Source organism: Janibacter massiliensis (assembly GCF_900289115.1).
In the GTDB taxonomy this organism is placed as follows: Bacteria; Actinomycetota; Actinomycetes; order Actinomycetales; family Dermatophilaceae; genus Janibacter_A; species Janibacter_A massiliensis.
In genome coordinates, this window is the sequence record NZ_LT985196.1 from 281129 (window position 1) to 336404 (window position 55276).

Annotated in this window: 56 protein-coding genes (2 of these 56 cut by a window edge); 15 read left to right on the plus strand and 41 right to left on the minus strand. The window is 73.7% G+C overall.

The annotated features are described in order from the left end of the window. The 10 genes from nuoH to DAA34_RS01440 form a co-directional block, all read right to left on the minus strand. Window positions 1–69, minus strand: the beginning of a protein-coding gene (gene nuoH, locus DAA34_RS01395) for an NADH-quinone oxidoreductase subunit NuoH (protein ID WP_199847391.1). It extends 1305 nt beyond the left edge of the window; 69 of the gene's 1374 nt are visible here — the first part of the coding sequence; it begins with the start codon at window positions 67–69; the stop codon falls past the left edge of the window. Continuing rightward, window positions 66–2459: an NADH-quinone oxidoreductase subunit G gene (locus DAA34_RS01400; protein ID WP_106817300.1), complete on the minus strand. Its 2394-nt coding sequence runs from the start codon at window positions 2457–2459 to the stop codon at window positions 66–68. Before DAA34_RS01400 ends, nuoH begins: the two co-directional genes overlap by 4 nt. Further along, the gene (gene nuoF / locus DAA34_RS01405; protein ID WP_106819643.1) at window positions 2456–3769 is read right to left on the minus strand and encodes an NADH-quinone oxidoreductase subunit NuoF; all 1314 of its coding nucleotides are present in this window, start codon (window positions 3767–3769) and stop codon (window positions 2456–2458) included. Before nuoF ends, DAA34_RS01400 begins: the two co-directional genes overlap by 4 nt. A gap of 2 nt (window positions 3770–3771) precedes the next feature. After that, window positions 3772–4695 (minus strand): NADH-quinone oxidoreductase subunit NuoE, encoded by a 924-nt coding sequence (gene nuoE / locus DAA34_RS01410; RefSeq protein WP_106817301.1) that lies wholly within the window; start codon window positions 4693–4695, stop codon window positions 3772–3774. 28 nt (window positions 4696–4723) lie between these two features. Further along, on the minus strand, window positions 4724–6061 hold the full coding sequence (locus tag DAA34_RS01415; protein WP_407657033.1) for an NADH-quinone oxidoreductase subunit D: 1338 nt from the start codon (window positions 6059–6061) through the stop codon (window positions 4724–4726). Window positions 6062–6075: 14 nt separating this feature from the next. Continuing rightward, complete coding sequence (locus DAA34_RS01420) at window positions 6076–6861, minus strand: NADH-quinone oxidoreductase subunit C (RefSeq protein ID WP_106817303.1); 786 nt, start codon at window positions 6859–6861, stop codon at window positions 6076–6078. Then, the gene (locus DAA34_RS01425) at window positions 6858–7484 is read right to left on the minus strand and encodes a NuoB/complex I 20 kDa subunit family protein (RefSeq protein ID WP_234354054.1); all 627 of its coding nucleotides are present in this window, start codon (window positions 7482–7484) and stop codon (window positions 6858–6860) included. The genes DAA34_RS01420 and DAA34_RS01425 overlap by 4 nt, the downstream gene beginning before the upstream one ends. 9 nt (window positions 7485–7493) lie before the next feature. Then, window positions 7494–7856, minus strand: coding sequence for an NADH-quinone oxidoreductase subunit A (locus tag DAA34_RS01430; RefSeq protein ID WP_106817304.1), 363 nt, complete (start codon window positions 7854–7856; stop codon window positions 7494–7496). 58 nt (window positions 7857–7914) lie between these two features. Then, window positions 7915–9192, minus strand: a complete 1278-nt coding sequence (locus DAA34_RS01435) for a geranylgeranyl reductase family protein (RefSeq protein WP_106817305.1) — start codon at window positions 9190–9192, stop codon at window positions 7915–7917. A gap of 129 nt (window positions 9193–9321) precedes the next feature. After that, a complete protein-coding gene (locus DAA34_RS01440; protein ID WP_106817306.1) occupies window positions 9322–10041 on the minus strand; it encodes a demethylmenaquinone methyltransferase in 720 nt (239 codons plus the stop codon). A gap of 83 nt (window positions 10042–10124) precedes the next feature. On the opposite strand from DAA34_RS01440, the gene DAA34_RS01445 reads away from it, so the two are divergent. Then, window positions 10125–11423, plus strand: coding sequence for an isochorismate synthase (locus tag DAA34_RS01445; RefSeq protein ID WP_106817307.1), 1299 nt, complete (start codon window positions 10125–10127; stop codon window positions 11421–11423). A gap of 73 nt (window positions 11424–11496) precedes the next feature. On the opposite strand, the gene menD is transcribed toward DAA34_RS01445, so the two are convergent. From menD to DAA34_RS01465, 4 genes are all read right to left on the minus strand, one after another. Continuing rightward, window positions 11497–13191, minus strand: a complete 1695-nt coding sequence (menD, locus tag DAA34_RS01450; protein ID WP_106817308.1) for a 2-succinyl-5-enolpyruvyl-6-hydroxy-3-cyclohexene-1-carboxylic-acid synthase — start codon at window positions 13189–13191, stop codon at window positions 11497–11499. Further along, window positions 13188–14795 (minus strand): alpha/beta hydrolase family protein, encoded by a 1608-nt coding sequence (locus DAA34_RS01455; RefSeq protein ID WP_158707547.1) that lies wholly within the window; start codon window positions 14793–14795, stop codon window positions 13188–13190. Before DAA34_RS01455 ends, menD begins: the two co-directional genes overlap by 4 nt. After that, a complete protein-coding gene (locus tag DAA34_RS01460) occupies window positions 14785–15195 on the minus strand; it encodes a putative T7SS-secreted protein (RefSeq protein ID WP_106817310.1) in 411 nt (136 codons plus the stop codon). Before DAA34_RS01460 ends, DAA34_RS01455 begins: the two co-directional genes overlap by 11 nt. Window positions 15196–15289: 94 nt before the next feature. After that, the gene (locus DAA34_RS01465; protein WP_234354055.1) at window positions 15290–16306 is read right to left on the minus strand and encodes an o-succinylbenzoate synthase; all 1017 of its coding nucleotides are present in this window, start codon (window positions 16304–16306) and stop codon (window positions 15290–15292) included. Between the two features lie 73 nt (window positions 16307–16379). Between DAA34_RS01465 and menE the strand changes: the two genes are divergently transcribed. The 3 genes from menE (at window position 16380) to DAA34_RS01480 (ending at window position 19735) form a co-directional block, all read left to right on the plus strand. Next, window positions 16380–17540: an o-succinylbenzoate--CoA ligase gene (menE, locus tag DAA34_RS01470; protein WP_234354056.1), complete on the plus strand. Its 1161-nt coding sequence runs from the start codon at window positions 16380–16382 to the stop codon at window positions 17538–17540. An 83-nt stretch (window positions 17541–17623) separates the two neighbouring features. Then, window positions 17624–18526, plus strand: a complete 903-nt coding sequence (locus DAA34_RS01475; RefSeq protein WP_106817313.1) for a 1,4-dihydroxy-2-naphthoate polyprenyltransferase — start codon at window positions 17624–17626, stop codon at window positions 18524–18526. Window positions 18527–18592: 66 nt separating this feature from the next. Continuing rightward, the gene (locus DAA34_RS01480) at window positions 18593–19735 is read left to right on the plus strand and encodes a winged helix DNA-binding domain-containing protein (protein ID WP_106817314.1); all 1143 of its coding nucleotides are present in this window, start codon (window positions 18593–18595) and stop codon (window positions 19733–19735) included. A gap of 8 nt (window positions 19736–19743) precedes the next feature. Here DAA34_RS01480 and DAA34_RS01485 read toward each other — a convergent pair whose 3' ends face one another. Genes DAA34_RS01485 through DAA34_RS01510 form a run of 6 tightly spaced genes read right to left on the minus strand, consistent with a single transcriptional unit; the run spans window position 19744 to window position 24697 of the window. Further along, window positions 19744–20022: a DUF4229 domain-containing protein gene (locus DAA34_RS01485; RefSeq protein ID WP_158707548.1), complete on the minus strand. Its 279-nt coding sequence runs from the start codon at window positions 20020–20022 to the stop codon at window positions 19744–19746. A gap of 2 nt (window positions 20023–20024) precedes the next feature. Then, complete coding sequence (gene ccsB, locus DAA34_RS01490; RefSeq protein WP_106817316.1) at window positions 20025–20948, minus strand: c-type cytochrome biogenesis protein CcsB; 924 nt, start codon at window positions 20946–20948, stop codon at window positions 20025–20027. Next, window positions 20945–22525: a cytochrome c biogenesis protein ResB gene (resB, locus tag DAA34_RS01495; RefSeq protein ID WP_234354057.1), complete on the minus strand. Its 1581-nt coding sequence runs from the start codon at window positions 22523–22525 to the stop codon at window positions 20945–20947. Before resB ends, ccsB begins: the two co-directional genes overlap by 4 nt. A gap of 47 nt (window positions 22526–22572) precedes the next feature. Further along, window positions 22573–23319: a cytochrome c biogenesis CcdA family protein gene (locus DAA34_RS01500; RefSeq protein WP_106817317.1), complete on the minus strand. Its 747-nt coding sequence runs from the start codon at window positions 23317–23319 to the stop codon at window positions 22573–22575. Beyond that, window positions 23316–23906 (minus strand): TlpA family protein disulfide reductase, encoded by a 591-nt coding sequence (locus DAA34_RS01505; protein WP_106817318.1) that lies wholly within the window; start codon window positions 23904–23906, stop codon window positions 23316–23318. Before DAA34_RS01505 ends, DAA34_RS01500 begins: the two co-directional genes overlap by 4 nt. Further along, on the minus strand, window positions 23903–24697 hold the full coding sequence (locus DAA34_RS01510) for a histidine phosphatase family protein (RefSeq protein WP_106817319.1): 795 nt from the start codon (window positions 24695–24697) through the stop codon (window positions 23903–23905). Before DAA34_RS01510 ends, DAA34_RS01505 begins: the two co-directional genes overlap by 4 nt. A 73-nt stretch (window positions 24698–24770) precedes the next feature. Between DAA34_RS01510 and hemL the strand changes: the two genes are divergently transcribed. After that, window positions 24771–26147 (plus strand): glutamate-1-semialdehyde 2,1-aminomutase, encoded by a 1377-nt coding sequence (gene hemL, locus DAA34_RS01515; RefSeq protein WP_106817320.1) that lies wholly within the window; start codon window positions 24771–24773, stop codon window positions 26145–26147. Window positions 26148–26174: 27 nt separating this feature from the next. Here the strand turns inward: hemL and DAA34_RS01520 are convergent, their stop codons facing one another. The 17 genes from DAA34_RS01520 to DAA34_RS01600 all read right to left on the minus strand — a co-directional run bounded on the left by DAA34_RS01520 (window position 26175) and on the right by DAA34_RS01600 (window position 41370). Then, window positions 26175–26660 (minus strand): MarR family winged helix-turn-helix transcriptional regulator, encoded by a 486-nt coding sequence (locus DAA34_RS01520; protein ID WP_106817321.1) that lies wholly within the window; start codon window positions 26658–26660, stop codon window positions 26175–26177. After that, a complete protein-coding gene (hemB, locus tag DAA34_RS01525; protein ID WP_106819647.1) occupies window positions 26657–27706 on the minus strand; it encodes a porphobilinogen synthase in 1050 nt (349 codons plus the stop codon). Before hemB ends, DAA34_RS01520 begins: the two co-directional genes overlap by 4 nt. Then, complete coding sequence (locus tag DAA34_RS01530; protein WP_106817322.1) at window positions 27703–29307, minus strand: bifunctional uroporphyrinogen-III C-methyltransferase/uroporphyrinogen-III synthase; 1605 nt, start codon at window positions 29305–29307, stop codon at window positions 27703–27705. The genes hemB and DAA34_RS01530 overlap by 4 nt, the downstream gene beginning before the upstream one ends. After that, on the minus strand, window positions 29304–30308 hold the full coding sequence (hemC, locus tag DAA34_RS01535) for a hydroxymethylbilane synthase (protein ID WP_106817323.1): 1005 nt from the start codon (window positions 30306–30308) through the stop codon (window positions 29304–29306). The genes DAA34_RS01530 and hemC overlap by 4 nt, the downstream gene beginning before the upstream one ends. Beyond that, entirely contained in the window at window positions 30305–31603 is a 1299-nt protein-coding gene (locus DAA34_RS01540) for a glutamyl-tRNA reductase (protein WP_106817324.1), read from the minus strand. Before DAA34_RS01540 ends, hemC begins: the two co-directional genes overlap by 4 nt. Beyond that, window positions 31600–32265, minus strand: coding sequence for a redox-sensing transcriptional repressor Rex (locus DAA34_RS01545; protein ID WP_106817325.1), 666 nt, complete (start codon window positions 32263–32265; stop codon window positions 31600–31602). Before DAA34_RS01545 ends, DAA34_RS01540 begins: the two co-directional genes overlap by 4 nt. Before the next feature lie 142 nt (window positions 32266–32407). After that, window positions 32408–32662, minus strand: coding sequence for a glutaredoxin family protein (locus DAA34_RS01550; RefSeq protein WP_234354058.1), 255 nt, complete (start codon window positions 32660–32662; stop codon window positions 32408–32410). A gap of 23 nt (window positions 32663–32685) precedes the next feature. After that, a complete protein-coding gene (locus tag DAA34_RS01555; protein ID WP_106817326.1) occupies window positions 32686–34014 on the minus strand; it encodes a lysophospholipid acyltransferase family protein in 1329 nt (442 codons plus the stop codon). Further along, window positions 34014–35078 carry an NAD-dependent epimerase/dehydratase family protein gene (locus DAA34_RS01560; RefSeq protein WP_106817327.1) on the minus strand — a complete coding sequence of 355 codons (1065 nt, stop codon included), beginning with the start codon at window positions 35076–35078 and terminating at the stop codon, window positions 34014–34016. Before DAA34_RS01560 ends, DAA34_RS01555 begins: the two co-directional genes overlap by 1 nt. 189 nt (window positions 35079–35267) lie before the next feature. Next, window positions 35268–35366 carry a 30S ribosomal protein bS22 gene (locus DAA34_RS01565; protein WP_003792170.1) on the minus strand — a complete coding sequence of 33 codons (99 nt, stop codon included), beginning with the start codon at window positions 35364–35366 and terminating at the stop codon, window positions 35268–35270. 110 nt (window positions 35367–35476) lie between these two features. Beyond that, the gene (locus DAA34_RS01570; RefSeq protein WP_106817328.1) at window positions 35477–35677 is read right to left on the minus strand and encodes a helix-turn-helix domain-containing protein; all 201 of its coding nucleotides are present in this window, start codon (window positions 35675–35677) and stop codon (window positions 35477–35479) included. A gap of 178 nt (window positions 35678–35855) precedes the next feature. Continuing rightward, entirely contained in the window at window positions 35856–37049 is a 1194-nt protein-coding gene (locus DAA34_RS01575) for an acetoin utilization protein AcuC (RefSeq protein WP_106817329.1), read from the minus strand. 81 nt (window positions 37050–37130) lie between these two features. After that, entirely contained in the window at window positions 37131–37682 is a 552-nt protein-coding gene (locus DAA34_RS01580) for a GNAT family N-acetyltransferase (protein WP_106817330.1), read from the minus strand. 101 nt (window positions 37683–37783) lie between these two features. Continuing rightward, the gene (gene proC / locus DAA34_RS01585) at window positions 37784–38602 is read right to left on the minus strand and encodes a pyrroline-5-carboxylate reductase (protein WP_106817331.1); all 819 of its coding nucleotides are present in this window, start codon (window positions 38600–38602) and stop codon (window positions 37784–37786) included. 8 nt (window positions 38603–38610) lie between these two features. After that, complete coding sequence (locus DAA34_RS01590) at window positions 38611–39459, minus strand: proline dehydrogenase family protein (protein WP_106817332.1); 849 nt, start codon at window positions 39457–39459, stop codon at window positions 38611–38613. Between the two features lie 82 nt (window positions 39460–39541). Continuing rightward, window positions 39542–40375 carry a sugar phosphate isomerase/epimerase family protein gene (locus DAA34_RS01595; protein ID WP_106817333.1) on the minus strand — a complete coding sequence of 278 codons (834 nt, stop codon included), beginning with the start codon at window positions 40373–40375 and terminating at the stop codon, window positions 39542–39544. A gap of 59 nt (window positions 40376–40434) precedes the next feature. Next, on the minus strand, window positions 40435–41370 hold the full coding sequence (locus DAA34_RS01600) for a Ppx/GppA phosphatase family protein (RefSeq protein WP_106817334.1): 936 nt from the start codon (window positions 41368–41370) through the stop codon (window positions 40435–40437). A gap of 46 nt (window positions 41371–41416) precedes the next feature. Here DAA34_RS01600 and DAA34_RS01605 point away from each other — a divergent pair, with 46 nt between their 5' ends. From DAA34_RS01605 to DAA34_RS01630, 6 genes are all read left to right on the plus strand, one after another. After that, complete coding sequence (locus DAA34_RS01605) at window positions 41417–42205, plus strand: hypothetical protein (RefSeq protein WP_106817335.1); 789 nt, start codon at window positions 41417–41419, stop codon at window positions 42203–42205. A 197-nt stretch (window positions 42206–42402) separates the two neighbouring features. Continuing rightward, window positions 42403–43290: a type IV toxin-antitoxin system AbiEi family antitoxin domain-containing protein gene (locus DAA34_RS12045; protein ID WP_158707549.1), complete on the plus strand. Its 888-nt coding sequence runs from the start codon at window positions 42403–42405 to the stop codon at window positions 43288–43290. Between the two features lie 10 nt (window positions 43291–43300). Next, window positions 43301–43756, plus strand: a complete 456-nt coding sequence (locus DAA34_RS01615) for a MaoC family dehydratase (RefSeq protein WP_106817336.1) — start codon at window positions 43301–43303, stop codon at window positions 43754–43756. Between the two features lie 116 nt (window positions 43757–43872). Further along, window positions 43873–45249: a DNA repair protein RadA gene (gene radA / locus DAA34_RS01620; protein ID WP_106817337.1), complete on the plus strand. Its 1377-nt coding sequence runs from the start codon at window positions 43873–43875 to the stop codon at window positions 45247–45249. A 63-nt stretch (window positions 45250–45312) separates the two neighbouring features. Next, complete coding sequence (gene disA / locus DAA34_RS01625) at window positions 45313–46380, plus strand: DNA integrity scanning diadenylate cyclase DisA (RefSeq protein WP_106817338.1); 1068 nt, start codon at window positions 45313–45315, stop codon at window positions 46378–46380. Between the two features lie 155 nt (window positions 46381–46535). Then, window positions 46536–47318 carry an HhH-GPD family protein gene (locus tag DAA34_RS01630; RefSeq protein WP_199847392.1) on the plus strand — a complete coding sequence of 261 codons (783 nt, stop codon included), beginning with the start codon at window positions 46536–46538 and terminating at the stop codon, window positions 47316–47318. A 7-nt stretch (window positions 47319–47325) separates the two neighbouring features. Here DAA34_RS01630 and DAA34_RS01635 read toward each other — a convergent pair whose 3' ends face one another. Then, window positions 47326–47832 carry an amino-acid N-acetyltransferase gene (locus DAA34_RS01635; protein WP_106817340.1) on the minus strand — a complete coding sequence of 169 codons (507 nt, stop codon included), beginning with the start codon at window positions 47830–47832 and terminating at the stop codon, window positions 47326–47328. A gap of 109 nt (window positions 47833–47941) precedes the next feature. Between DAA34_RS01635 and DAA34_RS01640 the strand changes: the two genes are divergently transcribed. Together DAA34_RS01640 and DAA34_RS01645 are read left to right on the plus strand one after the other, a co-directional pair. Next, on the plus strand, window positions 47942–48307 hold the full coding sequence (locus DAA34_RS01640; RefSeq protein WP_407656993.1) for an ArsR/SmtB family transcription factor: 366 nt from the start codon (window positions 47942–47944) through the stop codon (window positions 48305–48307). A 2-nt stretch (window positions 48308–48309) separates the two neighbouring features. After that, window positions 48310–48810, plus strand: a complete 501-nt coding sequence (locus DAA34_RS01645; protein WP_234354059.1) for an SRPBCC family protein — start codon at window positions 48310–48312, stop codon at window positions 48808–48810. A gap of 122 nt (window positions 48811–48932) precedes the next feature. Here DAA34_RS01645 and DAA34_RS01650 read toward each other — a convergent pair whose 3' ends face one another. The 3 genes from DAA34_RS01650 to ku form a co-directional block, all read right to left on the minus strand. After that, a complete protein-coding gene (locus DAA34_RS01650) occupies window positions 48933–51449 on the minus strand; it encodes an ATP-dependent Clp protease ATP-binding subunit (protein WP_106817343.1) in 2517 nt (838 codons plus the stop codon). Window positions 51450–51634: 185 nt separating this feature from the next. Continuing rightward, window positions 51635–52477 carry an Fpg/Nei family DNA glycosylase gene (locus tag DAA34_RS01655; RefSeq protein WP_106817344.1) on the minus strand — a complete coding sequence of 281 codons (843 nt, stop codon included), beginning with the start codon at window positions 52475–52477 and terminating at the stop codon, window positions 51635–51637. Between the two features lie 22 nt (window positions 52478–52499). Then, window positions 52500–53471 carry a non-homologous end joining protein Ku gene (ku, locus tag DAA34_RS01660; RefSeq protein WP_106819651.1) on the minus strand — a complete coding sequence of 324 codons (972 nt, stop codon included), beginning with the start codon at window positions 53469–53471 and terminating at the stop codon, window positions 52500–52502. 82 nt (window positions 53472–53553) lie between these two features. Between ku and ligD (DAA34_RS01665) the strand changes: the two genes are divergently transcribed. Further along, entirely contained in the window at window positions 53554–54516 is a 963-nt protein-coding gene (gene ligD, locus DAA34_RS01665; RefSeq protein WP_234354060.1) for a non-homologous end-joining DNA ligase, read from the plus strand. 11 nt (window positions 54517–54527) lie between these two features. Continuing rightward, window positions 54528–55276, plus strand: the 5' portion of a protein-coding gene (gene ligD / locus DAA34_RS01670; protein ID WP_106817345.1) for a non-homologous end-joining DNA ligase. It continues 133 nt past the right edge of the window; the window shows 749 of its 882 coding nt (coding positions 1–749); its start codon is at window positions 54528–54530; the stop codon falls past the right edge of the window.

The following is a 55276-nucleotide window of genomic DNA, read 5'->3' on the forward strand; positions in this document are numbered from 1 at the left end:
GCTGAAGTCGGCCAGCGGCAGGGACGTGTTGTCCTGCGTCGCGAGCGCGGCGACGGACGAGAAGCTCATGCCTGACCACCTCGGGTGAGCGTGACGACGGAGCCCGCGGGCACGTCCCGCAGGTCGAGCCCGGCCTGGTTCGTCGGGAGCCACACGACCCGGTCGACCATCTCCTCGACGGTGACGGGCGCGACGACGGCGACCGTCCCGCCGTCGCGGGTGCGGGCGGTGACCGTGACCTGGTCGCCGTCGACGATCCCCAGGTCCTCGGCGCTCGCGGGGGAGATCCAGGCCCGCGGTGCCGGAGCGGTGCCGGCGAGGAACGGGTCGCCGTCCTGCAGGCGCCCGCCGTCGAGCAGCTGGCGCCAGGTCGCGAGGACGAACTGGCCCTCACCGAGCTGGGGCACGTCCGCGGCGGCGACCGTGCCGCGCGCGACGCCGGTGCCGTCGAAGGCGTCCTCGGTCAGCGCTCGGTTCGCCTCCTGCACCGACCGGGTGCCCAGGAACTCCCCCAGGTGCCCGGCGAGCCGGTCGAGGACGACGTGGTCGGCCAGGGCACCGGTCTCGAGGGCGGCCTGGACCTCGCGCCGCCGGCCCTCCCAGTCGAGGAAGGTGCCCGAGCGCTCGGCGTGCGGCGCCACCGGCAGGACGACGTCGGCGACGGCCGTGACGTCGCTGGCGCGGTGCTCGAGGGAGACGACGAAGGTCCCGGCGAGGTCCTCGGCGGCCCGACGGCGTCCGAGGTCGGCGAGCTCCACGCCGCCGACGACGAGGGCGCCCAGCTGGCCCGCGCGGGCCGCGTCGAGCATGCCGTCGGCGGACAGGCCCGAACCGGTCGGGAGGCAGCCGGCCTCGAGGGCTCCGCGCTCACCGGCGCGGCGGGGCACCCATGCAAGCCGCGCGCCGGTGGTCCTCGCCAGCCCGGCAGCCGCCGTGAGGGCGCCCGGGACGGTCGCCAGACGCTCGCCGACGAGGATGATCGCGCCCTCGGCGCGCAGGGCCTCGTGGGCGGCTCGGTAGGCCTCGCCGCCGGTCTCGGCCGGGGCGTCGGCACGCAGCGCCTCCAGGACCTCGACCTCGGTGCCGGGGGCGGACGGGATGAGCGCGCCGCCGACCTTGCGCAGGCCGCGGGTGCTCAGCGGCGCGACCGCGGCGACCTTCGTGCCGTTCCGGCGGTAGGCCTTGCGCAGGCGCAGGAAGAGGATCGGGCTCTCCTCCTCCGGCTCGACGCCGACGAGGAGGACGGAACCGGCGTGCTCGACGTCGGCGTAGGTGACACCGCCGGTCTCCGGCGAGGTCCCCAGGACGTGCTCGACGAGGAAGGCGGCCTCCTCCGCCGAGTGCGGCCGGGAGCGGAAGTCGATCGATCCCGTGCCGAGCACCTCGCGGGCGAAGCGGGCGTAGGCGGCGGCGTCCTCGACGACGAGCCGGCCGCCGGTGAGGACGCCGGTCGTGCCGGCCGCCCGCAGCCCCGCGGCCGCGGCCTCGAGGGCCTCGTCCCAGGAGACGACGACGAGGGCGCCGGAGGCGTCGCGCACCATCGGGTGCTCGATGCGGTCGCCGACCATCGTGTACTGGAAGGCCCAGCGACCCTTGTCGCAGTTCCACTCCTCGTTCACGGCCGGGTCGTTCCACGCCATGCGCCGCAGGACGGTGCCCCGGCGGTGGTCGGTGCGGATCGCGCAGCCGGAGGCGCAGTGCTCGCACGTCGTCGGCGTCGAGACGAGGTCGAAGGGCCGCGAGCGGAAGCGGTAGGCCGCGCCGGTGAGCGCGCCGACCGGGCAGATCTGGACGGTGTTGCCCGAGAAGTAGCTCTCGAAGGGCTGCTCCTCGTAGATGCCGACCTGCTGGAGGGCGCCGCGCTCGACGAGGGCGATGAACGGGTCGCCGGCGACCTGGTCGGAGAACCGGGTGCAGCGGGCGCACAGGACGCAGCGCTCGCGGTCGAGGAGGACCTGGCTGCTGATGTTGATCGGCTTGGGGTAGGTCCGCTTGCTGTCCTCGAACCGGCTGATCGCCCGCCCGGCGGTCATCGCCTGGTTCTGCAGGGGGCACTCCCCGCCCTTGTCGCACACGGGGCAGTCGAGCGGGTGGTTGATGAGCAGCAGCTCCATGACGCCGCGCTGCGCCTTGTCGGCGACCGGCGAGGAGACCTGCGTCTTCACCTCCATGCCCGGGGCGACCGTCATCGTGCACGAGGCCTGGGGCTTCGGCATCGGCTTGAGGTTGCCCTCCCGGTCGGGCATGGCGACCTCGACCAGGCACTGCCGGCAGGCGCCGACGGGGTCGAGCAGCGGGTGGTCGCAGAACCGGGGGATCTGGATGCCCACCTGCTCGGCCGCACGGATGACGAGGGTGTTCTTCTCGACGGTGACGGGGATGCCGTCGATCGTCAGGTCGACGGTCTCGGGCTTCTGCTGCTCCGGGGCGCCGGGCGGGGTGTTCGTCGTGGCGGTCATGCGCTCACCGACTCCTTGTCGAAGAGGGTCGAGGCGGCTGGCGGGAAGAGGACGTCGGCGGGCGTGTGGCAGCCGGCCTCGAACTCCTCGCGGAAGTACTTCACCGCCGACGTCACGGGACTGGTCGCGCCGTCGCCGAGGGCGCAGAAGGAGCGGCCGAGGATGTTGTCGCAGATGTCGAGGAGCTTCTCTATGTCCTCGGGCTGGCCCTGGCCGTGCTCGAAGCGGTGCATGATCTGCGCCAGCCACCACGTGCCCTCGCGGCACGGGGTGCACTTGCCGCAGGACTCGTGCTTGTAGAAATCGATCCACCGCGAGACGGCCCGGACGACCGAGACGCTCTCGTCGAAGATCTGCAGCGCGCGGGTGCCGAGCATCGAGCCCTCCGCCGCGACCGACTCGAAGTCGAGCGGGACGTCGAGGTGCTGCTCGGTGAAGATCGGGGTCGAGGACCCGCCCGGCGTCCAGAACTTCAGCTTCCGGTTCGGGTCGCGCATGCCGCCGGCCATGTCGATGAGCTCGCGCAGGGTGATGCCCAGGGGCGCCTCGTACTGGCCGGGCCGCTTGACGTGGCCGGAGAGGGAGAAGATGCCGAAGCCCTTCGACTTCTCCGTACCCATGCCGCCGAACCAGTCGGCGCCGTGCAGGAGGATCGGCGGGATCGAGGCGATCGACTCGACGTTGTTGACGACCGTCGGCCGGGCGTAGAGGCCGGCGACGGCGGGGAACGGCGGCTTGAGCCGCGGCTGGCCGCGCCGACCCTCGAGGGAGTCGAGCAGTGCCGTCTCCTCGCCGCAGATGTACGCGCCGGCGCCGGCGTGGACGGTGACGTCGAGGTCGAAGCCCGAACCGTGGATGTTCTTGCCCAGGTGCCCGGCCGCGTAGGCCTCCTCCACCGCGCGCAGCAGCCGGCGGTAGACGTGGACGACCTCGCCGCGCAGGTAGATGAACGCGTGGTTGCACCCGATGGCGAAGCTCGTGATCGCCACGCCCTCGACGAGGAAGTGCGGCGCGGCCATCATCAGCGGGATGTCCTTGCACGTGCCCGGCTCGGACTCGTCGGCGTTGACGACGAGGTATCGGGGACCGCCGTCCGGCGGGGGCAGGAAGCCCCACTTCATGCCGGTGGGGAAGCCTGCGCCACCGCGGCCGCGCAGCCCGGAGTCCTTGGCCATCTGCACGAGGTCGGCGGGCGCGCTGCCCAGCGCCTTGCGCAGCGCCTGGTAGCCCTCGTTGTCCTCGTACGTCCGCAGGGTCCAGGACTCCTCGGCGTCCCAGAACCGCGTGAGGATCGGCGTCAGGGTCGTCATCGTCACTTCGCCCCCTTGCCCGGGTCGGTCTCGGCCTTCGTCGTGTCGTCGGCGATCTTGCCGCCCTCGGCCGCCTGCCCGGACTGCCCGCCGGGCTTCTCGTCGGGGGCGTTCGTCGCGGCGTTGACGCTGTCGTCGCGCCCGGCGGCCATGCCGGCGGTCGAGGTGCCCTCGCCGGTGGCGGCGTCCTCGGCGTCGCTGGAGGTCGACGCGCTCGGGGCGTGCCAGCCCTTCTCCTTCGCCAGGCGGACGCCCTCGGTGGAGGCGGGTCCGGCGCCGACGCCCTCGTCCGCGCGGCCGTCGAGGAAGCCGGCCAGGACGCGGGAGGTCTGCTTGAAGGTGCACAGCGTGCTCGGACCGCGGGTCGGACGGACCTCCCGGCCCTCGCGCAGGTCGTCGACGAGCGCGACTGTCGACTCCGGCGTCTGGTTGTCGAAGAACTCCCAGTTCGTCATGACGACCGGGGCGTAGTCGCAGGCGGCGTTGCACTCGATCTTCTCGAGCGTGATCTTGCCGTCCGGCGTGGTCTCGTCGTGCCCGATGCCCAGGTGCTCGCTCACCGCGTCCCAGATGGCGTCGCCGCCCATGATCGCGCACAGCGTGTTCGTGCAGACGCCGACGGTGTAGTCGCCGTTGGGGTGCCGCTTGTACTGCGTGTAGAAGGTCGCGACGCCGGAGACCTCGGCGGTCGTCAGCTCGAGGACCTCGGCGCAGAAGTCGATCCCCCGGCCCGTGACGTAGCCGTCGACGGACTGGACGAGGTGGAGCAGCGGCAGCAGCGCCGACCGCTTCTGCGGGTACCGCGCGATGACCTCCTGCGCGTCCCGGTGCAGGCCCGCGAGGGTCTCGGGGTCGTACGGCTCCTTCGACGCCTCGGGGACGTGGAGGTGCCCGGAGGCGCTCTGCAGCCCGAAGTTGTCCGCCATCAGATCAGTTCCTTCCGCGCGCGGCCGGTCACCGGTCCACGCCACCCATCACGGGGTCGATCGAGGCCACGGCGACGATGACGTCCGCGAGGTTGCCGCCCTCGGACATCGCGGCGACGGCCTGGAGGTTGTTGAACGAGGGGTCCCGGAAGTGGGCCCGGTACGGCCGCGTGCCGCCGTCGGAGACGAGGTGGCAGCCGAGCTCGCCCTTGGGGGACTCGACCGCGACGTACGCCTGACCCGGCGGGACGCGGAAGCCCTCGGTGACGAGCTTGAAGTGGTGGATGAGCGACTCCATCGAGGTGCCCATGATCTCGCGGATGTGCTCGAGGCTGTTGCCCTGCCCGTCGGGCCCGACGGAGAGGTTGGCCGGCCACGCGATCCGCTTGTCGGCGACCATGACCGGTCCCGGGTTGCCGGCGAGCTCGTCGGTCACCTGCTCGATGATCCGCAGGCTCTGGTGCATCTCGTCGAGGCGGATGCACAGCCGGTCGTAGGCGTCGGCGCCGGTGCGGGTGACGACGTCGAAGTCGTACTTCTCGTAGCCGCAGTACGGGTCGGACTTCCGCAGGTCGTGGGGCAGACCCGTGGAGCGGAGGATCGGCCCGGTGATCCCCAGCGCCATGCAGCCGGTGAGGTCGAGGTAGCCGACGTGCTTGGTGCGGCCCTTGAGGATCGGCGCCTCGAGCAGGAGCGCCTCGAGCTCGCGGATGCCCTTGCGGACCTGCGGGATCATCGACCGGATCTGCTCGATCATTCCTTCCGGCAGGTCGTTCGCGACGCCGCCGGGACGGATGTAGGCGTTGTTCATCCGCAGGCCGGTGATGCCCTCGATGACCGACAGCAGACGCTCGCGCTCCCGGAAGCCGATCGTCATGACCGTCGTCGCGCCCATCTCCATGCCGCCGGTGCCCAGGCAGATGAGGTGGCTGGAGACGCGGGTCATCTCCATCATGAGGACGCGGATCGCGCTCGCGCGCTCGGGAACCTCGTCGGTGATGCCCAGCAGCTTCTCGACCGCGAGGCAGTACGCGGCCTCCTGGAACATCGGGGTGAGGTAGTCCATCCGCGTGCAGAAGGTCACGCCCTGCGTGAAGGAGCGGAACTCCATGTTCTTCTCGATGCCGGTGTGCAGGTAGCCGATGCCCGCGCGGGCCTCGGTGACCAGCTCGCCGTCGAGCTCGAGGATGAGGCGGAGGACGCCGTGCGTCGAGGGGTGCTGCGGCCCCATGTTGACGACGATCCGCTCCTGGGGGGTCGAGGTGAGCTCGCCGACGAGGTCGTCCCAGTCCCCGCCCTGCGGGTTGAGGACGGTGCCCTCGCGGGCGTCGTCGTCGAGCGTCGGGCCGGAGGCGGCGGCGCGCATGCTGTCGGTGCTCATCAGGAGTAGGACCTCCGCTGGTCCGGCGGCGGGACGGTGCCGCCCTTGTACTCGACGGGGATGCCGCCGAGGGGGTAGTCCTTGCGCTGCGGGTGGCCGTCCCAGTCGTCCGGCATGAGGATCCGGGTCAGGGACGGGTGGCCGTCGAAGACGATCCCGAACATGTCCCACGTCTCGCGCTCGTGCCAGTCGGCACCGGGGTAGGTGTCGACGATCGAGGGGATGTGCGGGTCGGTGTCCGGGACGGAGACCTCCAGCCGCAGCCGGCGCGAGCCGTGGGTGATCGACAGGAGGTGGTAGACCGCGTGCAGCTCGCGACCGGTCTCCCCCGGGTAGTGGACCCCGGAGACGCCCGTGCAGATCTCGAACCGGAGCGCCGGGTCGTCCCGCAGCGCCCGGGCGACGGTCGGCAGGTGCTGCGCGGCGACGTGGAGCGTCAGCTCGCCGCGGTCGACGACGACCCGCTCGATGCCGACCTGCGGGCCGGAGCCACCGAGCCGCGCCTCGAGGGCGTCCGCGGCCTCGTCGAACCAGCTGCCGTAGGGCCGGGCGGCCGCGCCGGGGAAGAGGATCGGCGTCTGCAGCCCGCCGTAGCCGGAGGTGTCCCCGCCGACCTTGGCGCCGAACATGCCCTGCCGGCTGCCGATGACGACCGGGTCGCTCCCCGAGCCGGGCTCGGCCGGGAGGATGCTCTGCTCGACGTCGGCCGTCGTCGGGCCCTCCGCCGTGGGGGCCGGGGGTGCGTCCGCCGCCGTGGGGGTCGCGGGCTTGGTGCCGTCGCTCATGCGAGGAGGTTCCTTCCGGCGAGACCGGCCGCCTCCTCCTCGCCGCGCAGGGCGTGGGGCGTGCCGCCGTGGACGTGCGTGGGCTCCATCAGCTGGGTCGGCGTCGCCCGGAGCGCCGCCTCCTCCGCGGCGCGGGCGGCCGCGACCCGGTTGACGCCGAGCTTGGTGTGCTGGATCTGGTCGTGGAGCGTGATGATCGCGTTGAGGAGCATCTCCGGCCGCGGGGGACACCCGGGCAGGTACACGTCGACGGGGATGATGTGGTCGACGCCCTGGACGATCGCGTAGTTGTTGAACATGCCGCCGGAGCTCGCGCACACGCCCATCGAGATGACCCACTTGGGCTCGGCCATCTGGTCGTAGACCTGCCGGACGACGGGGGCCATCTTCTGGCTCACCCGACCCGCGACGATCATGATGTCGGCCTGCCGCGGCGTCGCCGCGAAGCGCTCCATGCCGAACCGCGCGATGTCGTAGTGCGGTGTGCCGACGGCCATCATCTCGATGGCGCAGCAGGCCAGGCCGAAGGTCGCCGGCCACACCGACGACTTGCGCATGTACCCCGCGAGCGACTCGACGGTGCTCAGCAGGAACCCGGACGGGAGCTTCTCCTCGATGCCCACGCCGTCACCTCACTCCCAGTTGAGTCCGCCGCGGCGCCAGACGTAGGCGTACGCGATGAACACGGTCAGCATGAACAGGACCATCTCGACGAGCGCGAAGAGCCCGAGCCGGTTGAACGACACGGCGAACGGGTAGAGGAAGAGCGACTCGACGTCGAAGATGATGAAGAGCATCGCCGTCAGGTAGTACTTGATCGGCACGCGGCCGCCCTCGTCGGCCTGCGGAGACGGCTGGATGCCGCACTCGTACGCCATCGCCTTGGCCGCGTTGTAGCGGCGCGGGCCGACGACGAGCGAGGTGAGGACGGATCCTGCGGCGAAGGCGAAGCCCAGCCCCATGAAGATCAGGAGCGGGACGTACGGGGCGTTCATCGGCCGGCCTGCCTCTCGACGTGCTGCACGGGTTCGATCCTATGGGTCGTCGTCATGGTCATGCGTCCGGAGCCATCGTCGCCATCGCCCGCACGAGACGGTCGTCGATGCCGCCGCCGCGCTCCTGCGGGAGGTTGGCCATGACCTTGAGCAGGAACCGCATGAGCGTCGTGCGCGGCAGGCCGTAGCGGGTGGCCAGGCGCATGACGTCCGGGTTCCCGATGGCCTTGGCGAACCAGCGCCCGAGGGTGAAGTAGCCGCCGAGCTCGTCGCGCAGGATCCGCGGGTAGGTCTGCAGCACGGCCTCCCGCTGGGCGTCGGTGGTGCGGCCGCGGGCCTGGAGGATGACGTCCGCAGCGACCCGGGCGGCCTCGAGGGCGTAGTCGATGCCCTCGCCGTTGAACGGGTTGACCATCCCGCCGGAGTCGCCCACGAGCAGCAGCCCGTCGGCGTACAGCGGGGTGCGGTTGAAGCCCATCGGGAGGGCGGCGCCGCGGATCGGGCCGAGCTCGCTGCCCTCGGGGAACTCCCAGTCTCCCGGCATCGTCTCGACCCAGCGGCGCATGACGTCCTTGTAGTCCGTCTGCCCGAAGGCCGTCGAGGTGTTGAGGATCCCGAGGCCGACGTTCGCCCGCCCGCCGTCGAGCGGGAAGATCCAGCCGTAGCCGGGCATGAGGATGCGCTCGCCGTCGGCTCCGGTGGTCCACAGCTCGAGGTGGGACTCCAGGTAGTCGTCGACCCGGTCGCTCGCGTAGTACCCGCGCACGGCGACGCCCATCGGGCGGTCCTCGCGCTTCTCGCGGCCGACCGCGACGGCCAGTCGCGAGGAGACCCCGTCGGAGGCGACGACGACCGGTGCGCGGAAGGTCGTCCGCTCCCCCGTCGCCCGCCCGCGGCCGTCGACGAGCTTGGCCTCGACGCCGACGACGCGGCCACCCTCGAGGACGGGTCCGGTGACCGAGACGCCCTCGCGCAGGATCGCGCCGCGCGCCTGCGCGTGGCGGGCGAGCGCCTCGTCGAGGTCGCCCCGCGCGCGCACCATGCCGTACGAGGGGAAGGAGGTCGTCTCGGGCCAGTCGAGCGTGAGGGTGTGCCCGCCGCCGAGGATCCGCAGGCCCTTCGTCCTCGTCCAGCCCTCGGTGTCGACGCCGAGCGCGATGAGCTCCTTGACCGCGCGGGGGGTCAGGCCGTCACCGCAGATCTTGTCGCGCGGGAAGGTCGCCTTCTCGAGGAGGAGGACGTCGAGCCCAGCGCCGGCGAGCCACGCGGCGGTCGCGGAACCGCCGGGACCGGCACCGACGACGATGACGTCGGCGTGCTGCTCGGAGGGGGTCAACGTGTCCTCGGCTCGGGGTCAGGGGCAGGACGGGGGTCCGTCGCAGGGTGGCTTGTGAGCGGGTTCACGAGCCGCACGGGACGATACTCCCGGCCTTCGGGGGGACGGGGTAAGGCACGCCTTATCGGCTCAGACGTCGGGCTTGTGGCCCCGGTGCAGCGCGACGACGCCGCCGGTGAGGTTGCGCCACTGCACGCCGTGCCAGCCGGCCTTCGCGATCGTCAGACCGAGCTCCCGCTGCGAGGGCCACGCGCGGATCGACTCGGCGAGGTACACGTAGCTGTCGGGGTTCGACGACGTCCGTCGGGCGATCGCCGGCAGAGCCGCCATGAGGTAGTTGAGGTACACCGTCCGGAAGGCGCTGCTCACCGGACGGCTGAACTCGCACACGACGAGCGTGCCGCCGGGGCGGGTGACGCGGAGGAACTCCTCGAGGGCGGCCGCGGGGTCCGAGACGTTGCGCAGGCCGAAGCTCATCGTCACCGCGTCGAAGCTCTCGTCCTCGAAGGGAAGGCGCATCGCGTCGGCGGCGGTGAAGCCCAGGTCCGGACGGCGCTTCTTGCCCACGCGCAGCATCCCGAGGGAGAAGTCGGCGGGGACGACCTCGAGCCCGTCGGCCACGAAGGGCTCGCTCGAGGTGCCAGTGCCCGCCGCGATGTCGAGCACCCGGTCGCCCGGGCGGGCCCCGACCGCCCTGGTGACGGCCGAGCGCCAGAACCGGTCCTGCCCCAGCGAGAGGATGTCGTTGGTCAGGTCGTAACGCGAGGCGACGGTGTCGAACATCGACGCGACCTCGTGCGGCTGCTTCTCGAGCGAGGCGCGGGTCGGCGACACGGGGGCGGTGGTCATGTGCCCATCATCACCCACCGGGGGCCACGGTGGAGCGCAGGCGTCGGAGACCCGGGAGCCGGCCCGACATAGGCTGCCCTGCGATGTCAACCCCACCCCTGCCCGGACGGGCCGTCGCCGGCGTGCCCGGCACCCTCCGCACCCGCACGGTCCGTGTCCACGGCGCGATGGAGGACGTGCCGCTGCTCGACCTCGTGCCCGACGTCGATGCGCCGCTGGTGTCGGCCTGGGTCCGCCGCGGCGAGGGGATCGTCGGCTGGGGTCGGGCCGCGACGACGGCGGTGACGACGCCCGCGCGGTTCGCCGACGCCCGGGCCTGGTGGGAGGCCGTGACGCACGCGGCGGTCGTCGAGGACGAGGTGGCCCTGCCGGCATCCGGCCTCGTGTGCTTCGGCTCGTTCGCGTACGCGGCCGCCTCGCCCGCCGGGTCCACGCTCGTCGTCCCAGAGGTCGTCGTCGGGCGGCGCGACGGGGTGACGTGGGTGACGACGACCGCGGTCGAGGGCCCAGCCCCGCAGCCCCCCGCGCTGCTGCGGCGGAGCGACCACCGCGAGACCGGGCCCGTCACGGTCGCGCCCGCCTCGGCGACGACCCGCACGTGGTCCGCGACGGTCGAGGCGGCCGTCGCGCAGATCGCCGAGGGCCGGCTCGACAAGGTCGTCCTCGCCCGCTCCGAGACCGTGACCGCGGCGGCACCGATCGACGCCCGCACCGTCCTGCGGCGGCTCGCCGCGCGCTACGACGCGACGTGGGTGTTCGCGGTCGACGGCCTGGTCGGTGCGACGCCGGAGATGCTCGTCCGGCTCGAGCGGGGACTGGTCACCTCGCGGGTCCTCGCGGGGACGATCCGGCGGACCGGCGACGACGCGGCCGACGCGGCGCTCGCAGGATCGCTCGCGCGGTCGAGCAAGGACCTCGAGGAGCACGAGTACGCGGTCCGCTCGGTCGCCGACGCGCTCGCGCCGCACACCTCGTCGATGAACGTGCCCGAGGCGCCCTTCGTCCTCCACCTCGCGAACGTCATGCACCTGGCCACCGACGTCACCGCGGTCGTCTCGGACGACGTGCGCTCCCTCGACCTTGCGGCGTCGCTGCACCCGTCGGCGGCGGTGTGCGGCACCCCGACGCCGGTCGCCGACGAGCTCATCGCGGCCACCGAGGAGCTCGACCGCGGCCGGTACGCCGGGCCCGTCGGATGGATGAGCGCGTCCGGCGACGGCGAGTGGGGCATCGCGCTGCGGTGCGGCCGGATCACCCCCGGGGCGCCGTCGGAGATCACCCTCTACGCGGGCTGCGGGATCGTCGCGGGCTCGGACGCCGACGCGGAGGTCGCCGAGTCCGAGGCGAAGCTCGTCCCGATGCGCGAGGCGCTCGGGGTCTGAGTCGCTGGGGCGTGGGGCGCTGGACCTCCGGCCCCGCGCGGCCACGCCGCTCTTGATCCGCCGGTGCCGGTGGCTACTCGGTCGGACCGGCGAGGGCCGAGCGGATCCCGCGGTGCCCGTCACGGTCGACGGCGACGGTGACGACCCGCAGCCCCGTGCCGGTGGCTCCGACCCGGTCCGCGAGCGCCCCGCGCAGGGCACGCAACGAGCTGACGCGGACGTGGTCGACGCCGTGCGCGGCGCAGATGGCGGCGAGGTCGGTGCCCGTCGGGGTCGCGAAGACCCGCTCGAAGCGGGCGCGTCCGGCGTCGTCGAGCCCGACGCCGTGCTCGAGCGTGGAGAAGATGCCGCCGCCGCGGTCGTCGAGGACGACGACCGTGAGGTCCGGTCGCGGCTCCCCCGGCCCGATGGCCAGGGCGGCGGCGTCGTGCTCGAACGTGAGGTCGCCGACGAGTGCCACCCACGGACGTCCAGGGTCGGCCAGGGCGAGGCCGACGGCGGTCGAGACGCAGCCGTCGATGCCGGCCAGCCCCCGGCTCGCGACGACGTCGAGGTCCTCGGGCCACTCGCCGACGCCCAGGTCGAGGTCGCGCGCGCTGTTCGACGAGCCGACGAACAGGCGAGCCCCGGCGGGCATGGCCGCGACGACGGCGCGGGCGACGGCGGGGCCGGTGGGCTCGTCCGCTGCCTCGAGGACCGCGGCGTGCCGCTGCGCCGTCACCCTGCCGGCCTCGACCCACGAGGCGGTCCACGCCGGGTCGTCGGCGAGGGGCGACGCGCCGCGGCGGATCGCGGACCACGGGTGGACCCGGGTGACGACGTGGGCCGGGTCGGTCCAGCCGGGGGTCGCGGTGACCGCCTCGACGCGGGTGCCGGGGCGGCGCGTCACGGCACCGACGGCCCGGGACACCGTGGCCCGCCCGACGAGGATGACGCGGTCGGGCGGCTCGGGAACGGCCATCTGGGGGTCGGTCCGGGCGTCCCCGCCCGGACGGCCGAGCCCGGCGAGGACCGACAGCCCGTGCGCCACACCGGTCGGGCCGGGCGGGCCGAGCTCTCGGACGACGGGCCAGCCGTTCCCGGATGCCCACGCGATCGCCTCGTCGACGTGGCGGGAGGTCGGCAGGTCGCCGACGACGACGAGGGGGCGGGCGGGGCCGGGGGCGACCTGTCGCTCGATGCGGACGCGCGGCTCGCCCGCGGTCGGGAGCAGCGGTGCGTCGGGGACGGGCGGGTCGCGCAGCGGGACGTCGAGGTGGACGGGGCCGGGGTCGTCGGTGAGGTCGCCGCGGGCGGCGACGACGGCCCGGGCGACCGTCGTGCGCCACACGGCGTCGGGATCGGGGCCGGCATCGACACCGACGTCGCCGGACCACCGGGTGACCGGGCCGAAGATCCCCGGCTGGCGGGTCGTCTGGTTGGCGCCCGTGCCGCGCAGCTCCACGGGCCGGTCGGCCGTGAGCAGCAGCAGCGGCACCCCGGCGTGATGGGCCTCGAGCGCGGCCGGATGGAGGTTCGCGACCGCGGTCCCGGACGTCGTCACGACCGGGACGGGACGCCGCGACCGTTTCGCGAGGCCGAGGGCGAGGAACGCGGCGGCACGCTCGTCGACCCGGACGTGCAGGCGCAGCAGCCCCGCCTCGTCAGCGGCGGCCAAGGCGTGCGCCAGCGGCGCAGAGCGTGACCCGGGCGCGAGGACGGCGTCACGCACCCCGTGCCGGCACAGCTCCTCGACGATGGCGAGGGCGCACGAGGACGACGGGTTCACCCCGCCGATCCTGCCACCGGGTCGCGTTCGAGCCAGACGTCGGTGGTCTCCGAGCTCTCCCCGTCGAGGAAGTCCGATGCGCCACGCCGCCACTCCGCCAACGTCCGGTCCCCGCCGGTGATCCGGGCGTCGACCTGGCGGGCGGTCTCCCGCTGCGCGGCGGACCCGTGCAGGCCGATGACGGTGTCGTCGGAGTCCGGCGCCGTCCGGCGGACGGTGACCCGGTGGGGGGCGTCGACCGGCGCGCGGCCGTCGAGCCGCGGGACGATGTCGCGGTCGGTCTCGAGCGACAGGAGGCTGACGTGCGGGGGGACGTCGATGTCGTCGACGGGCGAGCCGTAGGTGACGACGTGCGTGATGTTCACGTCCCGGAAGGACGAGTGCTCGGCCGAGCGGGCGGCGTGGATCCCACCTTGGCTGTGGCCGACGACCATGACGGGATCGTTCCGGTGGTCGGATCGGATGCCGCGCGCCCGGTCCTGCGCATCGGCCCGCCGCTGGGCCGCGACCAGCGCGGCGTGCGCCGCGTCCATGACGGCGGTCGAGCCACGCCCGCGGGCCGCGGTGTTGGTCGTCATGTCGTAGGGGTTCGTGCCGGGCCTGGGGTCGAACTCCTTCGTCGGCGGGTAGTGGAGGATCCAGGCGGTCCGTCCGTCCCGGTCGACGCGCTGGACCCGGACCGTCGACGTGCCTCGGTCGCGACTCTCCCCTCGCCCCGGCCCGACGGGCACCACGATCCCGTCGTCGAGCACCCCGCGCCGACCGCCGTCGACGAGATCCCCCACCGTGCGCGGCGGGACCACCCGCTCCCGCGTCGGCGCCTGCGGCCGCCCGGCGGCGTCCCGCCGGGCGCGCAGGGGGCCGTCCTCGAGCATCGGGCCCGGCGCGGCGGCGACCAGGGCCGCGAGGATCGCCGTCGCGTCCCGCGCGTCCCGTGGCGGGGAGGGCGCCCCCGCCGACCGGGCGGCGGCGGACAGGACCGGATCCGCCGGTGCGCCGTAGACGCACCGGAGGCCCAGGACGATGCCGTCGGCGCCGGCCGCCAGATAGCTGCCCGCCCACGGGTTCTCCGCGACGGACGCGTCGCCCGCCCGTCGTGCCGTGCGCCCGGCGTCCCGCCCCGCCGGCGTGGCTCCGAGCCGGGCCGCCGCGACGAACGCCTGCTGCCCCTGGGGCGTGGCGAGAGTGGCGGTCCCGGCCAGCAGGACGACCGGCGCGGCGACGCCGACGGTGATCCCCAGGGTCACCCCGACGGTGTCGGCCGTCCCCTCGAACGCCGCGGTGGCGGCGTGCTCCCCCTGCTCGTACGCAAGGACGGACGCCTCGAGGGTTGCTCCCAGCCCCGTGAGGCCCGCCGCGTCCAGCGGCAGCGCGCCCGGATGGGCGAGCCGGACGAGCGCCTCCTCCAGCGCGGCCCAGGTCACGGGCGAGAGGGGTGCCGTCGCCATCACCCCGGGGTTGCGCATCCCCTCGGACGCCACCGCGGCGACGAGCCCGAGGTCGAGGCCGGCCCGGCGCAGGTGGCGGGCCGCCCCGGCGAGGTCGTCGAGCCGGGCCGCGATCCCGTGCGCGCCCCCGATGACGGCGAGGTCGTCAGCCCGCACGGTGCCCACCCCCGACCGCGCGACGGGCGCGGTCGCCCGCCTCCGCCGCCTGCCGGGCGGCCTCGTGCGCGGCGCGCCGGGCGGCGTCCTGCGCGAGCTCGACCCGGTCCGCGGCCGCCCGGCGGTGCTCTGCCACCAGGTCCGCCGCCTCGTCGAGCGCGTCCCGCCGGCGGTGCAGCGTCGTCACCCACTCCTCGAGCCGGTCGCGGAAGGCGTCGGCGGCGCTCCCGCGCCACTCCCGCAGCTCGACCCGGCGCAGCCCGGCGCGGATGCCGTCGACGGTCGTCGCCGCGTCCCGCAGCCGCCGTTCGAGCGCGGTGAGGGCGATGGCGTCGAGGACGGGGACGGCGAGCTCGACCGGGAGATCCGGGGGGATCGGGCGCGGTGCACGACTGGTCACCGCCCCATCGCAGCGGCCCGCGGGGCGTGGCGGAGGCCGACGGGACCGACCTGTGGAGAACGGGCCGTACCGACGGCCGGCGGTGGACGGCGCGTCAGGCGGTCCCCGCGGTGAGCACTCCGTGCGCCGCGGTCGTCCGCTCGCGCCACCACCGTTCGCGCTCGGGGTCCACCCGCCACCGGTCGAGCAGGTCCGGCGTCGCAGCCACCCCCACCGCCCGCGCGACGTCGATCACCCCGTCGTGCGCGACGAGGCTGTCCGCGACGACGTCACCCGTGAACAGCTCGACCGTCCCGAGCCCGCAGGCGAACGGCAGGTCCGGCAACGCGGCCGCGAGCCGCACCCCCGCCGCGATCCCGATGCTCGTGTCGAGCGCCGAGGAGACGACCGCCGGCAGTCCGCAGTCGGCGACGACCTGCAGCGCCCGCGCGACCCCGCCCAGCGGCGCCACCTTGACGACGACGACGTCCGCGGCCTCGAGCCGCGCGACCCGCAGCGGGTCCTCCGCCCTGCGGATCGACTCGTCGGCCGCGACCCGCACGTCGAGCCCGGCACCGGCGAGCGCGACCCGCAGCCGGGCGAGGTCCTCGACGTCGGCGCACGGCTGCTCCACGTACTCGAGGTCGAAGGGCGCGAGCGCGGCGACCGCGTCCCGCGCCTGGGCGAGCGACCAGCCGCCGTTGGCATCGACCCGGATCCGCGCGTCGCGGCCGAGGTGTCGTCGCACGGCCGCGACGCGCTCGACGTCGTCCCGCAGCCGCTGGCCGGGCTCGGCGACCTTGACCTTCGCCGTGGTGCACCCGTCGAACCGCGCGAGGACCGGCAGGACGTCGGCCGCCGCGACCGCAGGCACGGTCGCGTTCACCGGCACCTCGGCGCGCAGGCTCGGCGCGGACGATCCCCACGCCGCCTCGATCGCCGCCCCGAGCCACCGGGACGCCTCCTGGGGCCCGTATTCCGGGAAGGGGCCGAACTCCCCCCAGCCCGTCGGCCCCTCGAGCAGCGCGACCTCCCGGACGGTCGTCCGTCGGAAGCGGGTCCGCAGCGGGATGCCGACGACGTGCAGGCGCGCCAGGACCTCCTCGAGGTCGGGCAGCGTCGCAGGACCCACCGTCGGCACCCCCTTCGTCGTCGCAGCGTCCCTCGCAGTGTGCCCGACGGGTGCGGCTGCGTACGGTGGCCGGGTGCCTCAGCTGACCGCCCTCGCCCTCCCCGACGGGCCGGGGGTGCGCGCGGCCCTCCCGGACCTGGCGCGGGCACTGTCCGGCGAGCGCCCGGCGGTGCCGCTCGCACCGGCGGCGCCGAGCCCGCTGGAGGGGGCCGAGGTCCCGCCCGGCACGGCGCTCGTCCTGTCGACCTCCGGCTCGACCGGGACCCCGAAGCCCGCCGTCCTGCCCGTAGCCGCCCTCGCCGCGAGCGCGACCGCGACCCACGACCGGCTCGGCGGGCCCGGCCGGTGGCTGCTCGCGCTGCCCGCGCACCACGTCGCGGGCGTCCAGGTCCTCGCGCGCTCGCTCGCCGCGGATCTCGAGCCGCACGCAGTCGCGCCCACCCGCGGGGCGGAGGCCTTCGTGCGTGCCTTCACCACCGCCGAGCAGGCGATGCCGGGCCCGCGTCGCTACACCTCCCTCGTCCCGACGCAGCTCGCTCGCCTGCTGCGGGACGCCGACGGCACGGCCGCGCTCGCCCGGTTCGACGGCGTCCTCGTCGGAGGTGCGGCGTGCCCGCCCGGGCTCGTCGATGCCGCGGCCGCCGCCGGCGCACGGGTCGTGCGGACGTACGGGATGTCCGAGACCTCCGGCGGCTGCGTGTACGACGGGGTGCCCCTCGAGGGCGTGCGCGTCCGGACCGAGCCCGGCGAGCGGGGTGACGCCGTCCTCCTGGGCGGGCCGATGCTCGCCAGCGGCTACCTCGGCATGCCCCAGGAGAGCGCGCGGGCCTTCGTCGACATCGACGGCCAGCGGTGGTTCCGCACCGGCGACCTGGGCACGTGGGACGGCACGCGGCTGACGGTCCACGGTCGGGCCGACGACCTCGTCGTCACCGGGGGGTACAAGGTCGCGCCCGCCGTCGTCGAGGACGCCGCGCGAGGGCTGCCGGGGGTGACCGACGCGCTCGCGGTCGGCCTGCCGGACGCCGAGCTGGGCCAGGTCGTCGGGCTGCTCGTGGTGCTCGAGACGAGCACGGGCGGATCAGACGACCTGCGCGAGGCGCTCCGCCCCCACCTTCCGCGGTACGCCCTCCCTGCGGTCGTCACCGCCGTCGGGGCCCTCCCCCTGCGCGGCCCGGGCAAGCCCGACCGGCGCGCCGCCGCGGCGCTGCTGGAGGCGCTGCCACGGTCCTGAGCACCGTGCGCGGTGCGGGAGAATGACGACCCATCCGTTCGCCCACCCCCAGGAGCACCACCCCCCGATGGNGGGGCAGTGGTGTGACAGAGACGGCCCCCGCCCAGTGGATCGCCGGAGCCCGTCCCCGGACCCTGCCCGCCGCGCTCGCGCCCGTCCTCGTCGGCTCCGGCGCGGCGGCCGCGGTCGACGCCTTCGACCCGTCGATCGCGCTGCTCGCGCTCGTCGTGTCGACGAGCCTCCAGATCGCGGTGAACTACGCCAACGACTACTCCGACGGCGTTCGCGGCACCGACGAGGAGCGGGTCGGACCCGTCCGGCTCGTCGGCCAGCACCTGGCAGCGCCGGAGAGCGTCAAGACGATGGCGTTCATCTTCATGGGGATCGCCGTGCTCGCCGGGCTGGCGCTCGTCGCGCTCGCCAACACGCTCGTCCTGCTACCGGTCGGCGCCCTCGCGCTGCTCGCGGCGTGGCGCTACACCGGAGGGGACAACCCGTACGGCTACCGCGGTCTCGGCGAGGTCTACGTCTTCGTCTTCTTCGGGCTCGTCGCGACGCTCGGCACGCAGTGGACGCAGGCCCACCGCCTGACGTGGGTCGGGCTGTTCGGCGCCGTCGGGGTCGGGGCGTGGGCCTCGGCGATCCTCGTCGCGAACAACCTGAGGGACATCCCCAGCGACACCGAGGCGGGCAAGCGGACGCTCGCGGTCCGGCTCGGCGACGCCCGGACCCGGACCCTCTACCTCGCGCTCGTCGGGGTCGCCCTCCTGTGCGGGCTGGCGTGCACCGGGTGGCACGTCGGGGCGGCCGCATCGGCGCTCGGGGTGCTGGCCGCGTGGCCGGCGATCCGGGCCGTCCGCGGCGGCGCGACCGGACGCGACCTCGTGCCCGCCCTCGGCGCCACCGGGCTGGCCCAGCTCGCGTGGTCGACCCTCCTCACGATCGGGGTCGTCCTCACCTACTCCGTCGCGACCCTGCAGCGCTGACCCCGCCCGCGGACGAGATCCCGCAGGAACGGGTCCCGGCCACCGCCGGACCCGTACGGTGAGACCGTGGACCGCGACCTCGACCTCATCCGCCAGCGGCTGATCGCGACCGGCCTGGCCGTCCCCGACGACGCGTCCCCGCAGGATGCGGTCCGTCGGCTGGGGTGCGCGCAGGGGCAGGACCTGCCCGGGGTCGTGGCCTCGTTGGCGCTGCGGGTGCCGGGCGCCACCGCCGAGGACGTCACCGCCGCGATGACGGACGGCGGCGTCGTACGCGGCTACCCCATGCGCGGGACGGTCTTCGCGGTCCACGCCGACGACCTCGCCTGGATGGGGGAGCTGCTCCGGCCGAAGTTCGGCACCGATCTCGCGCGGCGCCGGGCGGCCCAGGGCGTCGACGAGGCCACGGTCGCCCTCGTCCGGGACACGGCGCTCGCGGCGCTCGACGGCCCCACCCGGTCGACCGTCGCGGACGTCCCCGACCCGGGGCTGGGGCTCACCCGGGCAGAGCTCGCCGGGCGGTGGGATGAGGCGGGGGTCGAGATGACGAGCGCCCGCTCGTACCACTTCATCTCGACGATGATGATCGAGGGCCACCTCGTCTACGGGCCGTGGGACGCGGAGGCGAAGGAGCAGCGGATCGTCGCGGCGTCGACGTGGCTGCCGGCGGACTCTGGCCTGGCGGCGCGCTTCGGCGGGGACCGGGTCGCGGCGATCGCCCACTGGCTGCGGACGTACCTGACCTCCCACGGTCCGGCGACGCTGCGGGACTTCGCGTGGTGGACGAAGCTCGGCCTGACGGAGATCCGCACGGCCGCGCCCGCGGCGACGGAGGGGCTGGCGGAGACGACGGTCGACGGGCAGGCCGCGTGGTGCCGGCCGGAGGTGCTCGAGGCGGGCGAGGACCTGCTGCGGGCGGCCGACCGCGCGATGCTCCTGCCCGGGTTCGACGAGCTCGTCCTCGGCTACCAGGACCGCGGCTTCCTTCTTACGCCGGCCGAGCACGACGCGACGGTCCCGGGCAACAACGGGGTCTTCCGGGGCCTGGCGCTCGACCGCGCCCGGCCACTCGGGACGTGGCGCCGTGCCGGGTCAGGACGGCGGCGCCGGCTGGAGCTCACCCGCTTCGAGGGCGGACGCGCCGTGCCGAAGCGCGCCGAGGCGGCGTTCGAGCGGGCCTTCGAGGCCCACCCCTGGCTCGCGCCCTGAGCACTGCGTCAGCGGTAGTCGTCCTCGGCGGCCTCGTCGCTGCCCGGCGCCGGTGCGCGGTCTGCGGCCCGCTCCGCCCGCGCCCGGGAGCGCGCGGTGAGCTGCTCCTCGAGCTCGCGCCGGAAGGGCCGCAGGACGACCGCGGACACGAGCACCGAGAGCACCGCCGCCCCGACGGCGAGCCACGGCAGGTGCTTCGCCTCGCGCAGCCCGAGCAGGTACAGCGCCGACAGGCACCCGAGGAAGACCATGATCCGCAGGATCGAGTAGGTGACGAAGGCGCGCACGGTCACAGCCCCGAGTACGAGTGCATGCCGACGAGGAACTGGTTGACGACGACGTAGTTGATGATGATGCACACGAACCCGGCGACCGCGACGAGGTTGGCCGTCCGGCGGCTCACGGTCGTCGTCGCACGGGCGTGGAGGTAGGCCGCGTAGACGACCCAGATGACGAACGTCCACGTCTCCTTCGGGTCCCAGTTCCAGTAGGAGCCCCAGGCCTGACGCGCCCAGATCGCACCGGCGATGAGGGTGAAGGTCCACAGCGGGAAGGCGATGATGTGGGTCCCGTAGGCCATCCGCTCCAGGGCCTGCGCGTTCGGCATCTTGTCCAGCAGCGAGGGCCGGGCACCCTCGGGCACGCCCCGGGCCTGGCGCCGGTCGGCCAGCAGGTAGAGGACGGTGATGACCGCGCCGAGGATGAACAGCGCGATCGAGAAGGTCGCGACGACGACGTGGATGACGAGCCAGTAGGACTTCAGCGACGGCAGCAGCTCGGCGGCCTCGGTGTACCAGGCGGTGATCGCCATGCCGAGGACGAGCAGGACCGGGGTGACGACGAAGACCCCGAGCCAGCGCAGGTCGCGCTTGAGGGACCACACGCAGAACAGCAGGATCGTGAACATCGAGGCCACGAGCGCGAACTCGTGCATGTTGCCCAGCGGGGCGCGGTTGACGCTCGCGCCGCGGAGCACGGCCGCCAGGAGCAGGAGAAGCCCGCCGAGCCACGTCAGGGTCCCCGCGACGCCCCCCATCTTCCGGGCGTGCTGGGGCGTCGCTACGTCGTCGGCCGGTGACCCGGAGCGGGCATCGACCCGCGCGGGCACCATCCCCGCGAGGTAGACGGCGTAGAGGATCATCGCCACGGCGAGCACCGCCATCGCCGAGTAGATGCTGATGTTGGCGTACGACGCCACCGTTTCCTTCGTCATGACAGGGGAATCCTCCCACTCGCCGGGTCGAGCGAGCTCCGCACCCGGCGTGCGACGTCCGTCACGAGGTCACCCAGGCCCGAGTCGTCGTCGCGGCTCATCCCCGCGATCGTCAGCCGGCCGTCCTCGACGCGGGCGAACATCCGACGCCGGGGGACCGTGAGGCTGAGGACGAGACCCGCCAGCGCGGCCAGCGAGGCGCCGAGCGTCAGCCACTTGTCGGGGTCGTAGCGCACGGAGAAGCCCGCGAAGCGCTCCACCTTGTCGAACGTGATGCTGCCGCGGTCGCCGGGCAGCGTCGCGCTCTGGCCGGGGGTGAGCCAGATCCTGGTCGGGCTGCCCTTCGTCCGGCCACTGGTCGAGATCACCGGGCTCATCGAGTCGGTGTCGATGGCGAAGACGGACGAGGGCTTCCCGCCCGGGAACAGCTCGCCCTCGTACAGGCTGAGCGCCAGCGCCGGCGCCTTCGCGTCGGGGAAGACCGACTCCGGCCCGCGCTGCTCGTCGATGGTCGCGGTCGGGAGGAAGAGGGCGACGAACCCGAGGTCCTTCGGCTGCGCGGCCGGGACCTTGATCGCCCCGACGGAGCGGTAGTTGCCGTCCGTGGGCAGCATCGGCGTCGGCCCGCTGCTGAGCACCCGGCCCTTCGCGTCCCGGACGGTGACGACCGGCGCGTACCCGTTGCCGAGGAGGAAGACCGTGGCCCGGTCCATCTCCAGCGGATGGTTGACCTGGACGACGTCGGACCGCGTCGGGGCGCCCGGCTCGTCGGCGACGGTCACCCGCGCGGTGAAGTCCCGCGGCTGGCCGAACTGCCCGCGTCCTGTCACCTCCTCCTCGAACGTCACGTCCATCGAGTCGACCCGCACGGTGAACGGGCGCAGGTCGGACGCGGTGTCGACCCACGGACCGGGGCTGAGGGTGTCGAACCGGGTCTGGGTGTTGGTGAAGGTCTGTCCGACGGGGACGATGACGTCACCCTTCCAGCCGAAGACGTGCCCGATCGCCACCCCGACGATGACGAGCACGAGCGCCAGGTGGAAGACGAGGTTGCCGGTCTCGCGCAGGTAGCCGCTCTCCCCCGACAGCGCCGCGCCGTCGCGACGCACCCGGTACCGGCGGCCCGGGGCACGGCCGGCGCGCAGCTGCTGCTCGACGGCACCGAGCGCGGTGTCGGCGTCGACCCCGTCGGGCAGGTCGATCACCGCGTGGGCGGGCAGGCGGGTGAGGCGGCGAGGGGTGCGTGGGGGCGCCGCCCGCATGGAGCGCCAGTGGGCGGCCGTGCGGGGCAGGACGCACCCGACGAGCGAGACGAACAGCAGGAGGTAGATCGCCGAGAACCACGGCGAGGCGTAGACGTCGAAGAACCCGAGCCGATCGAGCCAGGGACCGGTACGCGGGTGGGCGTCGATGTAGTCCGCGGTGCGGGACGCGTCGAGCGAGCGCTGCGGCCACAGCGACCCCGGCACGGCGCCGAGCGCGAGGAGGAGCAGCAGCAGCAGCGCGGTACGCATGCTCGTCAGCTGGCGCCAGGCCCAGCGCAGCCAGCCGACGAACCCGATCTTCGGCTGGTTCACGGGTGCCGGTGTGCGCCGGGCCGGGTCGGTGCGGCGGACGGACGGGCTCACAGCGGGGCCTCCCACGTCGAGATGAAGCGGCCCTGGAGCCAGACGGTCGCGTCGTCCCACAGGCCGGTGAGGAGCAGGACGCCGAGCAGCGCGAGCAGGCCCGCGCCGATCAGCTGCACGGCGCGGGTGTGCCGGCGTAGCCCGCCGGAGATCCGCAGCCAGCGCTCCCACAGCAGCGCGGCGAGGACGAACGGCAGCCCCAGGCCCAGGCAGTAGGCGACGGCGAGGACCGCCGCCCGCCCGGTGTCGGGGTCCGGCCCGGCGACGGCGAGGGTGAGGACGGCCGCGAGCGTCGGGCCGATGCACGGCGCCCAGCCGAGCCCGAAGACGGCCCCGAGCAACGGCGCCCCGACCAGCCCGCTCGTCGGGGTCACCGGGAGCCGGACGCTGCGCTGGACGCGGTCGCTGCCCACCCCGGCGAACACGAGCGCCATGAGGATGAGGACACCCCCGCCGATCCGGCCCAGCAGCGCCCGGTGCTCGACGAGCGCGACGCCGACCCCGGCGACGAAGACCGTCCCCAGGACGAAGACGGCGGTGAACCCGAGGACGAACAGCAGCGCGCCGACCACCATCCGCCACCGGGATCGGTCGGCCAGGGAGGTGTCGCTCACGCCGGTGACGTAGCCGAGGTAGCCGGGCACGAGCGGCAGCACGCACGGGCTCGCGAAGGAGACGAGCCCGGCGAGCGCGGCGACGAGGACGGCGACCGGCAGCGCCCCGGAGGTGACGACGTCGTTCACCCGGCGGACGCGTCCTCGATGAGACCCAGGAGGGTCGAGCGTTCCACGGCGCCCCGGACGACCGCGGCGATCCGCCCCTGCTCGTCCAGGACGATCGTCGTGGGCTGGCTGGCGACCTTGCCCTGGAGCGCCACCGCGCTCGTGCCGGCCTCGTCAGAGATCGAGGGGAAGGTGTGGCCCCACGCCTCCGCCTGGGCCCGGCCGTTGGCCGCCGGCTCGCGGTAGTCGATGCCGACGAACCGGACGCCGTCCTTCTTCGTTCGCTCCTGGACCTCCTCCAGGACGGGGGCCTCCGCCTGGCACGGGCCGCACCACGAGGCCCACACGTTGAGCACGACGACGTCGCCACGCAGGTCGGCGACGTCGAGGTCGTCGCCGTCGAGGGTCGTCCCGGACAGCTCGACGGGGGTCGCGCGGTCGGCGACCGGGATCTGCTCGATCGCGCCGTCACCGGCGATGTAGCCCTTGCGGCCACCGCCGCGCGCCTGGTCGGCGACGGACCCCGGCTCGGCGCCGCCGCAGCCGGCGAGGGTGACCGGCAGGAGCGCGATCGCGGCGGCCGCGAGCGCCCGACGTGCCGCGCTCATGCGCCCGGCACCGCGCTCGCCTGCGGGTACAGGTGCGCGGCGGGCTCGCTGTAGGAGACCTCGACGACACGGTCGCCCTCGTAGGTCACGCTCGTCACGGAGGCGAGGTTGCACTCGCGTCTGCGGGGGTCGTGCCACAGGTGCCGGCCCTCGAGGACGCTGCGCATCGTCCACACCGGCAGCTGGTGGCTGACGACGAGCGCCTCCCGCCCGCGGGCGTGGTCGCGGGCGTCCTCGATGGCGGCGGTCATCCGGCGGGCGATCGCTGCGTACGACTCGCCCCACGTCGGCACGGTGGGGTTGCGGACCCACCACAGCCGCCACGGGCGCCGCAGGAAGCCCTTGCCCTCGAAGCGGGAGCCCTCGAACCGGTTGCCCGCCTCGATGACCCGCGGGTCGATGACCGGAGTGAGGCCGTGGTCGGCCGCGACGGGCGCAGCGGTCTCCTGCGTGCGCTCGAGCGGCGAGCATACGACGAGCGCGAGGTCCCGGCCGGCGAAGAAGGGGACGACGGCCTCGGCCATCTGGCGCCCGAGATCCGAGAGGTGGTAGCCGGGCAGACGGCCGTAGAGGATCTTGCGCGGGTTGTCGACCTCCCCGTGGCGCAGCAGGTGGACCACCGTGCGGACCGTCGAGGTGTCCTCGACACCTCGCGATGCCTCCTGCGCGGCCCCGCTCGCCCGCTCCGAGGCGCGTTCGGCGACCGCCGCGGTGTCGAGACCGGGCCCGGTCCCGTCGGCCTCCTCGGCGGGGTCGTCGGGGCGCGCGGGGTCCTGCGGGTGCTGCGGCATGGGCGGATCATCCCATACCACCCTGTGAGCCCGCCCGGCCCCCGGCGGCAGGGCCGGTGGGAGGATCGGGGGCATGCCCTTGACCCCGCACGTCGACCCGACCGCCGCACCGACCGTCGCGCTGCCCCCGCTCGCGCTGCCGTACCCGCCGGACGCCCCGGCGTCGGCCGCACTCTTCGAGCGGGCCAGCGGCGTCACCCCCGGCGGCGTCAACTCGCCGGTGCGCGCGTTCCGCAGCGTGGGGGGCACACCGCGCTTCGTCGACCGGGCGCAGGGGCCGTGGCTCGTCGACGTCGACGGCCGCCGGTACGTCGATCTCGTGTGCAGCTGGGGGCCGATGATCCTCGGCCACACCCACCCGGACGTCCTCGCCGCCGTCACGGCCGCCGCGTCGAAGGGCTTCTCGTTCGGCACGCCGAGCGAGAACGAGGTCGCCCTGGCGCAGGAGATCGTCGCGCGGGTCGAGCCGGTCGAGCGGGTGCGCCTGGTCAGCTCGGGCACCGAGGCGACGATGAGCGCGATCCGCCTGGCCCGCGGGTTCACGGGCCGCACGCTCGTCGTCAAGTTCTCCGGGTGCTACCACGGGCACGTCGACAGCCTGCTGGCCAGCGCCGGGTCGGGGGTCGCGACGCTGGCCCTGCCGGACTCCGCCGGCGTGAGCCGGGACGCCGCCGCCGAGACGCTCGTCCTGCCGTACAACGACCTCGCGGCGGTCGAGGCGGCGTTCGCCGAGCGCGGGGAGCAGATCGCGTGCGTCATGACCGAGGCCTCCCCCGGGAACATGGGGGTCGTCCCGCCCGAGCCGGGTTTCACCGAGGGGCTGCGGCGGATCACCCGGGAGCACGGCGCGCTCCTGATCAGCGACGAGGTGATGACGGGATTCCGGTGCAGCGCGGCCGGCTGGTACGGGCTCGAGGGGCCCTACGAGGCCGGCGCGCCGGACCTGTTCACCTTCGGGAAGGTCATGGGCGGGGGCTTCCCGGCGGCGGCCTTCGGCGGGCGGGCGGACATCATGGCCCACCTCGCCCCGGAGGGGCCGGTCTACCAGGCGGGGACGCTGTCGGGGAACCCCGTCGCGACCGCCGCGGGCCTGGCGACCCTGCGGGGCTGCACGCCCGAGCTCTACGACCGGCTCGGGGTCGTCTCGACGACGATCTCGGAGGCGGCGAGCGCCGCGCTGTCGGCGCAGGGCGTCCCCCACCGGGTGCAGCGGGCCGGGTCGATGTTCAGCATCTTCTTCCGCGAGGGCCGGGTGCGGGACTACGACGACGCCCGGGACCAGGACGTCGCGGCGTTCGGGCGCTTCTTCCACGCGATGCTGAGCGCGGGGGTGCACCTTCCCCCGAGCGCGTTCGAGGCGTGGTTCGTCTCCGGCGCCCACGACGACGAGGCCGTCCAGGTCGTCCTCGACGCCCTGCCCGCTGCCGCACGCGCGGCCGCATCGGCCTGACGATCGGCCGACCCCGAACCCCGCCGCTCAGGCCTCGCCGGGCTCGCGCTGCCCGGGGCACAGGTGGTCGCGCACCCTCGCCATCGCCTCGCCGAGCGCCGCGAACTGCTGCGGGGTGAGGATGTCCACGAGCGCCGCACGGACGCACTCGACGTGCGTGGGGCTCATCGCGTCGAGCGCCGTCCGCCCGGCGGGGGCGAGGGCGATGACGACGCCCCGCCGGTCGTCGGGCGCCGGCTCCCGCACGACCCAGCCCCGTCGCTCGAGGCGGGCCGCGGTGTGCGAGACCCGCGAGCGCGACTGCACGATCTGATCCGCGAGCAGGGACATCCGCGTCCGCTGGCCGGGGGACTCCGAGAGCATCGACAGCAGCTCGTACTCGGTGAGGGCGACCCCGTACGTGTCCAGCGCCCGGTCGAGCTCGACCTCGAGCAACCGGCTGCCCCGCAGGTACGCCCGCCAGGCCGCCTGCTCGCCGTCGTCGAGCCATCGCGACTCGGTCGTCGGGGTCATCGCTCGGCACCCGCCGGGAACGCCGCGTCGCGCAGCAGCCCGACGACCTCGATCGCGAAGTACGTGAGGACGATCCCCGCCCCGGCCCGCTTGATGGTCACGAGGGACTCGAGCACGGCGCGGTCCCTGTCGATCCACCCGCGCTCGGCCGCGGCGACGATCTGGCTGTACTCCCCCGAGATCTGGTAGGCGGCGACCGGCACCGGGCTGATCCCGGCCACGGTTGCGAGGACGTCGAGGTGCGGCCCGGCAGGCTTCACCATGACGATGTCCGCGCCTTCCTGCAGGTCGAGAAGGGTCTCGACCTGCGCCTCCGCGGCGTTCGCCGGGTCCTGCTGGTAGGCGGCCCGGTCGCCCTCGAGGCTGCTCTCGACCGCGTCGCGGAACGGCCCGTACAGCGCCGAGGTGTACTTCGCCGCGTACGCCAGCAGGGCGACGTCGGTGAAGCCCTCGGCATCGAGCGCCGCACGGACGTGACCCACCTGGCCGTCCATCATCCCGGACAGGCCGAGGACGTGCGCCCCGGAGCGGGCCTGAGCGAGGGCCATCGCGGCGTAGCGCTCGAGGGTCGCGTCGTTGTCGACGACCCGCACCCCCGGCCGCTGCGGGTCGTCGCCGAGCACCCCGCAGTGGCCGTGGTCGGTGAACTCGTCGAGGCACAGGTCGGTCATGACGACGAGGTCGTCCCCCACCGCGTCGACGACCGCGCGGGTCGCGACGTTGAGGATCCCCTCGGGATCGTCGGCACCGCTGCCGACCGCGTCCTTCGTCAGCGGTACGCCGAAGAGCATGATCCCGCCGAGCCCGGCCGTGACGCAGCGCCGGGCCTCCTCGACGAGCGAGTCGAGCGAGTGCTGGACGACGCCGGGCATCGACTCGATCGGCGTCGGCTCGGACGCGCCCTCCTTGACGAAGACCGGCAGCACGAGGTCGGCCGGGTGGAGCCGGGTCTGGGCGACGAGCCGGCGCAGGGCCGGCGTGCGACGCAGTCGCCGGGGGCGACGTACGGCGCCGGGCGCCGAGCCGCCGAGCGCCGCGCCGGTCACCGGGCCCGCCGCCTCGTCGTGCTCTTGCGGCGCAGGCTCGGCCGGGTCCACTCCTCGCCGGAGGCCGCGGCCTCGAGGACGAGCCCGCGGGCGTGGTCGGCGAGCGCGTCGACGACGGAGACCGCGGACGCCTCGGGCGCGAGGACGTCGACCCGCAGGCCGTGCTCCTCGGCCGTCTTCGCGGTGGCCGGGCCGATGCACGCGACGACGGTGTTCGCGTGCGGCTTGCCCGCGATGCCGACGAGGTTGCGGACGGTCGAGCTCGACGTGAAGACGACGGCGTCGAACGCCCCGCCCTTGATCGCGTCGCGCACGGGCGCCGGCGGCGGGGCCGCGCGGACGGTGCGGTACGCGGTGACGTCGTCGACCTCCCAGCCCATCTCCTGCAGGCCGGCGACGAGGGTGTCGGTCGCGATGTCGGCGCGCGGGAGGAAGACCCGGTCGATGGGGTCGAGCATCGAGTCGTACGGCGGCCACTCCTCGAGCAGGCCACGGGCCGACTGCTCACCGCTGGGGACGAGGTCGGGCACGAGGCCCCACTCGGCGAGGGCCTGCGCGGTCACCCCGCCGACCGCGGCGATCTTCAGGCCCGAGAACGCGCGCGCGTCGAGCCCGAGCTCCTCGAAACGCTCGCGCACGGCACGCACCGCGTTGACGCTGGTGAACCCGACCCACTCGTACCGGCCGGTGACCAGGCCCTTGACCGCGCGCTCCATCTGCTGGGGGGTGCGGGGCGGCTCGACGCTGATCGTCGGGACGACCTCGGACGTCGCCCCGTGGGCGGCCAGACGGGTCGTCATCGTGCCGGACTGCTGCTTGGTCCGGGGGACCAGGACGCGCCAGCCGAACAGGGGCTTGGTCTCGAACCAGCTGAGCTTCTCGCGCAGGTCCACGCTCTGGCCGACGACGACCACGGCCGGGACCTCGGTCTCGGCGACGACCGGGCTGGCGTCCTCGAGGGTCGTGGTGCGGGTCGACTGGGACGTCGTCGTGCCTCGCTCGGTCACGGCGACGGGGGTCGACCCGGGCCGCCCGGCGGCCAGCAGCCGCTCGACACCGGCGGTGAGCGTGGCCGCGTCGCCGAGGAGGACGACGGTGACGTCCTTCGACGCCGCACCCTCGACCCCCGCGACGTCGTCGCCCGCGACGACCTGCACGGCGGCGGTCGAGGCAGTGGTCAGCGGCACGCCCGCGTACGTCGGCACGGCGCTCGCGCTCGTCACGCCCGGGACGACGTCGAACGGGATCCCGGCCTTGGCCAGGGCGAGGGCCTCCTCGGCCATCCCGTTGAACACGGCCGGGTCGCCGTCCATGAGCCGGACGACGACGCCCTCGGGGTGAGTCTTGGCCGTCTTCACGAGGAGCTTCGCCCGCGCGGCGACGGTCAGCTGGGCGTCGTGGTCCCCGTCGGTGGCGTCGACGACCTCGACGTCGTCCTTCGCCCACCGGGCCAGCACGTCGTCGCGGCGCGGGCGGTCGACGACGACCGCGTCCGCCTCGGCGAGGTGGCGGGTCGCGGCGACGGTGAGGAGGTCGGGGTCACCGGGTCCTGCTCCGATGAACACGACGTGGGCAGGCGCCGTGGCCTTGCGCGGAGTCACGTGGGGTCGTCCTTCGAGGTGGCGGGCTGGTTCGTGGCGGTCGGGTCCGCCGGCGGACCGGGGTCGGGTCGCAGCGGGGCGATGTCGGGCGCCCCGTCGTCGAGGAGGGTCTCGGCGAGGGTCGTGCCGAGGGCGGTCGCGACCGCGGTGGGGTCGGCGTCGGGTGTCAGGGAGGCACTCGCGCTGCGACGGATGTCGGTCGCCCCGTCCGGCGCGGACACGACAGCACGCAACGTCAGCTCGAGGCTGTCGATTCCCTCGGCGACCTCGGCGAGCGCCCCGATCGGCGCGGCGCAGCCGGCCTCGAGACGCGCGAGCACGGCCCGCTCGGCGGTGACGGCGGCGCGGCTGTCCGCGTCGTCGAGGGCCGCGAGGGCCTCGCGGACGTCGACGCGGTCCGCGCGGCACTCGACCGCGAGGGCACCCTGCGCGGGCGCGGGGAGCATGAGGGCGGGGTCGAGGACCTCGGCGACCTCGTCCGCCCTGCCCAGGCGCAGCAGACCGGCCCGCGCGAGGACGACGGCGTCCAGTCGACCGTCGCGGACCATGCCGATACGGGTGTCCACGTTGCCGCGGATGTCGACGAGGTGCAGCCCGAGCCCGAGCGCGGCGAGCTGGGCGCGGCGGCGCGGCGAGCCGGTACCGACCTTCGCGCCAGCGCCGAGGGAGTGCAGGCCCTGCCCGCTCGCGGTGACGAGGACGTCGCGCGAGTCCTCCCGCCGCGGGACCGCTCCGATGACGAGCCCGGCCTCGGCCGCGGTCGGCAGGTCCTTGAAGGAGTGGACGGCGAGGTCGACGTCCCCGCGGCGCAGCGCCTGGCGCAGCGCGCTCGCGAAGACCCCTGTCCCGCCGAGGCTCGCGAGCGACTCGGTGCTCACGTCGCCCTCGGTGACGACGTGGACGAGCTCGACCTCGTGGCCGTGGGCGCGCAGCAGATCCGCGACCCAGCCCGACTGGGTGCGGGCGAGGACGGAGCGACGGGTGCCGAGGCGGAGCTTCATGGGCGCGCCTCCCGCTGCGCGAACTCGTCGCCGAGCCGCAGGTCGAAGAGGGCGTCGATGACGTCGACGTAGTCGTCGATGCGCCCGTCGACCGCCATCTCCTTGACCCTGACCGTCGGCGCGTGGAGCAGCTTCTCCACGACCCGGTGGACGGCCAGCCGCACCTCGGCGCGCTCGGCGTCGGTGAGGTCGGGGGTACGCTGCTCGAGCCGGGCGAGCTCGGCCTCCATGACGCCGGTCGCGTTCGCACGGAGGGCGGCAACCGTCGGGCCGACCCGCTCGGCCGCGCGCGCACCCTGGTGCCGACGCACCTCGGCGGCCACGAGCTCTCGGGCGCGGGCGACCTCGGGGGTGCGGCCGGCCGCGCCCAGGTCCTCGCCGAGGCGGTCGAGACCGAGCCGGGTCACGCCGGACAGCTCGTCGACGGCCTCGGCGACGTCGTGAGGCAGCGCGAGGTCGAGGTACGCCTGCGGCCGTCCGCCGCGGGCGATCTGCGCGTCCGTCGCCGTCGCGAGATCGACGACGACACCGGTCGAACCGGTGCACGAGATGACGATGTCGGCACGGGCGATCCCGTCCGCCAGGTCGGCGATGTCGATCGAGCTGCCGCCGAGGCGCTGCGCCAGGTCGCTCGCGCGTGCCGCGGTGCGGTTGACGACGGTGAGGCTGCGCACCCCGGCCCGGACGGCGGTGGTGGCCGCGAGCGCGCTCATCGACCCGGCCCCGACGACGAGCACGTCGACGTCCGCGGGCGAGCTCGCGCCGATCGCCGGGAAGGCACGGTCGAGGCCGGCCTGGACGAGCGAGCGGGAGACGGTGTCGATCTCGGTCTCGGAGTGGACGCGCTTGCCGACCCGCAGGGCCTGCTGGACGAGCGCGTTGAGGGAGGGGCCCGTCTCCTCGCGCTCCTGCCCCTCCGCGAGGGCCGAGCGCAGCTGACCAAGGATCTGCGCCTCGCCGACGGCCATCGAGTCCAGGCCCGCCGCGAGGGAGAAGGCGTGCTCGACGGCACCCTCGTCGTAGTGGAGGACGAGGTGCTCGCGCAGATCGTCGCGGTTCAGCGCGGTCCGCGACGTGAGGGCGTCACGCAGGGTGTCGACGGCCGGGTGGAACGCCGTGACCTCGGCGAAGACCTCGGTGCGGTTGCACGTGGAGAGGACGAGGATCTCGCGGACGTGGTCGCCGGCGAGGGCGACCGCGGCGACGTCCGCCCGGGCCGCCGGGTCGAGCGCGGCGCGCTCGAGCACCTCGAGCGGGGCGTTGCGGTGCGAGAGTCCGAGGACGAGCAGGCTCACGGCGCCACCCCCGCGAGGCCGGCCTTGCGCTGCTCGTGGAAGGCGAGGATCTGCAGCTCGGTCGAGAGGTCGACCTTGCGGACGTCGACCCCGGGCGGCACGTCGAGGACGCAGGGCGCGAAGTTGAGGATCGAGGACACCCCGGCGGCGACGAGCGCGTCGGCGACGGTCTGGGCGGAGGCGGCCGGGGTCGCGACGACCCCGATCGCGGGGTGGTGGGCTGCGGCGACGGCGGGCAGGTCGTCGACGTGCCGGACGCGCAGCCCGCACACCTCGTCCCCGACGACGCCCGGGTCGTCGTCGAGGAGCGCGACGACGGTGAACCCACGGGTGGCGAACCCGGAGTACGCGGCGAGCGCGCGCCCGAGGTTGCCCATCCCGACGATGGCGACGGGCCAGTCGCGGGTGAGCCCGAGCTCCCGGGAGATCTCGAAGCTGAGGTGGGCGACGTCGTAGCCCACGCCGCGGACGCCGTAGGAGCCGAGGTGGGAGAGATCACGTCGGAGCTTGGCCGACCGGACACCGCTGGCCTGGGCGAGCTCCTCGGAGCTCACGCGCACCGCGCCGGACGCCGCGAGCTCCCCCAGGGCACGCAGGTACCCGGGGAGTCGGGCGACGGTGGCATCGGGGATGCCACGGCTGTCGCCAGTGTCGACCGTCACGCGCGGGGGGCTCCTCTCGGCGCGCCGCACGGACTGACCGGGCTGGGAGGGCGCGGGATCGGGCGTCTTCCTCGAGGGCTGCAACCGGTCGCTCGCGCGGCGCTCAGGTGACGATATCGCTTCAGCGAACGAATGCACAAAGTCACAAGGGCCACAGGCGTCTGCGGCGCCCCAGCGCGCGCCGCAGGATCCGGGGGTCGAGCTCCCAGTGCGCGACCTCGATCCCGTCGACGAGGACGACCGGCACGAGGTCGGTCCACCGGGCCAGCAGGTCCGGGTCACCCTGCCGGTCGAGGTCGATGACGACCCACCCCGTGCCGCGCTCGCAGCAGACCTCGGCGACCGTCTCCTCGACGACCGCGCACAGGTGGCACCCCTCACGGGTGAGGAGCTCCACCCGCGGACGCTCGCCCCGGCGGCTCAGAAGAACACGCTCCGGCGGGCCATGAGCAGGGAGTAGAGGGTCTGCTGGATCGTCTCGCGGACCTGGTCGGTGAGGTCGAAGACGAGCATCGGGTCGTCGGCGGCCGCCGGCCCGAGGGAGGCGGTGTCCACCGGCTCGCCGAACTCGATGATCCACTTGCTCGGCAGGGGGATCATCCCGAGGGGGCCGAGCAGGGGGAACGTCGGGGTGACCGGGGCGTAGGGCAGCCCCGCGATCCGGGCGACCGTCTTGAGGTTGCCGATCATCGGGTAGGCCTCCTCGGCGCCGACGACCGAGCACGGCACGATCGGCACCTGGCTACGCAGGGCGGCCGAGACGAACCCCCCGCGGCCGAACCGCTGGAGCTTGTAGCGCTCGCTGAACGGCTTGCCGACGCCCTTGAAGCCCTCGGGCCACACGCCGACGAGGTGACCGCCGGACAGGAGGCGGGTCGCGTCGGGGTTCGTCGCGAGCGTCGCGCCGGTCTTGCGCGCGACGTCCGACAGCACCGGGGTGCGGAACACGAGGTCCGCCCCGAGCATCCGCAGGAAGCGGTGGTTCGGCGTCTCGTCGTGGACGGCCAGCTGCGTCATGAGGGAGTCGATCGCGACGGTGCCGGAGTGGTTGCTCACGATGAGCGCGCCGCTGTCGGCGGGGATGTTCTCGATGCCGCGGACCTCGACCCGGAACCAGTGCCGGTAGAGCAGGCGGAGCAACGGGAAGTACGCGTGCGTCGTGAAGTTCTCGTCGAAGCCGAACTCGTCGACCTCGTACCGGCCCGAGATCCGCCGACGGAGGTAGCCGGCGAGCTCGGCGAGCCGGTCCTCGAGGTCCTCCCCCTCCTCGCCGGCCAGGCGGGAGGCGAGCTGTCCGGCCAGGAGCCCGAGCTGGGCCAGCTGGGCCGCGCCCGGGACGACCGCCGTCCCGCCGGAGACCGGACCGTCCGGGATCGACTCGGACTCCTCGACGATCCGCAGAGCCGGCCGCTGCGCGGTGTCGGGGGCGGGCACGACCTCGGGCTCGACGCCGACCGTTGCCCCGACGGGCCGAGGGGCGTCCACCTCCGGCAGGAGCGGCGTGCGGTGGCGACGCGCGCGCTCGCCCCCGGCCCGCTCGGCCGCCGCGGCCACCGACGCACGCTTCGGGCGCGCGGAAGTCGTCGCGGCGGGCTTCTTCGCGGTCGTCTTCGTCGCGGTGGTCTTCTTCGTGGTCGTCTTCGTCGTCGCGGTCGTCTTCTTGGCCGCCGTCTTCGTGGTCGCCGCCTTCTTCGCGGTCGTCTTCTTGACCGCCGCCTTCTTGGCCGCCGCCTTCGTCGGTTCTGCCATCACGCCTCGCTCCCGCGCAGTCCGAGGCGGCGGCGCACGGTGCTCGTCGCGGCACCGACCACCGCCTGGGTCGTCGTCATCGTCGCCCCCGCGAGCAGGGCGGCCCGCTGGACGGGCCGCACGACGTGGGCGGCGAAGTCCTCGAACGCCTCACGGGTCGTGTACGCGGGCTCGAAACCGAGCACCTCCCGCATCCGCGTCGTGTCGATGCCCCGCCCGTAGGCGAGCAGCTGCATCTGGTCGGGCGAGTACCCGATGAGACCGAGGCGGCGCGCCCAGCCGACCACCGCGCCCGTCGTCATCTGGGGAACCGTGACGAACGGCCGGCCCGCGAGGTTCGCCGCCTGGCTGGCGGTGATCACCCCGTCACCGGCGACGTTGATCGCGCCGGTCGCGTCACCGGTCGTCGCGACGACCATCGCGGCCACGAGGTCGTCCTCGTGGACGAACTGGAGACGGGCGTCGAAGCCGAACGGGATCGGCACGACCGGCATGCTGAAGTAGTCCGTCATCGCGGTGCGCACGCTCGGGCCCAGGACGTTGGCGAAGCGGAGCACCACGACGTCGACGTCCGGCCGCCGGCGGGAGAAGCCGCGGACGTACCCCTCGACCTCGACCGAGTCCTTCGCCCAGCCGCCACGCGGGAGGACCTTCGCGTCCATGTCCTCGGTGAACATGGCCGGGTCGCGCGGGCTCGATCCGTACACGCCGGCCGTCGACTTCACGACCAGCCGCTGCACGGACGGCGCCTTCTGGCACGCGGCGAGAAGCTGCATCGTGCCGATGACGTTGATCTCCTTCTGCACGACCCGCCCGCCGGTCTGCAGCGGCGTCGCGACGACGTTCATGTGGACGACCGTGTCGACGTCGTTCGCGGCGATGATCCGACCGATCATCGGGCTGCGGATGTCCGCTCGGACGAACTCGGCCCGCCCGATCGCGTGCCGGGGCGGGACGACGTCGACCGCGATGATCCGCGTGATCGACTCATGGCGCGAGAGAGCGCGCGCGAAGGCTCCGCCGAGGTGCTGGGACACCCCGGTGAGGAGGACGACGTCTCCCATGGGCACCGCCTTCACGCGAGGACGCGGTCTCGATCGGATGATGCGACCCGAGAGTAACCACGCGGGCGGGTCCGGAGCGCCCTCCTGCGCGAGACTCGCGACACATCTGTGACCACCGGGGCGCCCGAGGGGCCCCGCCGGCGTCGGCAGGGCCCCTCGCGCACGGCCCCGGTCAGGCGGGGCGGCGGGTCACTTCTTGTTGCGGCGCTGGTGGCGGGTCTTGCGCAGCAGCTTGCGGTGCTTCTTCTTCGCCATGCGCTTGCGCCGCTTCTTGATGACAGAACCCATGCGTGTCCCTCGATCGTTCGGTGGTGGTCCGGGCTGCGCCGCCGGTGCCGGCGACGAAGGTCAGACCGGCAATCGTACTCGCGGACCGCGACGGGGCCGAATCCGACCGCTCAGGCAGTCTCGACGAACGAGCCGCGCAGGTACTGGTGGACGGCGTCCTCGGGGACCCGGAAGGACCGCCCGACCCGGACGGCGGGCAGCTCTCCGGCGTGGACCATCCGGTACACCGTCATCTTCGAGACACGCATGATCGAGGCGACCTCCGCGACCGTGAGGAACTTGACCTCGGCGAGCTGACGCTCCTGCGACATGGACGACCTCGGGCTTCTACCTGCGTGCAGCCCGGACGGTCCGCCGGTGGACTTCTGCATGCGTGCAGGCGCAACCATAGGGGTTCCTGTGACGGCTGGGAAGTCGAACGGAGGAAACGATCAGGTCACGTCCAGCCGACACGCCGGTAACGCCGAAAGTGATCCGCTGGGGCGTCGATCAACCGAAGTACGGGTCCATGCCGTGGAGCGGGAAGACGCTCTGGCGCGTCGCCATGATGGCCCGGTCGACCTCGCTGTGCGGGTTGTACCCCATCTCCCACGGCTGGACCCAGATCGGCCACTCCCCCGGCGGCAGGTCGCCCATCCGGGTGGGCGCGTCCTGGTCCGTGAGCTCGTGGACCTGGTCGCGCCAGGCCTGAGGGGTCGGGGTCGAGACGTGGATCGGCTCGTGCCGGCTGCCGGCCCCGAGGTGGGCCCAGCTCCGCGGGACTCCCTGGACGACCTCGTCCCCGCCGCCACCGACGGCGATCCACCGGCCGCCCGCGGCCTCGTGCGCCAGCCGGTGCAGCACGTCCATGGCGTACCGCTGCGCGTCGACGGAGATCGCGAGATGGGCGAGCGGGTCGTCCATGTGGCTGTCGCAGCCGTGCTGGGTGACGAGGACCTGCGGGGCGAAGTCGCGCACGACCTGCCCGACCGTCGACTGGATCGCGCGCAGCCACTGGCTGTCGGTCGTCCCCGGCGGCAGCGCGACGTTGAGCGCGGTGCCCTCGGCGCCGGCGCCGCCGATGTCCCCCGGCCAGCCCGTGCCGGGAAAGAGGGTCCGGCCGTTCTGGTGGACCGAACAGGTGAGGACGCGGGGGTCGTCCCAGAAGATCTTCTCGACGCCGTCCCCGTGATGGACGTCGACGTCGACGTACGCGACCCGCTCGACTCCCTGGTCGAGGAGCCACTGGATGCCGATGGCGACGTCGTTGTAGACGCAGAATCCCGACGCCCTGTCGGGCATCGCGTGGTGCATGCCGCCGGTGAAGTTCACCGCGTGCTCGGTCGCGCCGGTCCACACCCGCTCCGCGGCTATCCGGGTGCCGGCGGCCAAGCGCGCCGACGCCTCGTGCATCCCACGGAACACCGGGACGTCCTCGGTCCCCAGCCCGCGAGCGGGGTCGGCGCCGTGCTCGGGGTCCTCCGAGGCCCGGCGTACCGCCGCGATGTAGTCGCGGTCGTGGACGGTCGCGAGGAGGTCGTCGTCGGCGACGCCCGGGTCGATCACCTCGATGCCGTCGAAGACGCCGAACGACTCGCAGAGCCGGGCGGTGAGGTCGATCCGGATGGGCGCCATGGGATGGCCGTCGCCGAAGTCGTACCGGGTGAACTCCGGTCCCCAGATGACGCAGGTGCGGGCGGGCATGCGCGTCACGCTACTCCGGGAGCCGGCCCGGCAGGTGTCTCCGACGCGTGCGTCGCCCGGGCGCGGTGGTGCCCGGGCGCGTCAGCCGAGCGCGAGGACGAAGCGCGACTCCTCCTCGCCCTCGATCTGCTCGTCGCCCGGGACCGGGGCGTCGCCGCCCATGGCGCGTCGGTCGTCGGTCGGCCGGAAGCCGAACGAGCTGGCGAACGCGACGGCCCGTCCGTTGTCCGTGCCGACCCAGTACGAGAGCTGGCGCATGCCGTCGGCGAGCGCCCGCTGGGCGCCCTCACGGACGAGGGCGGCGGCCACGGACCGACCACGCCACTCCGGAGTCACCCACAGGCCGAAGAGCTCGCCGGTGGCCGGCTCGTCGTCGGTCGAGTCGTCCCCGACGGAGACGACCCCGACGACCTGCCCGTCGACCTCGGCGAGGAGGCGGCGGGAGCGGTTCATCCGGGAGCGCCAGAACTCCTCGTCGTACTCGGCCTCGTCCTCGAGGTCGGCGGCGAAGGCCTCGGGCGATTCCTTGAGAGCGCGCAGCCGGACCTCGCGGTACGTCGCCCACTCGTCCTCGGCGAGCGTGCGCACCTCGATCACTGGCCGTCCCTGCTCGGCGGTGTCGTTCTCGGACATACGGTCACTGTCCCACGTCGGGGGGTGAGGTGGCACGTCCGGGGAGCCTCGGTCACCGAGAGTTCACGCCGCTGTGAGCCGTCTCACGCGGCGGGCGCCGATCAGTCCTCGTTGGCGGCGGCGATCTCCTCCGACCGGTCGACGTTGGCGCGCATCGCGGTGAGGAAAGCGGCATTGAGACCGTACTCCTCGAGCTCGCGCAGGGCGGCCGCGGTGGTGCCGCCCGGCGAGGTCACCTGCTCGCGCAGGATCGTCGGGTGCTCGCCGGTCTCCTCGAGCATCGCCGCCGCGCCGCGGAGGGTCTGCACGGCCAGGCGGGTCGCGGTCGGCCGGGGCAGCCCGAGGAGGACACCGCCGTCGACGAGGGCCTCGACGACCGCGAAGACGTACGCCGGGCCGGACCCCGACAGCGCCGTGACGGCGTTCAGCTGGGCCTCGGGGACCTCGACGACCAGGCCGGTGCCGGCGAGCAGGTCGGCGACGGTGGCGGCGTGCTCGGCCGTCGCGTGGGCGCCGCGACTCGTCGCCGCGGCACCGGCACCGACGAGCGCCGGGGTGTTCGGCATGACCCGGACGACGGGGGTGCCCGCGGGCAGGTCCCGCTCGAGGGTGTCGGTCGTGAGGCCGGCGACGACGGACACGACGAGCGCGCCGTCGCTCAGATGGGGGGCCAGTGCGCGCAGGACGCCCGGGGCGTGGTGCGGCTTGACGGCGACGACGTGGATGGCGGCCGCAGCGACGTCGGCGAGCGCGTCGGGGCCGACCACCGCCACCCCGTACCGCTGCCTCAGGAGGTCGGCGCGCTCCGAGGATGCCTCGACCACGCTTATCTCGTCCGGGCTGCTCGAGCCCCGCAGGATGCCGGCGAGGATCGCCCCGCCCATCATCCCGCCGCCGTGCAGGGCGATCCGTGTGCTCATGGTGCTCCTCAGCTCTCGTCGATGATCGGCGCCGAGCGGGGTCGGACCGAACGCCACACCGCCTGGACGCCCGCCCGGGGGCGCTCGGCCATCCGCTCGCGGACGTAGGGCCGCCACCGCGGACCGTAGGGCACGAGGACCCGCAGCTGCTGACCGGCGTCGGCGATCCGTCGCTGCTCGTCGGCCCGCACCCCGAGCGGGAGGGTGTACTCGAACGTCGCCGGGTCGCGGTCGTGGAGCGCGGCGACGCTGCCGGTGACGTCGATGAGGCGCTGCTGCCACGTCGCCACCGCGAGGTAGCCGGGGGCGGGCACGAGGGCTCGCAGGCAGCGGGCGAACGCGAGATCGATCTCGTTCGGGTCCTGCCAGGCGACCGAGCGCGGGGCGGACTCCGTGCGGCGCAGCAGGCGGACCCGGGCGCCCTGCTCCGCGAGCTCGAGGCAGTCCCGGTCGCTGCGGTGCAGGCTGGCGTCGATCGCGACCCCGATCGTCTCGTGCTCCCGGCGGACCCCCTCGGCGAGGGCGAGCAGGTCGTCGACGTCGCGGTGGCCCACCGGGGAGAGCGTCACCGTCACGTCGGCCCGCGCGGCGTGGCCGACGATCGTCGCGACCTCCTGGACGGTGAGGCCGGCCGCGGACAGCGTGAGGTCGAAGGCGCGCGGACCGGGCAGCGGGTTGGCCGCGAGCGCCGGGAGGGTGCCCATGAGGTGGGCGGCGAAGCGGTCGGTGTCCTCGGCGGTGAGCGGGAGCAGCGCGGTCATCCGGTTCGTCTCACGCAGCCGCGCCGCGACGGCGATCGCGTCGCGGACCTCGGGCCCGGCGACGAAGCGCGCGGCGACGGAGCTCGGGATCGACACGGCCGTCACCCTATGCCGTGACGTCCGGCACCCGCATGGAGAAGGCCCTGGACCGGATGGTCCACGCGGCCTGGTTCCCGGCTCACGACGTGGACCGGGCCAGACCCGCGGCCAGGTGGTCACGGGCGAAGGCGAGGGACTCCGCGAGGGCGGCCTCGCGCCCCGTCCGGTCCTGCCGCCGGGTCCCCACCTCGAGCGCGACCGCACCGGCGTAGCCGCTCTGCGCGATGTGCTCGAGGAACTCCGCGCACGGCTGGTTCCCCCGCCCCGGTGGGAGGTGCTCGTCCTTGAGGGTCGTCGAGCCCGAGCCGTCCGCGAGGTGGACGTGGGCCAGCCGGTCGCCGAGGGCGTGGACCATCGCCATCGCGTCGCTGCGCGCGGTCGCCGTGTGGGACAGGTCCATCGTCACGTGGTCGTACGGCTGCGGCACCGGGTCCCAGTGCGGCAGGTACGCCTGGACGGTGCCGCGCCCGGCCGTCCACGGGAACATGTTCTCGACGGCCAGGCACAACCCGCTGTCGTGCTCACGGGTCGCCACGCCGTCGACGAAGTGCTCGGCGTACGCCTTCTGCCACCGGAAGGGCGGGTGGAGGACGACGACCGTCGCGCCCACCTCCTGGGCGAGCTCGATGGAGCGGTCGACCTTGCCCCACGGGTCGATGCCCATGACGCGCTGCGTGAGCAGGAGGGTCGGTGCGTGGATCGAGTGGACGGGGACGCCGTGCTCCTCGACGAGCTGCCGCAGCCGGGTCGCGTCCTGCGTGGCCGGGTCCGTCCACACCATGACCTCGATGCCGTCGTACCCCAGTCGGGCGGCGAGCGAGAACGCCACCTCCGCACTGGCCGGGTAGACCGAGGCCGTCGAGAGGGTGACGGCGATGTCGGCTCCGGGGATGCCGTGGGCGGGCGCGGGCATGGGATCGAGCGTACGACGGGGGTCGGGCCCACCTCGGGGGCGCGGTCCCGGCCGGTCCCTCAGTCGGGGATGTTCATCCGGTCGAGCCGGCGGAGGATGACGCCCTCGCGCAGCGCCCACGGGCAGATCTCGAGCTCCTCGACGCCCAGGAGGTCCATCGCGGCCTCGGCGACGATCGCACCGGCGAGGCTCTGCGCCGCGCGGGACTCGCTGATCCCCGGCAGCTCGGCGCGCTCGGCGGCGGTGAGGCCGGCGAGCCGGGAGATCGTCGAGCTGACGTCGCTCGCGCGGAGGATCCGCGGGACGTAGGGGCCCTCGCCGCTGGGTGCGGCGCCGTTGAGCCGAGCCAGGGTGCGCATCGTCTTGCTCGTGCCGACGACGTGGTCGACCTTTCCCGCACGGGCGATGTCCCGGATCTCGCTCGCGATCGTCGCCCGGGCGTGCTTGCGGGCGGCCTTGACCTGGGCGGCGTCCGGCGGGTCGCCTGCGAGTAGGTCGCGCGTGACCCGCCCGGCGCCGAGCGGGAGGGAGATGGCGACGTCGGGGTCCTCGTCGATGCCGACGGCGATCTCGAGCGAGCCGCCGCCGATGTCGATGACGAGCAGTCGTCCGCTGCTCCAGCCGAACCACCGGCGGACGGCGAGGAAGGTCAGCCGCGACTCCATCTCGCCCGAGAGCACGCGCAGCTCGACCCCCGTGCGATCACGGACCGCCTCGAGGACCTCGGCACCGTTGGGGGCCTCGCGGATCGCCGACGTGGCGAACGCGACGACCTCCTCGACGCCCCGCTCCTCGGCGACCTCCAAGCACTCGATGACGAACTCTGCGAGCCGGTCACGCCCGCCGTCGGAGATGCGGCCGTCGTCCTCGACGTGCTCGGACAGCCGCAGCTCGATCTTGTGCGAGGTCGCCGGCAGCGGCTGGGCGCCGGGGTGGGCGTCGACGACGAGCAGGTGGACGGTGTTCGACCCGACGTCGATGACTCCCAGGCGCATGATCCCCAAGCGTAGAACGGCGCCGCGGCGTGCGTACTGTGGGCCGGTGACCGAGACCCCCCTCGACGCTCCCCGGACGTGGGTGGAGTTCGCGGATCCGGCAGACGAGGGCCAGCGGTTCCGGTGCGACCTGACGTGGCTGACCTCCCGCTGGACGTGCGTCTTCGGGACCGGTTGCCACGGCATCGATGCCGAGCTGCCCGACTTCGGGTGCTGCGTGCTCGGCGCCCACTTCACCGACGACGACGACGTCGAGCGGGTCGCGGCGGCGGCCGCGGAGCTGGGCCCCGACGAGTGGCAGCTGCGCCCGGAGGGTCGTCTCGCGCGGTCGACGTGGACCGAGAAGGAGGACGGCGCGCGCAAGACGCGGGTCGTCGACGGGGCGTGCATCTTCCTCAACAGACCGGGGTTTCCCGCGGGTGCCGGCTGCGCGCTGCACCAGCACGCCGGGCTCGTCGGCGTCGAGCCGCACACGGTGAAGCCGGACGTCTGCTGGCAGCTGCCGATCCGCCGGACCTACCGGGAGGTCGAGCTGCCCGACGGCACGGAGTACCTCGAGGTGAGCATCGGCGAGTACGACCGACGCGGCTGGGGGCCGGGCGGGCACGACCTCGACTGGTACTGCTCCGGCAGCCCGGATGCGCACGTCGCCGCCGACCCGGTGTACCTGACCGAGGGGCCGGGGCTGATCGAGCTCATGGGCCGGGCAGGGTACGACGTCCTCGTGCAGCACTGCGAGGCGCACCTGGCGCTCGTCGACGCAGCACGCGCCCGGCCCGGCGGGCGGCGTCTGCTGCCGCTGCTGGTGCACCCGGCGACCCTGGCGGCGCGGTAACCCGGTCCCCCGAACCGGGCCTGGGCGGTGCCTGCCCGAATCGCGACGGGTTTGGCGAGCCCCGCCCCGTTCGAACCCGTCGCGCTTCGCCAAACCCGTCGCGGTTTCGACGTCCCCAGGGGCGCGCGCCCCCGCCAGCGATCCACAGCGTCACCGGTCCGCTCGCCCGCCTGCCCCCGGGCGGCGAGCCTGCGGACGTGGACCCACGCCTGACCCCGTTCCTCGACCTCCAACGCGGCCTCGTCCTGCGGCGGCAGGCGGAATCCGTCGGGGTGATGCCGGCCGACCTGGCGCGCCTCGTGCGGACCGGGGAGATCGAGCGCGTGCGCCGCGGCGTCTTTGCGCGCCCGATCGTGGACGACGGGCCCGCGCGGCCCACCCTCGAGCTCGTCCGCCGGGTCCGCGCTGCGCTGATGACCCACCCGCAGGTCATCGCCACGCACCAGTCCGCCGCGGCGCTGCACGGGCTCCCGCTGTTCGACGTCGACCTTTCCGTCGTCGACCTGGCCGGAGCGATCAGCAGCACCACCCGCCGGGGCGACCTGCGTATCCGCCCGATGCCCCCGGGTGGGCCGTACCCGCAGCGGTTCGTCCCGCCTGCGCTCGCCTGTGTGCAGCTCGCCGCGTCCTCGCACGTCGCAGCGGTCGTGGCGATGGACGCCGCACTGAACCGGCGGCTGGTCACGCGCGCCGATCTCGACGCCGCGGCCGGTCTCCTGCCACGGGCCCGCCGCACCCGAGCTGCGGCGGCGGTCGGAGCGACCGACCCCGGGGCGGAGTCGGTCGGCGAGACCCGGACCCGTCTGGCGCTGCGCACCCTTGCCCGGCCGGTGCGATCCCAGGTCGAGCTGCGAGACGCGCGCGGGTTCGTCGGGCGGATCGACCTCATGGTCGAGCACGTCGTGGTCGAGTTCGACGGGGCGGTGAAGTACGAGGGTGCCGAGGGACGCCGCGCGCTGGTCGCGGAGAAGCGGCGAGAGGACCGGATCCGCGCCCTCGGCCATCCGGTCGTGCGAGTCACGTGGGGCGACCTGGCCGACCCCGCGCACTGGCTCGCCCGGGTCCATCGGCTGCTGCGGCGATAGGGTCGGCGGCATGCGGTCCTTCAACGGAATCGACGAGATCGAGGCGGCAGTCGGGGAGGATCTCGGCGCGAGCGAGTGGCACACGATCACGCAGGAGCAGATCGACGCCTTCGCCGACGCGACCGGCGACCACCAGTGGATCCACGTCGATCCCGAGCGGGCGAAGGACGGCCCGTTCGGCGGGACCATCGCCCACGGTTACCTCACGCTCAGCCTCGTGCCGTCGATGGTCTGGCAGGTGTACGAGCTCACCGGTGTCTCCGCGGCCCTCAACTACGGCTCGAACAAGGTGCGTTTTCCCACGCCCGTCCCGGTCGGGTCCCGCGTCCGCGGGCACGTCACCATCAGCGGCGTCGAGCGCAACGCCCGTGGCGCGAACCTGCTGACCACGGTCACGGTCGAGCTCGAGGGCGCGGCCAAGCCGGCCTGCGTGGCCGAGACGGTCACGGTGGTCATCGCGGGCTGACCGCCGGCTCGCCTCGGCCGGGCGTCAGTGCGGTTCGTCCGGCCTCGTCCTCCGGCGCGCGAGGGGCGGTCTCGACGCGCGCGGCGTTGTCGCACCCCTGACCTAGCCTCCTGCGCATGGCGACGAAGACCACCCGCTCCGGGTACCGCTGCACCGAGTGCGGGTGGACGAGTGTGAAGTGGGTCGGTCGCTGCGGCGAGTGCCAGGCGTGGGGGACGGTCGTCGAGGCGGGCGGACCCACCGTCGCTCGCACGGCACCGGCACGGCACGTCGCCACCCCCGCTGTGCCGATCGCACAGATCGACGGCGCCCGGGCGCAGGCCCGCCCGACCGGCGTCGGGGAGTTCGACCGTGTCCTCGGCGGCGGCCTCGTCGCCGGGGCCGTCGTCCTCGTCGCCGGAGAACCGGGCATCGGCAAGTCGACCCTCCTGCTCGACGTCGCCGCCCGCGCCGCCACCGAGGGCCGCACGGTCCTCTACGTCTCCGGCGAGGAGACGGCCGCCCAGGTCCGGTCGCGCGCCGAACGGATCGGCGCGCTCGCCGACGGCCTCTATCTCGCCTCCGAGCACGACCTCGGCGCCGTCCTCAGGCAGATCGAACGCCTCGCCCCGGACCTCGTCGTCGTCGACTCCGTCCAGACGATCGCCTCGAGCGAGGTCGACGGCTCGCCCGGCAACGTCGGGCAGGTCCGCGAGGTCGCGGCAGCGCTCATCCAGTCCGCAAAGTCCACCGACACCGCGATGCTCCTCGTGGGTCACGTGACGAAGGAAGGCTCGATCGCCGGCCCCCGCGTGCTTGAGCACCTCGTCGACGTCGTCGTCCAGTTCGAGGGCGACCGGCACTCGCGGCTGCGGCTCGTGCGGGCGGTGAAGAACCGCTACGGCCCCACCGACGAGGTCGGCTGCTTCGACCTGTCGGACGCGGGCATCACCGGTCTGGCCGACCCGAGCGGGCTGTTCCTCTCGCAGCGGACGACCCAGGTTCCCGGCACCTGCGTCACCATCACCCTCGAGGGGCGCCGCCCCCTCGTCACCGAGGTGCAGGCCCTCGTCGCACCGTCGCAGATCCCCACTCCACGGCGGGCGACCTCCGGCCTCGACGCGGCACGGGTCTCGATGATCACCGCCGTCCTCGACCGGCGCGCCGGCGCTCCGCTGGGCAAGCACGATATCTACCTCTCGACGGTCGGCGGCGTCCGCGTCACCGAACCCGCCTCCGACCTCGCCGTCGCCCTCGCCCTCGCCTCATCCCTGCGCGACCAGCCGCTGCCGGCCGGGACCGTCGCCCTGGGTGAGGTCGGGCTCGCCGGGGAGGTCCGTCCTGCGACCGGCGTCGCGCGCCGGATCGCCGAGGCCGCGCGGCTCGGATTCACCCGCGCGCTCGTGCCCCCCGGCGTGAGGGGGAGCGAGCCCGTCCCGCACGGGCTCACCGTGGTCGAGGTACCCGACGTGGCCAGCGCGGTCCGCACCTCTTTCGGGGGTCGCGGGAGCTAGGATCACCGCAGGTCACGGGGCGAAGGGGGAATCGCCCGACCTCGCGCGAGAACAGGACAGACGATGAACGACACCGATCTGCTGGAGGCGACGAAGGCCGCCGTCGCGCCCGGGACCGAGCTGCGCGACGGGCTCGAGCGCATCCTGCGCGGCAACACCGGTGCTCTCATCGTCCTCGGCGACGACAAGACGGTGCAGTCCATCAGCACCGGCGGCTTCGAGCTCGACATCCCGTTCTCCGCGACCCGCATGCGGGAGCTGGCGAAGATGGACGGCGCGATCATCCTGGACAAGGACGCCACCCGGATCGTGCGGGCCGCGACCCACCTCGTGCCCGACCCGACGATCGAGACCTCCGAGTCGGGTACGCGGCACCGCACCGCCGAGCGCGTCGCGAAACAGACCGGCTACCCCGTCGTCACCGTCAGCCAGTCGATGCGGATCATCGCCCTCTACGTCGCAGGCGTCCGGCACGTCCTCGAGGGCTCGAGCGCGATCCTCTCCCGCGCTAACCAGGCCCTGCAGACCCTCGAGCGCTACAAGTCCCGGCTGGACGAGGTGACGAGCAACCTCTCCGCCCTCGAGATCGAGGACCTCGTCACCGTCCGTGACGTCGCCAACGTCCTGCAGCGACTCGAGATGGTCCGCCGGATCACCGCCGAGATCAACGGCTACGTCACCGACCTCGGCGTCGACGGCCGGTTGCTGACCCTCCAGCTCGAGGAGCTCACCGCCGGCCCCGGCAACGATATCGAGTGGGTCGTCGAGGACTACCTGCCCGAGGGGTCCACGCTCGAGGTCGCCGACGCCGTCGCCGCCCTCACCCGGCTGTCCGCGACCGAGCTCGTCGACCCGGCCGAGTGCGTGCGGGTGCTCGGGTTCGAGGTCGGCGGTGACGCGCTCGACGCGCCGTGCGTACCTCGCGGCTACCGCCTGCTCAGCCGGGTCCCCCGCCTGCCCGGCGCCATCGTCAGCCGGCTCGTCGAGCACTTCGGGACCCTGCAGGCGCTGCTCGCCGCGAACATCGACGACCTCATGGCCGTCGAGGGCGTCGGGGACGGACGGGCGAAGATCGTCCGCGAGGGCCTGTCCCGGCTCGCCGAGGCCTCGATCCTCGAGCGTTACGTGTGAGGACAGGGGCATCCACCGCGGCAGGGGCCGATGAGTCGAACCCGGCTTCGCACCTGCACGGCCCCGTCCTCGCATGGTTCGACCGGCACGGACGTACCGAGCTCCCGTGGCGTGACCCCGACTGCTCGGCGTGGGGCGTCTTCCTCTCCGAGGTGATGTCCCAGCAGACCCCCCTGCACCGCGTCGAGCCGGTGTGGCGCGAGTGGATGCAGCGGTGGCCGACGCCTGCCGACCTCGCGGCCGACTCCCCCGGCGAGGCCGTGCGCGCCTGGCGTCGGCTCGGCTACCCCCGCCGCGCCCTCCGGCTGCACGAGGCGGCGACGGCGATGGTGCGCGACCACGGCGGTGAGGTCCCGAGGGGTCACGACGAGCTGCTCGCGCTGCCCGGCGTCGGGGCGTACACCGCCGCGGCCGTCTCCTCCTTCACGCACCAGATCCCCGTGCCAGTGGTCGACACCAACGTCCGGCGCGTCCTCGCGCGGGCGGTCACGGGCGCCGAGCACGCCGCCCCGGCCCTCACCGTCGCCGAGTCCCGGCTCGCCGCGGCCTCGATGCCGACCGGCACGACCGACGAGAACATCACTCGGGCCAACCGGTGGAACGTGGCCGTCATGGAGCTCGGCGCGCTGGTGTGCACGGCGCGGGCGCCGAAGTGCGACCGGTGCCCGGTCCTCGACCGCTGCGCGTGGGTGGCCGCCGGGCGCCCGGCCTACGACGGGCCCCCGCGGCGTGGTCAGGCGTGGGCGGGCACCGACCGGCAGGTGCGCGGCCGCATCGTCCAGGCCCTGCGCGAGTCCCCGGACCCGGTGACCCGCGCTGCTCTCGCCTCCACCTGGCCCGACGACGCCACGAAGGTCGACCGGTGCCTCGCGGCGCTCGTCGAGGACGGTCTCGTCGAGCCGACCGACGACGGCGCCGCGTACCGCCTCCCCCGCTGACCCCGGCTCAGAGCTCGAGGAGCATCCGGGAGTTGCCCAGGGTGTTCGGCTTGACCCGCTCGAGATCGAGGAACTCGGCGACACCCTCGTCGTACGAGCGCAGGAGCTCGATGTACACCGCCGGCTCGACGGCCTGCCCCTCGATCTCATGGAAGCCGTGCCGCGAGAAGAAGTCGACCTCGAAGGTCAGGCAGAAGATCCGGCGGACGCCGAGCTCACGCGCGTCGGCGAGCAGCCGTTCGAGGATGACTCCCCCGATCCCCAGCCGCAGGTGCTCCTCCGACACGGCCAGGGTGCGGACCTCTGCGAGGTCCTCCCACATGACGTGCAGCGCCCCGCAGCCGACGACGACACCGTCGATCTCCGCGACCCGGAACTCCTGCACCGCCTCGTAGTACGTCACGGCCTCCTTGTCGAGGAGGACCCGACGCTCGGACAGCGGCTTGACGAGGGCCCGGATCGCGCGGACGTCCGACGTGCGCGCGCGGCGCACGACGACCTGGGGCTCGCTCATCCCCCCAACCTACGACGCCCGACCCTCTGGCGATACTCAACCGAACAGTTGACGGTTAGCTGCACCCCGGCTACCGTGAAGATCAACCACACAGTTGAGGATGATGCCCGTGACCGACGATCGGCTCTCGCTGGCCTTCGCAGCCCTCGCCGACCCGACGCGGCGCGACCTCGTCGCACGCCTCACCATCGGTGGCGCAAGCGTCAGCGAGCTGGCCGCCCCGTACGCGATGAGCCTGCAGGCGGTGAGCAAGCACCTCACCGTGCTCGAGGGCGCCGGGCTCGTAACCCGCCGCAAGGAGGGCCGGCGCACCCTCGTCCACCTCGAGCCCGAGCGCCTCGGCGAAGTGACCGCGTGGGTGGACACCCACCGGCGGCGGGCCGAGGCCCGGATGTCCCGCCTCGCCGCCGTCCTCGCCGACACCGACCCATCGACCCGCACCGACGACACCATCACCGCACCCGAAGGAGAATGACGATGACCGACCGCCTGACCACCGCCCGCATCGAAGGCGACCCCGACGTCCCGATCATCCGCATCACCCGGGACTTCGAGGCCACCCCCGCCCAGCTCTTCGGCGCCCACACCGACCCCGATCTCTACGCCCGATGGGTCGGACGCGATGACCTGTCCACCCGTGTCGAGCACTGGGACGCGCGCCGCGGCGGCAGCTGGCGCTTCGTCAACATCCGCGAGGCCGAGGGCGAGACCGAGGAGTACGCCTTCCGTGGGTGCTTCCACGAGGTCCGCGAGGACCGCATCGTCCAGACGTTCACGTTCGAGGGCATGCCGGACGCCGTCTCGCTCGAGACGCTGACGTTCGAGGACCTCGGCGACGGCTGGACCCGCCTGCACGCGCAGTCGCTCGTCGACTCCTTCGAGGCGCGCGAGGGGATGCTCGCCTCCGGCATGGAGACCGGCATCCAGGAGGGTTACGAGAAGCTCGACGCGCTCTTGGCCGACGACGCGGTCCGATGACCTCCCGGTGGCGCGGCGCCGCTCGACCTGGCATCGTTCCGGGCATCTGACGGCCCCGCTGGCACGACGAGGGGCGGTGACCGGATCGGTCACCGCCCCTCGTTCGTCTGCACGGAACGACGTCAGTCGCTGGACGTGTCGCCCGCCTCGACGAGCGGGATCTCGAGCGCCGAGGTGTTCGGGGCGCCGGCGAACGTGAACGTCGCCTCCTTGCCCTCGCCCTCGACACCGACGGCGACGATCTCCCCCGAGCCGAGCTCGCCGTAGAGGATCTTCTCCGACAGGACGTCCTCGATCTCGCGCTGGATCGTCCGCTTGAGCGGCCGTGCCCCGAGCACGGGGTCGTACCCGCGCTTGGCGAGCAGCGCCTTGGCCTCGGTCGTGAGCTCGATGCCCATGTCCTTGTCCTTCAGGCGCGCGTCGAGCTTGGCGATCTCGAGCTCGACGATCTTCTCGATCTCGGCCGGCGTCAGCTGGGCGAACACGATCGTCTCGTCGACCCGGTTGAGGAACTCCGGCCGGAAGTGCTCCTTGAGCGCCCCGTTCACCTTCGCCTTCATCCGGTCGTACTCCGTCATCGATTCCGCACCGGCCGAGAACCCGAGGACACCCTTGGAGATGTCGCGCGCTCCGAGGTTCGTCGTCATGATGATGACGGTGTTCTTGAAGTCGACGTTGCGACCCTGCGAGTCGGTCAGGCGACCCTCGTCGAGCACCTGGAGAAGGCTGTTGAAGATCTCCGGGTGGGCCTTCTCGACCTCGTCGAAGAGGACGACCGAGAACGGCTTGCGGCGCACCTTCTCCGTGAGCTGACCGCCCTCGTCGTACCCGACGTACCCGGGCGGCGAGCCGAAGAGCCGGCTGACCGTGTGCTTCTCGGCGAACTCGGACATGTCCATCGTGATGAGCGCGTCCTCGTCGCCGAAGAGGAACTCGGCGAGCGCCTTCGCGAGCTCGGTCTTACCCACGCCCGTCGGGCCGGCGAAGATGAACGAACCACCGGGGCGGCGCGGGTCCTTAAGACCGGCACGAGTGCGGCGGATCGCCTGGGAGAGCGCCTTGATCGCCTCGTCGTTGCCGACGACCCGCTTGTGGAGCTCGGCCTCCATGTTGAGCAGCCGGCTGCTCTCCTCCTCGGAGAGCTTGAAGACGGGGATGCCGGTCGAGGCGGCGAGGACCTCGGCGATGACCTCCTCGTCGACGACCGCGGCCACGTCGAGGTCTCCGTTCCTCCACTCCTCCTCGCGCTTCGCCTTCTCCTCGATGAGCGTCTTCTCCTGGTCCCGCAGGCGGGCGGCACCCTCGAAGTCCTGGCTGTCGATCGCCGACTCCTTCTCCTTGCGGACCTCGGCGATGCGCTCGTCCATCGCCTTCAGCTCCGGCGGGGCCGAGAGGCGGCGGATCCGCAGGCGCGCGCCGGCCTCGTCGATGAGGTCGATCGCCTTGTCCGGCAGGAAGCGGTCGTTGACGTAGCGGTCGGCCATCGTCACGGCGCCGACGATCGCGGCGTCGGTGATCGTCACCTTGTGGTGCGCCTCGTAGCGGTCGCGCAGACCCCTGAGCATCTCGATCGCGTGGGCGATCGAGGGCTCGTCGACCTGGATCGGCTGGAACCGGCGCTCGAGCGCGGAGTCCTTCTCGATGTGCTTGCGGTACTCCTCGAGCGTCGTCGCGCCGATCGTCTGGAGCTCGCCGCGGGCGAGCATCGGCTTGAGGATGCTCGCGGCGTCGATCGCACCCTCGGCGGCGCCCGCACCGACAAGGGTGTGGATCTCGTCGATGAAGATGATGATGTCGCCGCGGGTCTTGATCTCCTTGAGGACCTTCTTCAGGCGCTCCTCGAAGTCACCGCGGTACCGGCTGCCGGCCACGAGCGAGCCGAGGTCGAGGGTGTAGACCTGCTTGTCCTTCAGTGGCTCGGGCACGTCCCCGGCGACGATGTCCTGCGCGAGGCCCTCGACGACGGCGGACTTGCCGACGCCGGGCTCACCGATGAGGACCGGGTTGTTCTTCGTCCGGCGCGAGAGGACCTGCATGACGCGCTCGATCTCCTTCTCGCGCCCGATGACCGGGTCGAGCGAGCCGTCGCGGGCGGCCTGGGTGAGGTTGCGGCCGAACTGGTCGAGCACGAGCGAGCCGGCGGGCGTGCCCTCGGCGGCGCCACCGGCGCCGACGCCGGCGGTCGCGCCCTCCTTGCCGCCCTGGTAGCCGGAGATGAGCTGGAGCACCTGCTGGCGCACGCTGCCCAGGTCCGCCCCGAGCTTGACGAGGACCTGCGCGGCCACGCCCTCGCCCTCGCGGATGAGGCCGAGGAGGATGTGCTCGGTGCCGATGTAGTTGTGGCCGAGCTGGAGCGCCTCGCGCAGCGACAGCTCGAGGACCTTCTTCGCGCGCGGCGTGAACGGGATGTGGCCCGAGGGCGCCTGCTGGCCCTGGCCGATGATCTCCTGCACCTGCTCGCGGACCGACTCCAGCGAGATGCCCAGGCCCTCGAGCGCCTTGCTCGCGACACCCTCGCCCTCGTGGATGAGGCCGAGGAGGATGTGCTCGGTCCCGATGTAGTTGTGGTTGAGCAGCCGCGCCTCCTCCTGGGCGAGGACGACGACGCGGCGGGCGCGGTCGGTGAACCTTTCGAACATGCGTGCTCCTCCGTTGGTCGCGGCGCTGCGGCGGACCGAGCGACGTGCCGTCGATGCTAGTCACGGGGTCGGACGTCGCACCGGTGGTGCGGGCCCTGCTCCCGTCCTGCGGGGGTCAACGCCGACCCGGCGGCCCGATGTTCCGCGGCTCCGCACGCCCCGGTTACGCCCCCGGCGAACAGCCGTCAGCGGCGCTGGCAGCGACCGCACCAGAACAGGTTGCGGCCGGCGACGACCGCGGTGCGCACCCGCGACCCGCAGACGAAGCACGCCTCCCCCGTCCGCTTGTAGACGTACGGCACGAGCGGGTCGGGCACGGGGACGGGCTCACCCGCCGCGAGCGCGGCCTCCGCGGCGACGACGTCCTCCTCGACCGTGAGGATCCGGCCCGTCGCGACGCCGATCGGCATGAGCCGCACGAGGTCGTCCCACACCGCCCGCCACCGGTCCTCGCGCAGGGCGGAGCCGGGCTTCGCCGGGTCGAGCCGGTGCCGGAAGAGCACCTCGCTGCGGTAGACGTTCCCCACCCCGGCAAGGACGGCCTGATCCATGATCAGCGGCCCGATCGCCGTCCGGCTGCGGTGCACGCGGTGCCACGCCCGCTCGGGGTCGTTGAGCTCGTCGAGCGGGCGGAGGGGGTCGGGCCCGAGCCGGGCCTGGATCGCCTCCGCCTCCGCGGGGGTGAGCACCTCGCACGCCGTCGCACCGCGCAGCTCGGCGAGCCGGTCGGCGGTGAGCAGCCGCAGGCGGACCTGCCCGACCGGATCGGGCGCCCCCGTCGCGGCGTAGTCACCGGCATGGACGTGGAACTTCCCGTACAGCCCGAGGTGGACGTGGAGGACGAGATCGCCGTCGAACGCGACGAAGAGGTGCTTGCCCCACGCGGACGCACCGCGCCAGGCCCGGCCGTCGAGGAGCGCCGCCCCGTCCTCGAACCGGCCCTGGGGTGACGAGGCCCGCGGCGCGGTCCCGGCGAAGGCGTCGTCGAGATCGTGGGCGAGCCGGTGGAGGGTGTGGCCTTCGGGCATGGGGGTGATCCTCCCCCGGACCTCAGCTCGCCTTCTTCGGGGCCGTCTTCTTGGTCGCTGTCTTCTTGGTCGCCGCCTTCTTCGCGGTCGTCTTCTTCGCCGCCGTCTTCTTCGCGGTCGTCTTCTTCGCGGCAGTCTTCCGGGGTGCCTCGTCGGCGTGGTCGTCCGACTCCCCCGCGTCGTCCGACTCTCCTGCGCCGTCCGGGGCCTCGCCGCGGGCGGCCTTCGCCTTCTCGACCGACTTCGCCAGCGCCGCGAGCAGGTCGACGACCTCCCCGCCGGCTTCCTCGCTCTCGGCCGGGGCTCGCACCTCGCCGCCCTCGAGCTTGGTCTCGACGAGCTCCTTCACAGCCGCCTCGTACTCGTCCTCGTACTCGCTCGGGTCGTAGTCACCCGCGAGCTGCTCGATGAGGACCTTGGCCATCGCCAGCTCCTTGTCGCTGGCGTGGACGTCCTCGTCGAGGTCGCCGAGCTCGTCGGTCGCCCGCACCTCGTCCGGCCACAGCATCGTCTGCAGGACGATCGCGTCCTCGCGCACCCGGAGCACGGCCATCGTCTGCCGCGTGCGGATCGACACCGTCGCGACGGCGATCCGGTCCTCGCCGACGAGCGCGTCGCGCAGCAGGACGTACGCCTTCATCGCCGACTGGTCGGGCTGGAGGTAGTACGTCTTGTCGAAGTAGATCGGGTCGATCTGCTCGCGCGGGACGAACTTCTCGACGGTGATCTCCTTCGAGGAGCGGACCGGCAGCTCCTTGAGGTCCTCGTCGGTGAGGACGACCATCCTCCCGTCCTCGGTCTCGTACCCCTTGGCGATGTCCTCGTAGGCGACCTGCTCGCCGTCGACGGAGCACACCCGCTGGTACTTGATGCGCCCGCCGTCCTCGCGGTGCACCTGGCGGAACTGCACGTCGTGGTTCTCCGTCGCGCTGTACAGGCGGACGGGCACGTTGACGAGCCCGAACGAGACGGCGCCCTTCCAGATCGGTCGCACGGTGCTTCCCTCCGTCGCCGCACCGACCCACGTCGGCGCCCGGAGCCCCATCGTCGCACCCTCGCTGCGGCAGGATGGGTGCATGGCCGACGACGCCCGCCCCGCCGCGGAGCCGATGCTCGCGATCGCGGGCGAGGGGGTGCCCACGGGCCGCGAGTGGGTGCACGAGGTCAAGTGGGACGGGATGCGGCTCCTCGCGGACGTCCACGACGGCGCCGTGCGGCTGCTCTCCCGGTCCGGGCGCGACGTCACCGACACCTTTCCCGAGCTGCGCTCGCTCTGCCGCGTCGCCGACGACGTCCTCCTCGACGGCGAGGTCATCGCGCTGCGGGACGGTGCCCCGTCGTTCGCCGCGCTCGCCGACCGGATGCATGTGCGCGACCGCGGGCGGGCCGAGCGCCTGGCCGCGACCCGCCCCGTGACGTTCATGGTGTTCGACGTCCTGCGGGTCGCGGGGACCGGGGTGACCCACCTGCCGTGGACCGACCGCCGCAGGCTGCTCGAGGCCCTCGACCTCGACGGGCTGCACTGCCAGGTGCCGCAGGTCCACGACGACGGCGCGGCGCTCTTCGAGGCCACCCGGGAGTCCGGGCTCGAGGGAGTCGTCAGCAAGCGGCGCTCCGCGCCCTACCTGCCGGGACGGCGCAGCGGGGACTGGGTGAAGTCGGCCCACCGCCTCACCGTGTCGGCCGTGGTCGGGGGTTGGCGGCCCGAGTCGAACGGCTCGGGACGGATCGGGGCGCTCCTCGTCGGCCAGCCCGACGGGGCGGGCGGCTGGCGCTACGCGGGTCGGGTCGGGTCGGGTGTCTCGGGCGCCGCCGCAGAGCGACTCACGGCCGCGCTCGAGCCGCTGGTGCGCGAGGCCTCCCCGTTCTCCGACGACGTGCCGCGGGTCGATGCCGCCGGCGCGACGTGGGTGACTCCGGAGCTCGTCGTCGAGCTCCGCGCGCTCGGCCACGCCGACTCCGGCAGGCTGCGACAGCCGACCTTCCTCGGGGTCCGGCCTGACCTCACGCCCGGGCGCCTGGCGTCCGGCAGGTCCTGAGCGGAGCGGCCGTGGTCGACCAGCCCGAGGTGACCCGCGCCGTCGTCGACGGACGCACCCTGCGCCTGACGAGCCTGTCGAAGGTCCTCTTCCCCGCGACGGAGACGACCAAGGGCGAGGTCCTCGCGCACTACGCCGCCGTCGCCCCGCTGCTCCTGCCCCACCTGCGCGACCGACCGGTCACCCGGGTCCGCTGGCCGCACGGCGTCGGCTCCGAGGGGTTCTTCGAGAAGAACGTCCCCGCCGGTGCGCCCGACTGGCTCCCGCGCACGCGGATCGACGACGTCACCTACCCCCACGTCGACGACGTCGCGGCCCTCAGCTACCTGGTCAACCTCAACGCGATCGAGCTCCACGTCCCGCAGTGGCGCGTGGACCGGGAGACCGGTGAACGCCGCAACCCCGACCGTCTCGTCATCGACCTCGACCCCGGCACCGGCGCGGGCCTGCTCGAGTGCGCGACCGTCGCCCTCGCGGTCCGGGAGCGCCTCGGCGGCCTGGGGATGGAGCTGCACCCCGTCACGAGCGGCAGCAAGGGCATGCAGCTGTACGCGGCGCTCGGCGGCGACCTCACGAGCGACCAGGTGCGGGACCTGGCCAAGACCCTGGCCGGCGAGCTCGTCGGCTCGATGCCGCAGCTCGTCGTCTCGTCGATGACGAAGTCGATCCGGCCCGGGAAGGTGCTCCTCGACTGGAGCCAGAACGTCGCGGCGAAGACGACGATCACCCCCTACGCGCTGCGCGGACGGGAGCTGCCGTG

Excerpts from the sequence above, each read along its gene's own strand:
- DAA34_RS01400 (WP_106817300.1), bottom strand. The coding sequence starts at position 2,459 with ATGACCGCCACGACGAACACCCCGCCCGGCGCCCCGGAGCAGCAGAAG.
- nuoF (WP_106819643.1), bottom strand. The coding sequence starts at position 3,769 with ATGACGACCCTGACGCCGATCCTCACGCGGTTCTGGGACGCCGAGGAG.
- nuoE (WP_106817301.1), bottom strand. The coding sequence starts at position 4,695 with ATGGCGGACAACTTCGGGCTGCAGAGCGCCTCCGGGCACCTCCACGTC.
- DAA34_RS01415 (WP_407657033.1), bottom strand. The coding sequence starts at position 6,061 with ATGCGCGCCGCCGCCTCCGGCCCGACGCTCGACGACGACGCCCGCGAG.
- DAA34_RS01420 (WP_106817303.1), bottom strand. The coding sequence starts at position 6,861 with ATGAGCGACGGCACCAAGCCCGCGACCCCCACGGCGGCGGACGCACCC.
- DAA34_RS01430 (WP_106817304.1), bottom strand. The coding sequence starts at position 7,856 with ATGAACGCCCCGTACGTCCCGCTCCTGATCTTCATGGGGCTGGGCTTC.
- DAA34_RS01440 (WP_106817306.1), bottom strand. The coding sequence starts at position 10,041 with ATGACCACCGCCCCCGTGTCGCCGACCCGCGCCTCGCTCGAGAAGCAG.
- DAA34_RS01445 (WP_106817307.1), top strand. The coding sequence starts at position 10,125 with ATGTCAACCCCACCCCTGCCCGGACGGGCCGTCGCCGGCGTGCCCGGC.
- ccsB (WP_106817316.1), bottom strand. The coding sequence starts at position 20,948 with ATGACGAAGGAAACGGTGGCGTCGTACGCCAACATCAGCATCTACTCG.
- DAA34_RS01505 (WP_106817318.1), bottom strand. The coding sequence starts at position 23,906 with ATGAGCGCGGCACGTCGGGCGCTCGCGGCCGCCGCGATCGCGCTCCTG.
- DAA34_RS01510 (WP_106817319.1), bottom strand. The coding sequence starts at position 24,697 with ATGCCGCAGCACCCGCAGGACCCCGCGCGCCCCGACGACCCCGCCGAG.
- hemL (WP_106817320.1), top strand. The coding sequence starts at position 24,771 with ATGCCCTTGACCCCGCACGTCGACCCGACCGCCGCACCGACCGTCGCG.
- DAA34_RS01520 (WP_106817321.1), bottom strand. The coding sequence starts at position 26,660 with ATGACCCCGACGACCGAGTCGCGATGGCTCGACGACGGCGAGCAGGCG.
- hemC (WP_106817323.1), bottom strand. The coding sequence starts at position 30,308 with ATGAAGCTCCGCCTCGGCACCCGTCGCTCCGTCCTCGCCCGCACCCAG.
- DAA34_RS01555 (WP_106817326.1), bottom strand. The coding sequence starts at position 34,014 with ATGGCAGAACCGACGAAGGCGGCGGCCAAGAAGGCGGCGGTCAAGAAG.
- DAA34_RS01560 (WP_106817327.1), bottom strand. The coding sequence starts at position 35,078 with ATGGGAGACGTCGTCCTCCTCACCGGGGTGTCCCAGCACCTCGGCGGA.
- DAA34_RS01565 (WP_003792170.1), bottom strand. The coding sequence starts at position 35,366 with ATGGGTTCTGTCATCAAGAAGCGGCGCAAGCGCATGGCGAAGAAGAAG.
- DAA34_RS01570 (WP_106817328.1), bottom strand. The coding sequence starts at position 35,677 with ATGTCGCAGGAGCGTCAGCTCGCCGAGGTCAAGTTCCTCACGGTCGCG.
- DAA34_RS01575 (WP_106817329.1), bottom strand. The coding sequence starts at position 37,049 with ATGCCCGCCCGCACCTGCGTCATCTGGGGACCGGAGTTCACCCGGTAC.
- DAA34_RS01580 (WP_106817330.1), bottom strand. The coding sequence starts at position 37,682 with ATGTCCGAGAACGACACCGCCGAGCAGGGACGGCCAGTGATCGAGGTG.
- proC (WP_106817331.1), bottom strand. The coding sequence starts at position 38,602 with ATGAGCACACGGATCGCCCTGCACGGCGGCGGGATGATGGGCGGGGCG.
- DAA34_RS01595 (WP_106817333.1), bottom strand. The coding sequence starts at position 40,375 with ATGCCCGCGCCCGCCCACGGCATCCCCGGAGCCGACATCGCCGTCACC.
- DAA34_RS01600 (WP_106817334.1), bottom strand. The coding sequence starts at position 41,370 with ATGCGCCTGGGAGTCATCGACGTCGGGTCGAACACCGTCCACCTGCTC.
- DAA34_RS01615 (WP_106817336.1), top strand. The coding sequence starts at position 43,301 with ATGCGGTCCTTCAACGGAATCGACGAGATCGAGGCGGCAGTCGGGGAG.
- radA (WP_106817337.1), top strand. The coding sequence starts at position 43,873 with ATGGCGACGAAGACCACCCGCTCCGGGTACCGCTGCACCGAGTGCGGG.
- disA (WP_106817338.1), top strand. The coding sequence starts at position 45,313 with ATGAACGACACCGATCTGCTGGAGGCGACGAAGGCCGCCGTCGCGCCC.
- DAA34_RS01630 (WP_199847392.1), top strand. The coding sequence starts at position 46,536 with ATGTCCCAGCAGACCCCCCTGCACCGCGTCGAGCCGGTGTGGCGCGAG.
- DAA34_RS01635 (WP_106817340.1), bottom strand. The coding sequence starts at position 47,832 with ATGAGCGAGCCCCAGGTCGTCGTGCGCCGCGCGCGCACGTCGGACGTC.
- DAA34_RS01645 (WP_234354059.1), top strand. The coding sequence starts at position 48,310 with ATGACCGACCGCCTGACCACCGCCCGCATCGAAGGCGACCCCGACGTC.
- DAA34_RS01650 (WP_106817343.1), bottom strand. The coding sequence starts at position 51,449 with ATGTTCGAAAGGTTCACCGACCGCGCCCGCCGCGTCGTCGTCCTCGCC.
- DAA34_RS01655 (WP_106817344.1), bottom strand. The coding sequence starts at position 52,477 with ATGCCCGAAGGCCACACCCTCCACCGGCTCGCCCACGATCTCGACGAC.
- ligD (WP_234354060.1), top strand. The coding sequence starts at position 53,554 with ATGGCCGACGACGCCCGCCCCGCCGCGGAGCCGATGCTCGCGATCGCG.